57 protein-coding genes and 1 pseudogene (1 of these 58 running past the window's edge) are annotated in these 56,099 nt (G+C 71.8%); 39 read left to right on the top strand and 19 right to left on the bottom strand.

Going from position 1 to position 56,099, the window contains the following annotated elements; genetic code table 11:
- Positions 1 to 115, bottom strand: the 5' end (the start) of a protein-coding gene (locus ABD743_RS36580; RefSeq protein WP_344727973.1) for a hypothetical protein. Its footprint begins 320 nt before the window's first position; 115 of the gene's 435 nt are visible here — the first part of the coding sequence; the start codon lies at positions 113 to 115; its stop codon lies off the left edge, out of view.
- Between the two features lie 186 nt (positions 116 to 301).
- Here ABD743_RS36580 and ABD743_RS36575 point away from each other — a divergent pair.
- The 3 genes and pseudogenes from ABD743_RS36575 to aroQ all read left to right on the top strand — a co-directional run.
- A pseudogene (locus ABD743_RS36575) lies at positions 302 to 778 on the top strand (shikimate kinase); the annotation flags it as partial.
- A gap of 501 nt (positions 779 to 1,279) precedes the next feature.
- Positions 1,280 to 2,362, top strand: coding sequence for a 3-dehydroquinate synthase (aroB, locus tag ABD743_RS36570; RefSeq protein ID WP_344727971.1), 1,083 nt, complete (start codon positions 1,280 to 1,282; stop codon positions 2,360 to 2,362).
- Positions 2,363 to 2,406: 44 nt separating this feature from the next.
- Positions 2,407 to 2,835 (top strand): type II 3-dehydroquinate dehydratase, encoded by a 429-nt coding sequence (gene aroQ, locus ABD743_RS36565; RefSeq protein WP_344728097.1) that lies wholly within the window; start codon positions 2,407 to 2,409, stop codon positions 2,833 to 2,835.
- Between the two features lie 8 nt (positions 2,836 to 2,843).
- On the opposite strand, the gene ABD743_RS36560 is transcribed toward aroQ, so the two are convergent.
- The 5 genes from ABD743_RS36560 to ABD743_RS36540 all read right to left on the bottom strand — a co-directional run bounded on the left by ABD743_RS36560 (position 2,844) and on the right by ABD743_RS36540 (position 7,233).
- Positions 2,844 to 4,328, bottom strand: coding sequence for an AbgT family transporter (locus tag ABD743_RS36560; RefSeq protein ID WP_379659299.1), 1,485 nt, complete (start codon positions 4,326 to 4,328; stop codon positions 2,844 to 2,846).
- Positions 4,329 to 4,468: 140 nt separating this feature from the next.
- Complete coding sequence (locus tag ABD743_RS36555) at positions 4,469 to 5,326, bottom strand: extracellular catalytic domain type 1 short-chain-length polyhydroxyalkanoate depolymerase (RefSeq protein WP_344727968.1); 858 nt, start codon at positions 5,324 to 5,326, stop codon at positions 4,469 to 4,471.
- Positions 5,319 to 6,227, bottom strand: coding sequence for a creatininase family protein (locus ABD743_RS36550; protein ID WP_344727966.1), 909 nt, complete (start codon positions 6,225 to 6,227; stop codon positions 5,319 to 5,321). Before ABD743_RS36550 ends, ABD743_RS36555 begins: the two co-directional genes overlap by 8 nt.
- Positions 6,224 to 6,913, bottom strand: coding sequence for a FadR/GntR family transcriptional regulator (locus ABD743_RS36545; protein ID WP_344727964.1), 690 nt, complete (start codon positions 6,911 to 6,913; stop codon positions 6,224 to 6,226). Before ABD743_RS36545 ends, ABD743_RS36550 begins: the two co-directional genes overlap by 4 nt.
- Positions 6,914 to 7,011: 98 nt before the next feature.
- Positions 7,012 to 7,233: a DUF6458 family protein gene (locus tag ABD743_RS36540; protein ID WP_344727962.1), complete on the bottom strand. Its 222-nt coding sequence runs from the start codon at positions 7,231 to 7,233 to the stop codon at positions 7,012 to 7,014.
- A 74-nt stretch (positions 7,234 to 7,307) separates the two neighbouring features.
- On the opposite strand from ABD743_RS36540, the gene ABD743_RS36535 reads away from it, so the two are divergent.
- From ABD743_RS36535 to nusB, 3 genes are all read left to right on the top strand, one after another.
- A complete protein-coding gene (locus ABD743_RS36535) occupies positions 7,308 to 8,393 on the top strand; it encodes a M24 family metallopeptidase (protein ID WP_344727961.1) in 1,086 nt (361 codons plus the stop codon).
- A gap of 134 nt (positions 8,394 to 8,527) precedes the next feature.
- Complete coding sequence (gene efp, locus ABD743_RS36530) at positions 8,528 to 9,091, top strand: elongation factor P (protein ID WP_241038955.1); 564 nt, start codon at positions 8,528 to 8,530, stop codon at positions 9,089 to 9,091.
- Between the two features lie 2 nt (positions 9,092 to 9,093).
- Positions 9,094 to 9,513 carry a transcription antitermination factor NusB gene (gene nusB, locus ABD743_RS36525; protein WP_344728096.1) on the top strand — a complete coding sequence of 140 codons (420 nt, stop codon included), beginning with the start codon at positions 9,094 to 9,096 and terminating at the stop codon, positions 9,511 to 9,513.
- Between the two features lie 126 nt (positions 9,514 to 9,639).
- Here nusB and bldD read toward each other — a convergent pair whose 3' ends face one another.
- Entirely contained in the window at positions 9,640 to 10,122 is a 483-nt protein-coding gene (bldD, locus tag ABD743_RS36520) for a transcriptional regulator BldD (RefSeq protein ID WP_169397551.1), read from the bottom strand.
- A gap of 485 nt (positions 10,123 to 10,607) precedes the next feature.
- On the opposite strand from bldD, the gene pyrR reads away from it, so the two are divergent.
- The 10 genes from pyrR to coaBC all read left to right on the top strand — a co-directional run bounded on the left by pyrR (position 10,608) and on the right by coaBC (position 21,663).
- Positions 10,608 to 11,192, top strand: coding sequence for a bifunctional pyr operon transcriptional regulator/uracil phosphoribosyltransferase PyrR (gene pyrR, locus ABD743_RS36515; protein ID WP_344727959.1), 585 nt, complete (start codon positions 10,608 to 10,610; stop codon positions 11,190 to 11,192).
- Positions 11,189 to 12,133, top strand: coding sequence for an aspartate carbamoyltransferase catalytic subunit (locus tag ABD743_RS36510; protein WP_344727957.1), 945 nt, complete (start codon positions 11,189 to 11,191; stop codon positions 12,131 to 12,133). The genes pyrR and ABD743_RS36510 overlap by 4 nt, the downstream gene beginning before the upstream one ends.
- A 23-nt stretch (positions 12,134 to 12,156) precedes the next feature.
- Positions 12,157 to 13,449, top strand: a complete 1,293-nt coding sequence (locus ABD743_RS36505) for a dihydroorotase (protein WP_344727956.1) — start codon at positions 12,157 to 12,159, stop codon at positions 13,447 to 13,449.
- Positions 13,446 to 14,621, top strand: coding sequence for a glutamine-hydrolyzing carbamoyl-phosphate synthase small subunit (gene carA / locus ABD743_RS36500; RefSeq protein ID WP_344727955.1), 1,176 nt, complete (start codon positions 13,446 to 13,448; stop codon positions 14,619 to 14,621). The genes ABD743_RS36505 and carA overlap by 4 nt, the downstream gene beginning before the upstream one ends.
- Entirely contained in the window at positions 14,621 to 17,908 is a 3,288-nt protein-coding gene (gene carB / locus ABD743_RS36495; RefSeq protein WP_344727953.1) for a carbamoyl-phosphate synthase large subunit, read from the top strand. Before carA ends, carB begins: the two co-directional genes overlap by 1 nt.
- A gap of 72 nt (positions 17,909 to 17,980) precedes the next feature.
- Positions 17,981 to 18,808, top strand: coding sequence for an orotidine-5'-phosphate decarboxylase (gene pyrF, locus ABD743_RS36490; RefSeq protein WP_344727951.1), 828 nt, complete (start codon positions 17,981 to 17,983; stop codon positions 18,806 to 18,808).
- Positions 18,809 to 19,139: 331 nt separating this feature from the next.
- Positions 19,140 to 19,454, top strand: a complete 315-nt coding sequence (gene mihF, locus ABD743_RS36485; RefSeq protein ID WP_094928871.1) for an integration host factor, actinobacterial type — start codon at positions 19,140 to 19,142, stop codon at positions 19,452 to 19,454.
- Positions 19,455 to 19,473: 19 nt separating this feature from the next.
- Complete coding sequence (gene gmk / locus ABD743_RS36480) at positions 19,474 to 20,136, top strand: guanylate kinase (RefSeq protein WP_344728094.1); 663 nt, start codon at positions 19,474 to 19,476, stop codon at positions 20,134 to 20,136.
- A gap of 2 nt (positions 20,137 to 20,138) precedes the next feature.
- Positions 20,139 to 20,414 (top strand): DNA-directed RNA polymerase subunit omega, encoded by a 276-nt coding sequence (gene rpoZ / locus ABD743_RS36475; RefSeq protein WP_344728093.1) that lies wholly within the window; start codon positions 20,139 to 20,141, stop codon positions 20,412 to 20,414.
- Between the two features lie 28 nt (positions 20,415 to 20,442).
- Positions 20,443 to 21,663, top strand: coding sequence for a bifunctional phosphopantothenoylcysteine decarboxylase/phosphopantothenate--cysteine ligase CoaBC (coaBC, locus tag ABD743_RS36470; protein WP_344727949.1), 1,221 nt, complete (start codon positions 20,443 to 20,445; stop codon positions 21,661 to 21,663).
- An 18-nt stretch (positions 21,664 to 21,681) separates the two neighbouring features.
- Here the strand turns inward: coaBC and ABD743_RS36465 are convergent, their stop codons facing one another.
- Positions 21,682 to 22,071, bottom strand: a complete 390-nt coding sequence (locus tag ABD743_RS36465) for a hypothetical protein (protein WP_344727947.1) — start codon at positions 22,069 to 22,071, stop codon at positions 21,682 to 21,684.
- Positions 22,072 to 22,339: 268 nt separating this feature from the next.
- Between ABD743_RS36465 and metK the strand changes: the two genes are divergently transcribed.
- The 5 genes from metK (at position 22,340) to ABD743_RS36440 (ending at position 29,550) form a co-directional block, all read left to right on the top strand.
- The gene (gene metK, locus ABD743_RS36460; RefSeq protein WP_344727945.1) at positions 22,340 to 23,542 is read left to right on the top strand and encodes a methionine adenosyltransferase; all 1,203 of its coding nucleotides are present in this window, start codon (positions 22,340 to 22,342) and stop codon (positions 23,540 to 23,542) included.
- A 357-nt stretch (positions 23,543 to 23,899) separates the two neighbouring features.
- Complete coding sequence (locus ABD743_RS36455; RefSeq protein WP_344727944.1) at positions 23,900 to 26,401, top strand: primosomal protein N' family DNA-binding protein; 2,502 nt, start codon at positions 23,900 to 23,902, stop codon at positions 26,399 to 26,401.
- Between the two features lie 140 nt (positions 26,402 to 26,541).
- Positions 26,542 to 27,090, top strand: coding sequence for a peptide deformylase (gene def, locus ABD743_RS36450; protein WP_344727943.1), 549 nt, complete (start codon positions 26,542 to 26,544; stop codon positions 27,088 to 27,090).
- Positions 27,091 to 27,095: 5 nt separating this feature from the next.
- Positions 27,096 to 28,031, top strand: coding sequence for a methionyl-tRNA formyltransferase (fmt, locus tag ABD743_RS36445; protein WP_344727942.1), 936 nt, complete (start codon positions 27,096 to 27,098; stop codon positions 28,029 to 28,031).
- Positions 28,032 to 28,098: 67 nt separating this feature from the next.
- Positions 28,099 to 29,550 (top strand): RsmB/NOP family class I SAM-dependent RNA methyltransferase, encoded by a 1,452-nt coding sequence (locus ABD743_RS36440; protein ID WP_344727941.1) that lies wholly within the window; start codon positions 28,099 to 28,101, stop codon positions 29,548 to 29,550.
- 7 nt (positions 29,551 to 29,557) lie between these two features.
- Here ABD743_RS36440 and ABD743_RS36435 read toward each other — a convergent pair whose 3' ends face one another.
- Positions 29,558 to 29,968, bottom strand: a complete 411-nt coding sequence (locus ABD743_RS36435) for a DUF1801 domain-containing protein (RefSeq protein WP_344727940.1) — start codon at positions 29,966 to 29,968, stop codon at positions 29,558 to 29,560.
- Between the two features lie 145 nt (positions 29,969 to 30,113).
- Here ABD743_RS36435 and rpe point away from each other — a divergent pair, with 145 nt between their 5' ends.
- From rpe to ABD743_RS36400, 7 genes are all read left to right on the top strand, one after another.
- The gene (gene rpe / locus ABD743_RS36430; RefSeq protein ID WP_344727938.1) at positions 30,114 to 30,809 is read left to right on the top strand and encodes a ribulose-phosphate 3-epimerase; all 696 of its coding nucleotides are present in this window, start codon (positions 30,114 to 30,116) and stop codon (positions 30,807 to 30,809) included.
- Positions 30,810 to 30,908: 99 nt separating this feature from the next.
- Positions 30,909 to 31,565 carry a riboflavin synthase gene (locus ABD743_RS36425; RefSeq protein WP_344727937.1) on the top strand — a complete coding sequence of 219 codons (657 nt, stop codon included), beginning with the start codon at positions 30,909 to 30,911 and terminating at the stop codon, positions 31,563 to 31,565.
- Entirely contained in the window at positions 31,562 to 32,947 is a 1,386-nt protein-coding gene (locus ABD743_RS36420; protein ID WP_344727936.1) for a bifunctional 3,4-dihydroxy-2-butanone-4-phosphate synthase/GTP cyclohydrolase II, read from the top strand. The genes ABD743_RS36425 and ABD743_RS36420 overlap by 4 nt, the downstream gene beginning before the upstream one ends.
- A 16-nt stretch (positions 32,948 to 32,963) precedes the next feature.
- Positions 32,964 to 33,446 carry a 6,7-dimethyl-8-ribityllumazine synthase gene (gene ribH / locus ABD743_RS36415; protein WP_344727934.1) on the top strand — a complete coding sequence of 161 codons (483 nt, stop codon included), beginning with the start codon at positions 32,964 to 32,966 and terminating at the stop codon, positions 33,444 to 33,446.
- Positions 33,447 to 33,679: 233 nt separating this feature from the next.
- A complete protein-coding gene (locus ABD743_RS36410) occupies positions 33,680 to 34,081 on the top strand; it encodes a PH domain-containing protein (protein ID WP_344728091.1) in 402 nt (133 codons plus the stop codon).
- Positions 34,082 to 34,155: 74 nt separating this feature from the next.
- Positions 34,156 to 35,211 carry a beta/alpha barrel domain-containing protein gene (locus ABD743_RS36405; RefSeq protein WP_344727933.1) on the top strand — a complete coding sequence of 352 codons (1,056 nt, stop codon included), beginning with the start codon at positions 34,156 to 34,158 and terminating at the stop codon, positions 35,209 to 35,211.
- 159 nt (positions 35,212 to 35,370) lie between these two features.
- A complete protein-coding gene (locus ABD743_RS36400; RefSeq protein ID WP_344727932.1) occupies positions 35,371 to 36,084 on the top strand; it encodes an HAD-IA family hydrolase in 714 nt (237 codons plus the stop codon).
- A gap of 16 nt (positions 36,085 to 36,100) precedes the next feature.
- On the opposite strand, the gene ABD743_RS36395 is transcribed toward ABD743_RS36400, so the two are convergent.
- A complete protein-coding gene (locus tag ABD743_RS36395; RefSeq protein ID WP_344727930.1) occupies positions 36,101 to 36,832 on the bottom strand; it encodes a DUF2786 domain-containing protein in 732 nt (243 codons plus the stop codon).
- A 150-nt stretch (positions 36,833 to 36,982) separates the two neighbouring features.
- Here ABD743_RS36395 and uvrC point away from each other — a divergent pair, with 150 nt between their 5' ends.
- From uvrC to ABD743_RS36350, 9 genes are all read left to right on the top strand, one after another.
- Positions 36,983 to 39,067 (top strand): excinuclease ABC subunit UvrC, encoded by a 2,085-nt coding sequence (uvrC, locus tag ABD743_RS36390; protein ID WP_344727929.1) that lies wholly within the window; start codon positions 36,983 to 36,985, stop codon positions 39,065 to 39,067.
- Positions 39,064 to 39,951: an RNase adapter RapZ gene (gene rapZ / locus ABD743_RS36385; protein ID WP_344727928.1), complete on the top strand. Its 888-nt coding sequence runs from the start codon at positions 39,064 to 39,066 to the stop codon at positions 39,949 to 39,951. The genes uvrC and rapZ overlap by 4 nt, the downstream gene beginning before the upstream one ends.
- Positions 39,948 to 40,994, top strand: coding sequence for a gluconeogenesis factor YvcK family protein (locus tag ABD743_RS36380; RefSeq protein WP_344727927.1), 1,047 nt, complete (start codon positions 39,948 to 39,950; stop codon positions 40,992 to 40,994). Before rapZ ends, ABD743_RS36380 begins: the two co-directional genes overlap by 4 nt.
- 43 nt (positions 40,995 to 41,037) lie before the next feature.
- Entirely contained in the window at positions 41,038 to 42,021 is a 984-nt protein-coding gene (whiA, locus tag ABD743_RS36375) for a DNA-binding protein WhiA (RefSeq protein ID WP_241038931.1), read from the top strand.
- A 175-nt stretch (positions 42,022 to 42,196) separates the two neighbouring features.
- Positions 42,197 to 43,213 (top strand): type I glyceraldehyde-3-phosphate dehydrogenase, encoded by a 1,017-nt coding sequence (gene gap, locus ABD743_RS36370; RefSeq protein WP_344727925.1) that lies wholly within the window; start codon positions 42,197 to 42,199, stop codon positions 43,211 to 43,213.
- The gene (locus ABD743_RS36365) at positions 43,210 to 44,415 is read left to right on the top strand and encodes a phosphoglycerate kinase (protein ID WP_344727923.1); all 1,206 of its coding nucleotides are present in this window, start codon (positions 43,210 to 43,212) and stop codon (positions 44,413 to 44,415) included. The genes gap and ABD743_RS36365 overlap by 4 nt, the downstream gene beginning before the upstream one ends.
- Positions 44,416 to 45,234 (top strand): triose-phosphate isomerase, encoded by an 819-nt coding sequence (gene tpiA, locus ABD743_RS36360; protein WP_344727922.1) that lies wholly within the window; start codon positions 44,416 to 44,418, stop codon positions 45,232 to 45,234.
- Positions 45,235 to 45,401: 167 nt separating this feature from the next.
- Positions 45,402 to 45,638 (top strand): preprotein translocase subunit SecG, encoded by a 237-nt coding sequence (secG, locus tag ABD743_RS36355; RefSeq protein ID WP_241038927.1) that lies wholly within the window; start codon positions 45,402 to 45,404, stop codon positions 45,636 to 45,638.
- A gap of 12 nt (positions 45,639 to 45,650) precedes the next feature.
- On the top strand, positions 45,651 to 45,992 hold the full coding sequence (locus ABD743_RS36350; RefSeq protein WP_241038926.1) for an RNA polymerase-binding protein RbpA: 342 nt from the start codon (positions 45,651 to 45,653) through the stop codon (positions 45,990 to 45,992).
- Between the two features lie 39 nt (positions 45,993 to 46,031).
- Here ABD743_RS36350 and ABD743_RS36345 read toward each other — a convergent pair whose 3' ends face one another.
- The gene (locus tag ABD743_RS36345; RefSeq protein WP_344727920.1) at positions 46,032 to 46,589 is read right to left on the bottom strand and encodes a hypothetical protein; all 558 of its coding nucleotides are present in this window, start codon (positions 46,587 to 46,589) and stop codon (positions 46,032 to 46,034) included.
- A gap of 75 nt (positions 46,590 to 46,664) precedes the next feature.
- On the opposite strand from ABD743_RS36345, the gene ABD743_RS36340 reads away from it, so the two are divergent.
- Positions 46,665 to 47,924: a TrpB-like pyridoxal phosphate-dependent enzyme gene (locus ABD743_RS36340; RefSeq protein ID WP_344727918.1), complete on the top strand. Its 1,260-nt coding sequence runs from the start codon at positions 46,665 to 46,667 to the stop codon at positions 47,922 to 47,924.
- 8 nt (positions 47,925 to 47,932) lie between these two features.
- On the opposite strand, the gene ABD743_RS36335 is transcribed toward ABD743_RS36340, so the two are convergent.
- Entirely contained in the window at positions 47,933 to 48,352 is a 420-nt protein-coding gene (locus ABD743_RS36335; RefSeq protein WP_344727917.1) for a rhodanese-like domain-containing protein, read from the bottom strand.
- Between the two features lie 136 nt (positions 48,353 to 48,488).
- Here ABD743_RS36335 and ABD743_RS36330 point away from each other — a divergent pair, with 136 nt between their 5' ends.
- Positions 48,489 to 48,977, top strand: coding sequence for an Lrp/AsnC family transcriptional regulator (locus ABD743_RS36330; RefSeq protein WP_425567047.1), 489 nt, complete (start codon positions 48,489 to 48,491; stop codon positions 48,975 to 48,977).
- A 37-nt stretch (positions 48,978 to 49,014) separates the two neighbouring features.
- Here the strand turns inward: ABD743_RS36330 and ABD743_RS36325 are convergent, their stop codons facing one another.
- The 7 genes from ABD743_RS36325 to ABD743_RS36295 form a co-directional block, all read right to left on the bottom strand.
- A complete protein-coding gene (locus ABD743_RS36325; protein ID WP_344727916.1) occupies positions 49,015 to 49,434 on the bottom strand; it encodes a hypothetical protein in 420 nt (139 codons plus the stop codon).
- A gap of 33 nt (positions 49,435 to 49,467) precedes the next feature.
- Positions 49,468 to 50,247 (bottom strand): 6-phosphogluconolactonase, encoded by a 780-nt coding sequence (gene pgl, locus ABD743_RS36320; protein WP_344727914.1) that lies wholly within the window; start codon positions 50,245 to 50,247, stop codon positions 49,468 to 49,470.
- Positions 50,247 to 51,212, bottom strand: a complete 966-nt coding sequence (gene opcA, locus ABD743_RS36315; protein WP_344727913.1) for a glucose-6-phosphate dehydrogenase assembly protein OpcA — start codon at positions 51,210 to 51,212, stop codon at positions 50,247 to 50,249. The genes pgl and opcA overlap by 1 nt, the downstream gene beginning before the upstream one ends.
- Positions 51,213 to 51,243: 31 nt before the next feature.
- Positions 51,244 to 52,794, bottom strand: coding sequence for a glucose-6-phosphate dehydrogenase (zwf, locus tag ABD743_RS36310; protein ID WP_344727911.1), 1,551 nt, complete (start codon positions 52,792 to 52,794; stop codon positions 51,244 to 51,246).
- Between the two features lie 65 nt (positions 52,795 to 52,859).
- Positions 52,860 to 54,386 carry a glucose-6-phosphate isomerase gene (locus tag ABD743_RS36305; protein ID WP_344727910.1) on the bottom strand — a complete coding sequence of 509 codons (1,527 nt, stop codon included), beginning with the start codon at positions 54,384 to 54,386 and terminating at the stop codon, positions 52,860 to 52,862.
- A gap of 4 nt (positions 54,387 to 54,390) precedes the next feature.
- Positions 54,391 to 55,500: a transaldolase gene (gene tal, locus ABD743_RS36300; protein ID WP_344727908.1), complete on the bottom strand. Its 1,110-nt coding sequence runs from the start codon at positions 55,498 to 55,500 to the stop codon at positions 54,391 to 54,393.
- Between the two features lie 11 nt (positions 55,501 to 55,511).
- On the bottom strand, positions 55,512 to 56,099 hold a 588-nt coding region (locus ABD743_RS36295), incomplete at its 5' end, for a transketolase-like TK C-terminal-containing protein (RefSeq protein WP_344727906.1).

Below are 56,099 nucleotides of genomic sequence, written 5' to 3'. Positions count from 1 at the left end.
GCAGCACGGGAGGCTTGTCGCGATCCTGGTGATGGCTCAACCGGCGGTCCACCGGCCGCCGTGCTCCGCCGCCGGATGCCCCCCGACCGCCCTGTCCGCCCCCGACGTCGTTCATCCAGCACTCCGATCGCGCAACCCCACGTGCCGTTTCCGCACAATCCGGCAAAGCCGCAGAGATCGCAGGTATTCGCCGCAGTGATCGCAGGGTAGCTGGCCCCCATTGTCGTTCGACCAAGGGCCTCCAGGAACATTCGCAGGGGTCACTACCCTGAGGCCGGTGAGTTTCGAGAGACGTCCCACGATGGTCATCGTCGGTCCGCCGGGCGCGGGCAAGACCACCGTCGGCCGGGTGCTTGCGCGGCGGCTCGGTGTGGAGTTCACCGACGTCGACGCGCTCATCGTCGAGCGGGCCGGGAAGCCGATCGCCGACATCTTCCTGCAGGACGGGGAGGACGTCTTCCGCGCCATGGAGCACGAGGTCGTCATCGAGGCTCTGGCCGGCACCGACGGCGTGCTCGCGCTGGGGGGTGGCTCCGTGCTCGCGGCCGCCACCCGGGAGAAGCTGCGGGACCATCGGGTCGTCTACCTCACCGTCGGGCTCGCGGACGGGCTGCGCCGCACCGGCATGTCCACCGCGCGCCCGCTGCTGGCCGGGGTCAACCCGCGGGCCACGTTCAAGGCGCTTCTCGACGCGCGTGCCCCGCTGTACCGGGAGGTCGCGACTGTCGAGGTGGAGACCGACCGGCGCAGTGCCAATCAGGTGGCGCGGGCGGTGCTGGTGGCTCTCGGGGAGTTGCCGGCGTCGGCGCCCGAGGAGCCGGTCGATCCCGACGACCCGCTGGACCGGCCCACGCCCCACGAGAGCGCCATGCTGCCCGATCCCGGTGTGCTCCCGGGGGCCGGTCTGCAGCCGTGAGCGCGCCCGCCCGGTGTGTCCTGGCGGGGGTCCGAGCCGTCAGTAGGGTGGCGGCGTGAGCGAGCTTGCGAGCGAACCATCAGGCACTGCAGCTTCGCGAACGGGGCCGGAGAGCGTCAGCGAGGTGGCTACGTGAGCGAGCTTGCGAGCGAACCATCAGGCACAGCAGTTCTGCGAACGGGGCCGGCGAGCGTCAGCGAGGTGGCTACGTGAGCGAGCTTGCGAGCGAACCATCAGGCACAGCAGCTCCGCGAACGCGGCCGGCGAGCGTCAGCGAGGTGGCTACGTGAGCGAGCTTGCGAGCGAACCATCAGGCACAGCAGTTCTGCGAACGCGGCCGACGAGCGTCAGCGAGGAGGCCGCGTGAGTGAGACCGTTCGGATCGAGGTGGCCGGCGAGCGGCCGTATCCAGTGCTCGTGGGCCGGGGTGTGCGGGCCGAGCTGGCGGCCACCGTGGCGGGTCATGGCGCCACGGTCGCGGCGCTCGTGCACCAGCCGGCGCTCGCCGAGCTCGCCGAGCAGCTGCGCGGTGAGCTCGCCGCCGCCGGCGTCGACGCCCACCGTGTGGAGGTGCCCGACGCCGAGGACGGCAAGGCGCTCGCGGTGGCGGGGTTCTGCTGGGAGGTCTGCGCCCGCATCGGCCTCACGCGCAGCGACATGGTCGTGTCCCTCGGCGGCGGTGCCGCCACCGACCTCGCCGGCTTCGTGGCCGCCACCTGGATGCGCGGGGTGCGGGTGGTCCACGTGCCCACCACCCTCCTCGCCATGGTCGACGCTGCGGTGGGCGGCAAGACCGGTATCAACACCCCGGCCGGGAAGAACCTCGTCGGCGCGTTCCACGAGCCGTCGGCGGTGCTCGTGGACCTGGCCGTGCTCGACACGCTGCCTCCCACCGAGCTGGCCGCAGGCAGCGCGGAGATCGTGAAGACCGGGTTCATCGCCGACCCGGTGATCCTGGACCTGTTCGAGGAGGATCCGGTCGCCGCGCTGGACCCTTCCGGTGACGTCCTCCCGCAGCTCGTGCGTCGCTCGATCCAGGTGAAGGCCGACGTCGTGGCAGCGGACCTGCGCGAGTCGCACCTGCGGGAGATCCTCAACTACGGCCACACGCTGGCCCACGCGATCGAGCGGCGCGAGGACTACCGGTGGCGGCACGGGGCGGCGGTGAGCGTCGGGATGGTGTTCGCCGCGGAGCTCTCCCACGCGGCCGGCAGGCTCGACGACGCCACGGTGGCCCGGCACCGCGCGATCCTGCAGTCGATCGGCCTGCCGGTCGCCTATGTGCCCGGGGTGCTGCCCGAGCTGGTGCAGACGATGCGCGGTGACAAGAAGACGCGCGGGGGGAAGCTGCGCTTCGTCGTGCTGGACGGGGTCGCGGCGCCCGGTCGCCTGGAGGGGCCGGCGCCCGAGCTGCTGGAGAAGGCGTACGCGGCGGTGTCCCAGTGAGCGATGTGCCAGTGAGCGAGGTACCGGTGACCGACCTGCGGCCCGTGCTCGTGCTGAACGGGCCGAACATCGGCCGGCTCGGCACCCGGGAACCCGCCCTGTACGGCGCAACGACGTACGCCGACCTCGTGGCCCTGTGCAAGCGCACCGGCGGCGAGGTGGGCCTGGCCGTCGAGGTCCGGCAGACCGACCACGAGGGAGAGCTGCTCGGCTGGCTGCACGAGGCCGCCGACGCCGCCACTCCCGTGGTGCTCAACGCCGCGGCGTGGACCCACACCTCCGTGGCGGTGCGCGATGCGTGCGCCCAGCTCACGGCGCCGCTGGTGGAGGTGCACATCACCAACGTGCACGCCCGTGAGGAGTTCCGTCGCCACTCCTACATCTCCGCGGTGGCGAGCGGAGTGATCGTCGGGCTCGGCGTCGACGGCTACGCTCTCGCGCTGCGCTGGATCGCCGGGGCCGCGCAGGCCTGACGGCCCGGCTACCGCACGGGCGCACCGGGCCCGAGCGGGATGCCGATCCACCACCAGGCCAGGAACAGCAGGGTCCACACCACGGTCATGGCGACGGCCAGAGGAAGCGTGTAGGACGCGAGCGTCCCGATGCCGGCGTTCTTCCGGTAGCGCTGCAGGAAGCCCAGCGCCATGACGAAATAGGGGCTCATCGGCGTGATCGCGGTGGATCCCGAGTCGGCGATCCGGAACAGCGCCTGGGTGGTCTCCGGCGGGACAGCCACGAGCATCAACATCGGGACGATCACCGGAGCCGACACGGCCCACATCGCCGAGCCGCTGGTGACCATGATGTTGACCAGCGTCAGAAGGACGAGGACCAGCAGGAACACGACGACGATGGGCGCACCGCTGGCCTGCAGTGCCTCGGCCGCCTCCACCGCGATGACGTCGCCGATGTGGCTCCAGTCGAAGTAGGCGAGGAACTGGGCGATCGCGAAGAAGAGGACCAGCACCGGGGCCATCTGCTTGATGCCCTGAAGCATCAGGTTCGGGACGTCGCTCGCTCTGGTGATCGAGCCGGATCGCCGGCCGTAGACGATGCCGACCAGGCCGAACAGCAACGCCACCACGGCGGCGATCCCGTCGAGCAGCGGGGAGTCCACGATGCTGCCGCCGTCGCCGCGCAGTGGCGAGGAGACGGGCAGCATCACGAGCGTCAGCACGATGAGCGCGGCCAGCAGGGCGGCCAGCGCCCGGCGCACGCCGGAACGTTCAGCGGCGCTGAGGCTGAGCGAGCCGATGTCCTCCAGGTCGGCGTCGGGGTCGGCGTCGAGGTCCGGCCGGCGGCTGAGCACGAACTTCGTCACCAGCGTGATCACCACGGCGAGCACGACCGAGGAGGCGATGTTGAAGAACCAGTTGCTGAGCGGCGAGACGTACGCGTCGGGATCGACGATCCGGGCCGCCGCGGTGGTGATGCCGGCGAAGATCGCGTCGTTCGGGGTGGGGACGGGGCTGGCGTCGTACCCGGAGGCGATGGCGGTGTAGGCGACGACGATGCCGAGGATCGGGGACCGCCCCACGGCGCGGAAGGCGAGGCCGCCGAGAGGCACCAGGATGATGTACGCGGCCGCGGAGGCGACGTGGGCCACCGTGCCGGCGAAGGCGACGGCGAAGACCACCCACGACGCCGACACCCGCGAGACGCTCACCCGCATCAGCGCAGCTAGGAAGCCACTGCGCTCGGCCACCGCGACGCCCATGATCACCACGACGATCGTGGCCATCGGGGGGAACGACGCGAAGTTGTCGACCATCGTGGAGACGGCCATGGCCAGACCGTCACCGCTCAGCAGGTTCCGAACGGTGACGGTCTCGCCGTCGCTCGGCGACACCACCGACACGCCGATACCGGCGAGCACGGCGCTGGCGACCGCGAGGATCCCGGACAGGATCCAGAACAGCCAGAACGGGTGGGGCAGGGCGTTGCCGACCCGCTCGATCCCGCCCATCGCGCGGATGATCAGTGGCAACCGGGGCTCCGCAACCTTCGTAAGCGTTGCGGGGGCGCCGGAGTCCTCGGGGACTCGGGTGGTCATGGCGTCTCCTCGATCGATCACCGTTGACGATGGGCGGGGTCGTGCGAGCGGGATCAGGCCGCGGGCAGCCGGAAGCGGCTGAAGAACTGCCAGATCAGTTCGTGCGCCTCGATGGTCTGGGTCGTGACGCCACCGCCGCTGTGGATGTCAGCGCCCGGCCAGGTGTGCCCGCCACCCTTGACGGCGACGTGGCGGACCTCCGCCCCGCCCTTGCAGCCCGTCCAGCGCGACTCCGTGACGTCTGCCCCGAGGCTCTTCTCGACGGGCTTGGCATTGCACCCGTCACGCTTGGCCCATGCCGCGACCCAGTCCTTGATCGCCGGAAGGTCGCGGTCGGCGGCGCCGTCGTACGGGATGGTCGCGTCGGCCGTGCCGTGGAACTCGAGCACCGGCACCGGGCGGGACGGATGGCAGTCGTTGCCGGTCTGTCCGTAGAAGGCCCCCGCGACCGGAGCGATGGCGGCGAACCGATCAGCCATGCGGCAGGCGAGGAGCCCGGTGAACCCGGCACCGTTGGACTTCCCGGTGGCGTAGACCCGCTGCTGGTCGACGCACAGCGTCTTCTCGAGCGAGTCCAGAAGATCCCCGGTGAACGCCACGTCGTCCACCCCGGCCGCGGCGTAGGGCGCCCCCTCCCACGCCTGACGGTCCCCGCCCCCGGTGCCCACCACGCCGTTGGGGTAGGCGACGACCGCCGGGAGTGTCGAGAGCTTGGAGAACTCCTCGGTGCTCGCACCGGTGTTACCGCGGCCGTGGAACGCGATGATCAGTGGCCACGAGCTTTTCGCGCTGTAGTCCTTCGGCAGATGCAACTGGTAGGTCCGGTCGCGTCCACCGCTGTGGATGGTGTGCTTGACGCTGGTACCGGGCTTCTGGTCGGGCGATGACCGGCACCCGGCGGCGTCACTCATCGCTGGTCGGGATGGTGGCGACGCCATTGCGGGCGGAGCGAGGAAGCTCCCCATGAGGGCGAGCCCCGCCAGGGCTGCCCCCAGTACTCCGACGACACGAGCTGTCCTGCTTCCCATCGTTGCCTCCTTCGATCTCGGTGGTCAGCCACCCCTCGACGAAGGCGACGATCCGGCGCACGACGGCGTCGACGATCGCTGCCCCGTCATCGGAGGTGGCCCGCCGCGGATCGCCCAGCACACCGTTCGCGCTGAGCAGGTCGTAGCGGGCGGTCAAGGTGGGAGCGCTGCCGCGCAGCGCCAGCCCGGCGAGCGGACCGAGGTCGGCGCGGGAGTGGGCGCCCGCGACGAGTCGGTCCTGGTGCAGGAGGTGGGGAGCCAGGAAGAGCATCTGTGCGGTCTCGGCCTCGCCGCTGTGCCCGTGCACCTCGCTGATCTGCATCCCCGCGATGACGTCGGAGGCGAGTGCTGTGATGGGGGTCCAGGCGAACTGCAGGTCGGGGTGGCTGGTCAGCAGGTCCTGGGCGACGGTGGTGAGGGTGGCGTTGTTGCCGCCGTGCCCGGTGACCACGAGAACCTTCCGCCAGCCGTGGCGGTACAGGCTGTCGGCGTACTCGCGCACCAGCGCGGCGAAGGTCGTGGTGGTGAGGGACACCGTGCCGGAGAAGCGGGCGTGGTGGGGGGAGACGCCGACGGGAAGCGGTGGCCCGATCACGGCCCGCCCGCCCAGCTCGGCGACCACGTTGTCGACCACCGCCTCGGCCCGGATCTGGTCGGTGGCGAGCGGCATCGCGGGCCCGTGCTGCTCGAAGGCCCCGGCCGGGATGATCACGACGGGGCTCGCGGTCACCGCCTCGGCCGCTTCCGCGGTGGTCATGTCGCCCAGCCGCATCGGTCGGCTCACTCGCCGGACCGGGGAAGGTCGGTGGCCGCGATGACGTCCCGGATCGCCATCAGGTGCTCGCGGGTGATGCGCTCCGCGGCTTCCTGGTCGCCGCTCCGGACGGCGTCGAGGATCTGGACGTGCTCGGCGTGGTCGCGCTCCCGGTCGTCGTACCGGTGGCGGATCTCGATCTGATCCAGGGCCCGGACGTGCAGCAGCGCTTCGAGCGTCTCGCGCAGCAGCGCGTTGCCGCTCGCGGTGGCGAGGGCGACGTGGAAGTGCACCGCGGGACGCACGTCGCGCACCGGGGGTTGCAGGGCGTTCGTGACGGCCGCTTCGAGCTGTCGCACGCCCTCCTCGGCGCGCGTGCGTGCGGCGGCGGCGGCGATGGCGGGTTCCAGCACGAGGCGCGCCTCGACGAGCTCGAGCACGCTCTCCCGGTCGATGCGCGGTCCGTGCGGGTTGGCCAGCAACCTGCGGTGGATGCCGGGGCCGACGTAGGTGCCCGAGCCGTGCCGGAACTGCACGACGTCGGTGGCTTCGAGCCGGCGCAGCGCCTCGCGGAGCGTCGGCGTGGTGACGTCGAGGCGGCGGGCGAGATCGCGCGAGGGGGCGAGCGCGTCGCCGGGGCCGAGGCGCTCGGCACGGATGATCTCGACGATGTCGTCGGATAGTTGCTCGGACAATGTCCGCTCGGCGCGAGGCATTAAGTGACTAAATCACTTAGCCGCTTCATGGTCAAGATGGCGAGCGGATCAGGCTGCGCCGGCACCGGCCCGTCAGGCCGGGGCCGGCACTCCGGCGATCAGTAGCGCTGGTCGTGGACGTGCGGTTGATGCACCTCGTCGCGCGTGATCACCGGGCGGCTCTGCCGGGCGATGAGCAGGCTGGCCACGAGTCCGACCACGCCGACGACGGCGAGGATCCAGCCGATGAGCTGGAGGTCGAGGCCCCCGAGGTCGACCCGGACGGCGAGGGCCAGGATCAGCCCGATCGCGATCAGTCCGATGCTCGTTCCGATTCTCATGGTCACCGCGTACCCCGTGATCGCCCTACGGACACATCCGCGGATGGGCGCAGCGGTGGTCGTAAAGTGCGGGGATGTCCTCCTCGTCGCGTCGTGCCGCCCTGCGCGAGCTGCTCCCTGCTGCCGGCGTCGACGCACTGCTCCTGACCGACCTCGTGAACATCCGCTATCTCACCGGGTTCACCGGGTCCAATGCGGCGCTGCTCGTGCACGCGGACGGCGACTCGCACAGCCGCCTGTGCACCGACGGGCGCTACCGGGTGCAGGCCGCGGCGGAGGTGCCCGACCTGGACACCGTGATCGACCGGCCCTGTGCACTTGCCCTCGTCGCATGGTGCCGTGAGTGGGGCGTGGACCGGCTGGGGTTCGAGTCCGACTCGGTCACCGTCGACGGCCACGCGGCGCTGGTCGAGGCGGGTGGCGGTGTGGAGCTGCACCGCGCGCCCGGGCTCGTGCAGCATCTGCGCACGGTCAAGGACGACGGGGAGATCGCCACGCTGCGGGCCGCCTGCGCCGCGGGTGACGCAGCCCTGGCCGACCTGATGGCCGCAGGCGGACTGCGGCCCGGCCGCACCGAGTGGGAGGTCGCGCTCGACCTGGAGAGCCGTATGCGCGACCACGGGGCCACCGGTCCGGCCTTCGAGACGATCGTGGCGGCGGGCGTCCACTCCGCGGTGCCCCACCACAGCCCCACGAGCGCGCAGCTACGAGCCGGCGACCTGGTGACGCTGGACTTCGGGGCGCTCGTGGACGGCTACCACTCGGACATGACCCGCACCGTCGTGCTCGGCCCCGCCGCTGCCTGGCAACGGGAGCTGTACGAACTCGTCGCGGCGGCGCAGGCCGCCGGTCGCGCAGCGCTCGCCCCGGGCACCGCGACGTCCGATGTGGACGAGGCCGCGAGGAGTGTGGTGGACGCGGCCGGGCGGGGTGCCGAGTTCGTGCACGGGCTCGGCCACGGGGTGGGACTGCAGATCCACGAGGCGCCGGCCCTGGCGAGGACCGGCACCGGCGCGCTGGCAGCGGGGATGGTGCTGACCGTCGAGCCCGGTGTGTACATCGAGGGGCGAGGCGGAGTGCGGATCGAGGACACCCTCGTCGTCCGCGACGGCGAGCCGGACCTGCTCACCCGCACCAGCAAGGAACTGTTGGAGCTCTAGCGGTAGGCTTGTCGCGGACGACGGCGCGATCAGGCGCCGCTCACTCAGCACACCCCGGCGCGTTACGGCAGTCCCGCACTGCGGAACCCTCGAGCCGACCGACGCCCTCGTAGAGACGCAGGAGAATCCCGCACGTGGCCACCACGAACGACCTGAAGAACGGCTTGGTGCTCAACCTGGACGGCCAGCTGTGGTCGGTCACGGCGTTCCAGCACGTGAAGCCGGGCAAGGGCGGCGCCTTCGTGCGCACCACCCTGAAGAACGTGCTCACCGGGAAGGTCGTCGACAAGACCTTCAACGCCGGCACGAAGGTGGACACCGCCACCGTCGACCGGCGGGACATGACCTTCCTCTACCGCGACGGCGCCGACTTCGTCTTCATGGACGGCGACACCTTCGACCAGATCCCGATCCCCGAGGGCACCGTGGGCGACGCGGCGAACTACCTGCTGGAGAACCAGTCGGCGATGGTGGCGCTGCACGAGGGCGTGGCGCTGTACGTCGAGCTGCCGGCGTCGGTCGAGCTCGTGATCTCCCACACCGACCCTGGCCTGCAGGGCGACCGGTCCACCGGCGGCACCAAGCCCGCCACCGTGGAGACGGGCGCCGAGATCCAGGTGCCGCTGTTCGTCACCACCGGCGAGAAGGTCAAGGTGGACACCCGCGACGGGCGCTACCTCGGCCGCGTATCAAGCTGATGATCCGGGCGCGGACGAGGGCTCGTAAGCGGGCCCTCGACATCCTCTTCGAGTCGGAGGCGCGCGGCGACGACCCGCTCGCGGTGCTCACGCAGCGGCGTGAGACCGACGACGCGCCTCCCGTCTCCGACTACGCCGCGATGCTCGTGGAGGGCGTCGTGCAGCACCGGGATCGCATCGACCAGCTGCTGGCCGAGCACGCCGAGGGCTGGACGGTGGAGCGGATGCCCGCCGTCGACCGCACCCTGCTGCGCATCGGGGTGTTCGAGCTGCTGTGGGTGGACGAGATCGACGACCCGGTGGCGATCACGGAGGCCGTCGAGCTGGCCCGCACCCTGTCCACCGACGACAGCCCGCGATATCTGAACGGTGTGCTGGGGCGCATCGCCGACATCGCAGAGCACCTGCGCGCCACTCGCTGACCAGCGGCGGCGGGCGAGCGCGCGGAGCCCTGCCGGGCGCAGCACACAGCTGCGCCCGTGTGCACGCACCCGGAGTCGCATCGACCGCAGCCCACCGGCGCCCGCGCGCCGATGGGCGTGGCCGGACTATGCGGTGGGGCGGGCCTCGGGTGGGAGCACGCCCCACTCGATGAGCTGGTCGGTGAGCTCGCCCGGCGTCATGTCATAGATGATCGACAGCGACCGCAGGTCCTCGGCGCGGATCGAGAGCACCTTGCCGTTGTAGTCGCCGCGCTGGCTCTGGATGGCAGCGGCGTAGCGCGCCAGCGGCCCGACCTTGTCGGCAGGCAGCTGCTGCAACCGCTCCAGGTTGATGACGATCTTCGTGGCCGGCTCGGAACCGGAGGGAACACGACCCTCAGGAAGCAGCTCGGCGACGGGCACGCCGTAGAAGTCGGCCAGTTCGGCCAGCTTCTGCACGGTGACCGCGCGGTCGCCGCGCTCGTAGGAGCCCACAACGACCGCCTTCCAGCGGCCACCGGACTTCTGCTCGACGCCGTGGAGCGACAACCCCTGCTGCTGCCTGATGGCCCGGAGTTTGCCGCCGAGCGCCTTGGCGTAGTCGCCCATCTGGCGACCTCCTCACTTGCTGGTTCATCGGCCGCGGGACCGAATTCGTACCGGTGGTGCGGGTGTCGTCCGACGCGTCGGTGGTGCGCCGGGTCCCGTCCCGAGGTGGTGCCCCCCGCAACCGCGGCCACCCTGGGAGCAATCAATCAATACGGAGAGTAATCATGCGCTCGCGTGGCCGATCGGTCAAGTTGGCTGCCCCCTCCCGGGGCCGTAGAGCGTGAGGACCACTCGAACGGCTGATCGAGGGTCCCCCGCCAGGCGTTACGCCGCGGTGGCTGCGTCGCTGCCTTCTCCCATGGTGACAGTTCACTGCACCGGCGGCGGCCGGTTCAGGGTGATGTCGCCAGTGGCGGATCCCACGCGGTGTGACGCTCATGATGCCGGGATGCGTTGCAGGGGTTCCCGGCGGGGCTCGCTGGTAGCGTTTCGATCGACCGGATTTCCTTTAAGACCCGTCCGGTGAGGCGGGGAAGGAGCGACTCGTGGCGGACGACCGCCGCGGGGACCCGGCTGGTGCGAGCGCTCCCTCCAGGGAGCTGCTGAGCGCTGCCGATGTCACCCGCACGATCGCGCGTATCGCGCATCAGATCATCGAGAAGACCGCGGGTGCCGAGGGCGTCGTGCTCATCGGCATCCCCACCCGCGGCACCGTGCTGGCCCGCCGGCTCGCCGACAAGATCGCCGAGTTCGAGGGCAGCGCCCCGCCCGTCGGCTCCGTCGACCCCACGCTCTACCGCGACGATCTGCGCAGGCGTCCGGCGCGTGCGCTGGAGGACACCGCCGTGCCCGACGGCGGCCTCGACGACGCGCTCGTGGTGCTCGTCGACGACGTGCTGATGTCCGGACGCACCGTGCGGGCGGCGCTCGACGCGCTGTCCGACCACGGGCGTCCGCGTGCGGTACAGCTCGCGGTGCTGGTCGACCGGGGCCACCGGGAACTGCCGATCCGCGCCGACTACGTGGGGAAGAACGTGCCGACCGCTCGCGATGAGCAGATCCTTGTACTACTGGACGAGGTCGACGGCAGCGACGGCGTCCGGCTGCGCCGCACGGAGCAGGACGTATGAAGCACCTGCTGTCCGTCACCGATCTGGACGCCGCCGCGGCCACCGGCCTGCTCGACACCGCCGACCGGCTCCGGCAGGCGTTGCTGGGCCGCGAGGTGCGCAAGCTGCCGACGCTGCGCGGGCGCACGGTGATCACGATGTTCTACGAGGACTCCACGCGCACCCGCGTCTCGTTCGAGATCGCCGGGAAGTGGATGAGCGCCGACACCGTCAACGTGAGTGCCCGTGGCTCGTCGGTGTCGAAGGGGGAGTCGCTGCGCGACACCTCGCTCACCCTCTCGGCGATGGGCGCCGACTGCGTGATCGTCCGTCATCCCGCGTCCGGTGCGGCCCACCGCCTCGCGAGCTGGATCGACCGCGACCGGGAGACCACGGGCACACACACCTCGGTGGTCAACGCCGGTGACGGCACGCACGAGCACCCCACGCAGGCACTGCTGGACGCAGCCACGCTGCGGGACCGGCTCGGCGGGATCGCCGGGCGCCGGATCGGCATCGTCGGGGACGTGCTCCACAGCCGTGTCGCGCGGTCGAACGTCCAACTGCTGGCCACGCTGGGCGCTGAGGTGGTGCTCGTGGCGCCGCCCACGCTGCTTCCCACCGGCGTCGGCGAATGGCCGTGCCGCGTCGGCACGGAGCTGGACGCGGAGCTCCCCGCGCTGGACGCGGTGATGATGCTGCGGGTGCAGGCCGAGCGGATGCACGGCGCGTTCTTCCCGTCCGCCCGCGAGTACGCGATCACCTACGGCCTCTCGGCCGAGCGCGCCGCGCTGCTGCCCGAGCACGCGGTGGTGCTGCACCCCGGCCCGATGGTGCGGGGGATGGAGATCGCGCCGAGCGTGGCCGACAGCCCGAGCGCGGCGATCCTCGCGCAGGTCGCCAACGGCGTGCACGTCCGGATGGCCGTGCTGTACCACCTCTTGGCCGGAGCCCCGGAATGACGGCCCGCGGACGGAAGGAACACGTGAGCGACCTGCTGATCACCGGAGCCCGGCCCTACGGCGGGGACGCCGTCGACCTGCTCGTGCGCGACGGTGTGGTCACGGAGATGGGCCGCGACCTCGACGCACCGGACGGCGTCGAGGTCCTCGACGCGGGCGGGAACGTCCTTCTCCCCGGGTTCGTCGACCTGCACACCCACCTGCGGGAGCCCGGCGGTGAGGAGTCGGAGGACGTCGCCACCGGGTCCGCCGCCGCCGCTCTCGGCGGCTACACCGCGGTCTTCGCGATGCCCAACACCGACCCGGTGGCCGACACGGCCGTGGTGGTCGAGCACGTGCGCCGTCGCGGCGAGGAGGTCGGGCTGGTCGACGTGCACCCGGTCGGCGCGGTCACGGTGGGCAGCGAGGGCGTCAAGATGGCCGAGCTCGGCACGATGGCGCGCTCGCGGGCCCGGGTGAAGATGTTCAGCGACGACGGCCGCTGCGTGCACGACCCGCTGATCATGCGTCGCGCGCTCGAGTACGCCTCCGCGCTCGACGTCGTCATCGCCCAGCATGCCGAGGACCACCGGCTCACGGGGGGCGCGCAGGCGCACGAGGGCGTTGTCGCGTCCCGGCTCGGGCTGGCCGGCTGGCCCGCCACCGCCGAGGAGACGATCGTCGCGCGCGACTGTGCGCTGGCCCGCGAGGCGGGGGCCGCGCTGCACGTGTGTCACGTGTCCTCGGCGCACACGATCGGCGTGCTGCGGGCCGCGAAGGCGGCCGGGGTGCGGGTGAGCGCCGAGGTCACCCCGCACCATCTGCTGCTCACCGATGCCACGCTCGGCAGCTACGACCCCGTGAACAAGGTCAACCCGCCGCTGCGCACCGGGGCCGACACCAAGGCGATGCGCGAGGCGCTGGCCGAGGGCGTCATCGACGTCGTCGCCACCGACCACGCCCCGCACGCGGCCCAGTACAAGGACACGGAGTGGGAAGCAGCCCGGCCAGGCATGCTCGGGCTGCAGACCGCGCTGTCGGTGGTGGTGCACACGATGCTGGAGCCGGGGTTGCTGGACTGGCGCGGTGTCGCCCGGGTCCTGTCGGAGCGGCCCGCCGAGATCGCCGGGCTGCCCGACCAGGGCCGTCCGATCGCCGTTGGCGAGCCCGCGAACTTCGCGCTCGTCGACCCCGACGGAGTCTGGACGGTGCGGGGCGCGAAGCTCGCGAGCCGAGCGTCCAACACGCCGTACGAGGGCATGCGGTTACCGGCCACCGTGGCGGCCACTGTGCTGCGCGGCCGGATCACCACGAGGCAGGGGGAGGTGCAGGCATGACGGCGATGCTCGTGCTGGAGGACGGCCGGATCTTCCGCGGTGAGGCCTACGGGGCCACCGGGCAAGGGCTCGGCGAGGCCGTGTTCACCACCGGGATGACCGGATACCAGGAGACGCTGACCGACCCCTCCTACCACCGGCAGATCGTGGTGCAGACGGCCCCACAGATCGGCAACACCGGCTGGAACGACGAGGACGACGAGTCGGCGCAGATCCAGGTGGCGGGCTACGTCGTGCGCGACCCGAGCCGCACGCCGTCGAACTGGCGCTCGCGCCGGTCCCTCGGCGACGCGCTCGCGGAGCAGGGGGTCGTCGGCGTGGCGGGCATCGACACGCGCGCGCTGGTCAGGCATCTGCGTGAGCGCGGGGCCATGCGGGCCGGGGTGTTCTCCGGCGATGCGCTGGCCTCCTCCGACGAACTGGTCGGCCGCGTGCTCGCGAGCCCGCCGATGGTGGGCGCCGACCTCTACGGCGCCGTCACGACACCGGAGCCCTACGTGGTGGCTCCGACCGGCCCGCCCCGCCTGCGGGTGGCCGCGCTCGACGTCGGGATCAAGTCGAACACGCCGCGGATGCTCGCCGAGCGCGGCATCGAGGTGCACGTACTTCCGGCGAACACCTCGATCGAAGCGATCGAGGCGCTGAACCCCGACGGGTTCTTCCTGTCCAACGGGCCGGGCGACCCTGCCACGGCGGACGCGCCGGTGGCGCTCACCCAGCAGGTGCTGGAGCGCCGGATCCCGCTTTTCGGGATCTGCTTCGGCAACCAGATCCTCGCGCGCGCGCTCGGCCGCGGCACCTACAAGCTGCGCTACGGCCACCGCGGCATCAACATCCCGGTCGTCGAGCACGCCACCGGCCGCGTGGCGATCACCTCTCAGAACCACGGGTTCGCCGTGGAGGGCGAGGCGGGGGAGCGGTTCGACACCCCGTTCGGGCCTGCCGAGATCACCCACACCTGCCCGAACGACGGCTGCGTCGAGGGCCTGCGGGCGCTCGAGGTGCCCGCGTTCAGCGTGCAGTACCACCCGGAGGCCGCAGCCGGCCCGCACGACGCCGCCGACCTGTTCGACCGGTTCGTGGAGCTGATGGACGCAGGCGCGGCCTCCGGCCGCCACAGTCTGCGCACCGAGACGAGCCATGCCGACGTTCCACAAGGGGAAGACGCCTGATGCCCAAGCGCGACGACATCCGGCACGTGATGGTGATCGGCTCCGGGCCGATCGTCATTGGCCAGGCGTGCGAGTTCGACTACTCCGGCACGCAGGCCTGCCGCGTGCTGCAGGCCGAGGGCATCCGCGTCTCGCTCGTCAACTCCAACCCGGCCACGATCATGACCGACCCCGAGTTCGCCGACGCCACCTACATCGAGCCGATCACGCCGGAGTTCGTGGAGCAGGTCATCGCCGCCGAGCGCCCGGACGCGATCCTGGCCACGCTGGGCGGCCAGACCGCGCTGAACACGGCGGTCGCACTCCACGAGCGCGGCGTGCTGGAGCGCTACGACGTCGAGCTGATCGGCGCCGACATCGACGCCATCCAGCGCGGCGAGGACCGGCTGAAGTTCAAGGAGATCGTGCAGTCGGTCGGGGGAGACGTCCCCCGCTCGTCCGTCTGCCACTCGATGGACGAGGTGCGGACCGCGGCCGCGGAGCTCGGCCTCCCGGTCGTCATCAGGCCGTCGTTCACGATGGGCGGGCTCGGCTCCGGAATGGCGCACTCCGCCGAGGACCTGGAGCGGCTCGCCGGCGCGGGGCTCGCGGCGTCTCCGGTGACGGAGGTGCTGATCGAGGAGTCGGTGCTCGGGTGGAAGGAGTACGAGCTCGAGCTGATGCGCGACCACCACGACAACGTTGTCGTCGTCTGCTCGATCGAGAACATCGACCCGATGGGCGTGCACACCGGCGACTCGATCACCGTCGCGCCCGCCATGACCCTCACCGACCGTGAGTACCAGCACATGCGGGACGTGGGCATCGCCGTGCTGCGGGCGGTCGGCGTCGACACGGGTGGGTGCAACATCCAGTTCGCGGTCAACCCCGCAACCGGACGCCTGGTCGTGATCGAGATGAACCCGCGTGTCTCGCGGTCGTCGGCGCTGGCGTCCAAGGCCACCGGTTTCCCGATCGCGAAGATCGCGGCGAAGCTCGCGATCGGCTACACCCTCGACGAGATCCGCAACGACATCACCGGCGAAACCCCCGCCGCGTTCGAGCCGACCCTCGACTACGTGGTGGTGAAGATCCCGCGGTTCGCATTCGAGAAGTTCCCCGGTGCCGACCCCGAGCTCACCACCACGATGAAGAGCGTCGGCGAGGCGATGGCACTCGGTCGCTCGTTCCCCGAGGCGCTGGGCAAGGCGCTGCGCTCGATGGAGACGTCTGCCGCCGGATTCTGGACCACGCCCGACCCGGACACCGAGCCTGACGTCCACACCGCTCTCGACGGGCGCATCTACGCCGTCGAGCGGGCCCTGCGCGCCGGGGCGAGCGTGGCCGAGGTGGCGGAGCGCTCCACCATCGATCCCTGGTTCGTCGACCAGATCGCCGCGCTCACCGAGCTGCGCGGGGACATCATCGGCGCTCCGGTGCTCGACGAGCCGCTGCTGCGCCGGGCGAAGCGCGCAGGGATCTCGGATCGCCAGCTCGCCGCGTTGCGCCCGGAGTTCGCGGGGGAGGACGGGGTGCGCACGTTGCGCCACAGCCTCGGAATCCGTCCGGTCTACAAGACGGTGGACACCTGCGCGGCCGAGTTCGCCGCGCGCACCCCGTACCACTACAGCGCCTACGAGACCGACCCCGCTGCGGAGTCGGAGATCGCGCCTCAGACCGAGAAGCCGAAGGTGCTGATCCTCGGCTCCGGACCGAACCGGATCGGCCAGGGCATCGAGTTCGACTACTCGTGCGTGCACGCGGTGATGGCGCTGCGGGAGGCCGGGTTCGAGACCGTGATGGTCAACTGCAACCCGGAGACCGTCTCCACCGACTACGACACGGCCGACCGGCTCTACTTCGAGCCGCTCACCTTCGAGGACGTGATCGAGGTCGTCCACGCCGAGCAGAGCAGCGGCACCGTGGCGGGCGTCCTGGTGCAGCTGGGTGGCCAGACGCCGCTCGGGCTCGCGCAGCGGCTGACGGCGGCGGGCGTGCCCGTCGTCGGCACGTCGGCCGCGGCCATCGACCTCGCGGAGGACCGCGGCGCGTTCGGCGAGGTCCTGCGCAACGCGGGCCTCCCGGCGCCTGCCTTCGGCATGGCCACCTCCTTCGACGAGGCACGCGAGATCGCCGAGCGGATCGGCTACCCGGTGCTCGTCCGGCCCTCGTACGTGCTGGGCGGGCGCGGGATGGAGATCGTCTACGACGACGAGACGCTCGCCGCGTACATCTCCCGGGCCACCGAGATCAGCCCCGAACGTCCGGTTCTCGTCGACCGTTTCCTCGACGACGCGGTCGAGATCGACGTCGACGCGCTGTGCGACGGCACCGAGGTCTTCCTCGGCGGCGTGATGGAGCACATCGAGGAGGCGGGCATCCACTCCGGCGACTCCTCCTGCGCCCTGCCGCCCATCACCTTGGGCCGCTCGGTGCTGGAGCAGGTGCGCCGCTCCACCGAGGCGATCGCGCACGGTGTGGGAGTACGCGGGCTGCTCAACGTCCAGTACGCGCTGCACGGCGAGACCTTGTACGTGCTGGAGGCCAACCCGCGTGCGTCGCGCACCGTGCCGTTCGTGTCCAAGGCGACGGCCGTGCCGCTCGCCAAGGCCGCGGCGCGGATCATGCTCGGCGCGTCGATCGCCCAGCTCCGCGAGGAGGGGCTGCTCCCCGCCGAGGGCGACGGCGGCGAGCTGCCGCCCGACGCCCCGATCGCCGTCAAGGAGGCGGTGCTCCCGTTCCACCGCTTCCGCACCCGCGACGGTGAGGGTGTCGACTCGCTGCTCGGCCCGGAGATGAAGTCGACCGGCGAGGTGATGGGCTTCGACGCCGCCTTCGGCGCGGCGTTCGCCAAGTCGCAGGCCGCGGCCTATGGCTCGTTGCCCACGTCGGGCCGCGTGTTCGTCTCGATCGCCGACCGGGACAAGCGGGCAATGGTGTTCCCGGCCCTGCGGCTCGCGGCGCTCGGCTTCGAAATGCTGGCCACGGAGGGCACGGCCGACGTGCTGCGCCGGCACGGGGTGGCCACCACCGTGGTGCGCAAGCACTTCGAGGGTGGCGAGACGATCATCGACATGATCCTCGCAGGCGAGGTCGACATGATCATCAACACCCCGTACGGGAACTCCGGGCCGCGGGTGGACGGCTACGAGATCCGGGCGGCCGCCGTGTCGCGCGGCGTCCCGTGCGTCACCACCGTGCAGGGCGCGGCGGCGGCGGTGCAGGGGATCGAGGCGATGATCGGCGGCACGATCGGGGTGCGGTCGCTGCAGGACGCACACGCGGCCCTGCGAAAGGCGCGCTCGTGACCGTCGACGTGCTCGTTCCCGCGGAGGCGGAATCATGACCGCCGACGTGCTCGTTCCCGCGGAGGCGGAGTCATGACCGTCCAGGACGGCGCCAGGTTCGGCGAACGGCTTGCCAAGGCGGTCTCCCGGTACGGCACGTTGTGCGTCGGGATCGACCCGCACCCGGGGCTCTTGGCCGAGTGGGGCCTCACCGACGATCCGGACGGGCTGGACCGGTTCGCGATGTCGTGCGTGGAGGCGCTCGCCGGGCACGTTGCCGTGGTCAAGCCCCAGTCGGCGTTCTTCGAGCGGCACGGCTCGGCCGGGATCGTGGTCCTGGAACGCGTGCTGATGGCGCTCGCGGAGAGTCCGACTCTGACGCTGCTCGACGCCAAGCGCGGGGACATCGGCTCGACGATGGACGGGTACGCGGACGCTTACCTGGCCATCGGTGCGCCGCTGGCCGCCGACGCCATCACGCTCTCTCCCTACCTCGGTTTCGGCTCGCTCGCCCCGGCGCTCGATGCCGCTACCGACGCCGGGCGGGGCGCGTTCGTGCTGGCCAGGACGTCCAACCCGGAGGGCGCGGAGGTGCAGCTCGCGGAGCGGGCGGGTCGCAGCGTCGCCCAGGCCGTGGTGGACGCCGCAGCCGCCCGCAATGCCGAGGTCGCGCCGCTCGGCGACGTCGGAGTGGTGATCGGGGCAACGAACGACCACGGCCTCGACCTGTCGCAGCTGAACGGCGCGGTGCTCGCACCCGGGCTCGGCGCGCAGGGGGCCGGTCCATCGGACATCAGGGCCCGATTCGCCGCCGTGAGCGGGATCGTGCTGCCCGCGGCGGCCCGATCGGTGTTGTCGGCCGGGCCGGACCCTCTCGATGTACGCGCGGCGGCTGAGCGGTTGCGCGACGATCTGACGTGACCAAGTCGGTTCCGGACAAAACGGACGTGGCCCATGGAGATCACTTCACAAGCCAAGGGCGTTAGTTGCTTCTGACAGCATCTGCGACATTTGAACACCCGTCAGGGGGACGGTATCCACCGTGCGGTGAACGGGCGGGTCGTATACCCGTTCCCACCCTTTCACGTGGTATCGGTGAGATGTGTGTCAGCCGAAAGAACCTCCAGGTGGCACCCCCCGTTTCCCCTTCCGTGGTAGGCGTGAGTACGTTCGGTGATAGCCGCGGCACGCCCGCGACGGTGGTGAGGATGCGCCCTGATTCCAGGCCGCACGAGGAAAGACGGAGGAGACCGTGGCCCTTCCCCAGCTGACCGAGGAACAGCGCGCAGCAGCCTTGGAGAAGGCGGCTGCGGCGCGCCGGGCCCGGGCCGAGCTGAAGGACCGGCTCAAGCGCGGGGGAACCACCCTTGGGGAGGTTCTCAAGCAGTCCGACACTGATGAGGTGCTGGGCAAGATGAAGGTCTCGGCGTTGCTCGAGGCCATGCCAGGCGTCGGCAAGGTCCGTGCCGCTCAGATCATGGAGCGGCTCGAGATTGCGCCGTCGCGTCGTCTGCGGGGCCTCGGCGACCGGCAGCGCAAGGCGCTGCTGGCCGACTTCGAGTCCTGAGCGAGCTTGCGAGCTCAGGATCAGTAGCCGCACGGGCCCGCACGGGCGGAGGGGCCGGCTGGTAGTTCTGGCCGGTCCCTCCGGCGTCGGCAAGAGCAGCGTGGTCACGAGGCTGCGCGCGCAGCTACCCACGCTGTACTTCAGTGTTTCCGCCACCACCAGAGACCCACGCGCCGGTGAGATCGACGGCGTGCACTACCGCTTCGTCGGGCCGTCGGGCTTCGATGATCTGATCGAGCGCGGAGAGCTGCTCGAATGGGCCGAGATCCACGGCGGCCTACAACGCTCCGGCACCCCTCGCGAGCCCGTCGAGGAGGCGCTCGCCGCCGGACGCCCGGTGCTCGTCGAGGTCGACCTGCAAGGCGCACGGGCCATCAAGGCCGCCCTTCCGGAAGCCATCACAGTCTTCCTGGAGCCGCCCTCGTTCGAGGAATTGGCCCGGCGCCTGCGCGGGCGTGGCACCGAGTCGCAGCCGCAGTTCGAGCGTAGGCTCGAAACAGCGCGCGAGGAGATGGCCGCCCGCCGCGAGTTCGACGTGGTCGTGGTCAACGACGAGTTGAAGGACGTGGCGGCGCAGTTGGTAGAATTGTTGGTCGGCCCGTCTCACGTCGATCCGTCGCTCGCTCGACCCGTCCGTGACCCGGTCCCGACGCCCGACCACACCCAGGAGTCTTCTTCGTGAGCATGCCGCTGACCGCCCCCGTAGCCGGTGCCACCCCCGAGGGCATCACCAACCCGCCCATCGACGACCTGCTCGGGCAGGTCAGCTCGAAGTACGCGCTGGTGATCTACGCAGCCAAGCGCGCCCGCCAGATCAACGACTACTACTCGCAGCTCGGCGAGGGCCTGCTCGAGTACGTCGGCCCGCTCGTGGAGCCGGGCCCGCGCGAGAAGCCGCTCTCGATCGCCATGCGCGAGATCCAGGCCGGGCTGCTCGAGCACACCGAGGGCGAGCAGTAACCCTCGATCTCCTGTCGCGAGGTCGGACATGAACTCCCTGACTCCACCCCGGGTGCTGCTCGGGGTGGCCGGCGGTATCGCGGCCTACAAGAGCGCCGAACTGCTGCGCCGGCTCACCGAGACCGGCCATTCGGTGCGTGTGCTTCCCACGGCCTCGGCCCTGGAGTTCGTCGGCGCCGCCACGTTCGAGGCGCTCTCGGGGCAGCCGGTGCACACGGGCGTGTTCACCGACGTGCCATCGGTGCCGCACGTGAAGCTCGGCCAGGAGGCCGACCTCGTGGTAGTGGCCCCGGCCACGGCCGATCTCATGGCCCGTGCCGCCGCAGGTCGCGCTGACGACCTGCTCACGGCGTCGCTGCTCACCGCTCGGTGCCCGGTGTTGTTCGCCCCGGCCATGCACACCGAGATGTGGGAGCACCCGGCCACGCGTGCCAACGTCGAGGTGCTGCGCTCCCGCGGCGTCGTCGTTCTGGAGCCCGCGTCGGGCCGCCTCACCGGGAAGGACTCCGGCGCGGGGCGGCTGCCCGATCCCGTCGAGATCGCCGAGTTCGCCCGCCTGCTCCTCGAACGTGGCGACGCGTTGCCCCGCGATCTGGTCGGCCGTCGTGTCGTCGTGTCCGCAGGGGGCACCCGCGAGGCGCTCGACCCTGTGCGCTTCCTCGGCAACCGGTCCTCGGGCCGGCAGGGCTACGCGATCGCCCGGGTGGCGGCGCAGCGCGGAGCGGCCGTCACGCTCGTGGCGGCACACACCGCCGATCTCGGCGATCCCGCCGGTGTCGACGTCGTCCGCGCCGGCTCTGCGCTGGAGCTTCGCGACGCCATGCGCGCGGCGGCCAAGGGCGCCGATGCCGTGGTGATGAACGCTGCGGTGGCCGACTTCCGGCCCAGCGCCCTTGCCGGGCACAAGATCAAGAAGGACGGGAACGAGCCACCGCCCCTCGCTCTCACCCTCAATCCCGACATCCTCATCGAGCTCGTGGGGGCGCGCGAGCCCGGCCAGATCGTGGTGGGCTTCGCCGCCGAGACCGGTGACGCCACCGGGGACGCCTTGCACCACGGCCGGGTCAAGCTCGCCCGCAAGGGTTGTGACCTGCTCGTCGTCAACGCGGTGGGCGACGGCAAGGCCTTCGAGGTGGCCGAGAACTCCGGGTGGCTGCTGGGCGCCGACGGCAGCGAGACCGAGCTGGGGGCGGGCTCCAAGGCGCTTCTGGCCTCCCACCTCTGGGACGCAGTGGCGGCCCGCCTCTGACCCGGGGCCGGGCAGGCGTCAGCCGCGCACCGCGGTCTGTTGCCTGGGGTTCGGCGTGACAGCCACGTTCTGGTCCGGGGTGTTCGGCACGGGATCGGCCACGGTGGTCTCGGCTGTGGAGACGTACTGCAGTGCGGCCCATCCACCCAGGTCCGTCAGCTCGACGTACCCACCGCGCGTCGGGCCGAGTCGCGTCTCCGAGCGAGCCCGGCACACCGCGACGACCGGCGCCGCGGCGTCCGGCTCGGCGCGCACATTGAGGTTCTCGACGCACCTGCCGGGCGGGGCCGCTGTGGCCGTTCCGGCGACCAGTCCCATGAGGCCGGCGACCCCTATCGCCACCACGGCGCCGACCGCAGCCGTCCGGCGCCCCGGTCGGTACTCGAATGTGGTGGGTGCCTTCATCATCGCGTTCCTCCCCGAGGTGGGCATGCGCTGCGGCGGTCGTCCACCGCTCCCAACGAGGAGTCGCGGAATCGATCCGGTCGGGGGATCCAATTCACCGGAAAGAGTGATCGCGCCGAAATGTCGGCGATGCGATCACCCTGTGTCAGAGGGCGAGTCGAGGGCCACACCTCGCAGGTCGCGCGCATCGGTCGACTAGGCTCGACGGTCGGAGATCACCTGAGCAGCGGTCGCGGAAGTGGCGATCGAGCGATAACGGACGGAGTACGGCGTGGCGAACGCAGGCCGGCGGTTGTTCACCAGCGAGTCGGTGACCGAGGGTCACCCGGACAAGATGTGCGACGCCATCAGTGACACGGTGCTCGACGCGCTCCTCGCTCAGGACCCCCGCAGCCGTGTGGCCGTGGAGACGCTCGTCACCACGGGCCAGGTGCACGTCGCCGGAGAGGTCACGACCAGCGCCTACGCCGACATCCCCACGCTGGTGCGGGAGAAGGTCCTCGAGATCGGCTACGACTCGTCGGCGAAGGGCTTCGACGGAGCGTCCTGCGGGGTGAACGTGGCGATCGGCGCGCAGTCGGCCGACATCGCCCAGGGCGTCGACACCGCCTACGAGAGCCGCGTCGAGTCGAGCGAGGACGAGATCGCCCGCCAGGGTGCGGGCGACCAGGGCCTCATGTTCGGCTACGCCAACACCGACACCCCCGAGCTGCTGCCGCTCCCGATCGCGCTCGCCCACCGGCTGGCCCGCCGGCTCACCGACGTCCGCAAGTCCGGCGTGCTTCCGTACCTGCGGCCCGACGGCAAGACCCAGGTCACCATCGAGTACGACGGCGACAAGGCCGTCCGGCTCGACACGGTCGTGGTCTCGAGCCAGCACGCCGCCGACATCGACCTGGACGGCATGCTCGCCCCCGACATCCGCGAGTACGTCGTGGACCCCGAGATCCGGGAGCTCGGGCTCGACGTCGGGGACCTGCGGCTGCTGGTCAACCCGACCGGCCGGTTCGTCGTCGGCGGCCCGATGGGTGACGCGGGCCTGACCGGCCGCAAGATCATCGTCGACACCTACGGCGGGTTCGCCCGCCACGGCGGCGGCGCGTTCTCCGGCAAGGACCCGTCGAAGGTCGACCGGTCCGCCGCGTACGCAATGCGCTGGGTCGCCAAGAACGCGGTGGCCGCGGGCCTGGCCGAGCGCATCGAGGTCCAGGTGGCCTACGCCATCGGCAAGGCGGCCCCCGTCGGCCTCTTCGTCGAGACCTTCGGCACCGAGCACGTCGACCCGCAGAAGATCCAGTCGGCGATCACCGAGGTGTTCGACCTGCGCCCGGCCGCGATCATCCGCGACCTCGACCTGCTGCGCCCGATCTACGCGCAGACGGCGGCGTACGGCCACTTCGGCCGCACCGACGTGGACCTGCCGTGGGAGAGCATCGCGCGTGCCGACGCGCTGAAGGCCGCGGCCGGCGCCTGACGCGAGCCTGCAGCCGCTCATTTCGTTCGCCGCCGGTCCTGTGGACGGACGGTCCGACCGGGCCGCCTGTCCACCGGGACTGTCGGATGCCGTCGTCACGATGGCGGCATGAACATGACACAGCGCCCCCGTCGGCTCGCCGGTCTCCACCCGGCTGGGCTCGCCGTCGTCTCGGAGGCGGCCACGGGGGAGGAGGCGCCTGCCCGGCTTCCTGGCGGCGTGCCGCCTGGTGCACTCACAACCGGGCACGGAGCACTGGTTGGCGGTTCCGAGCAGGTTGTCGGTGCCGGCAACGGTCTGTCGCGGGCCGGCCCGATGTCGTCTGGTAGACCGGGCGGCCGGCAGCGAGGAGGTTCCGTGGCCCGACCCGCCCGCAACCGCGGTGAGTGGCGCCCGGCCGCCCGACTGCCGGTGGCGCGCGTCGCGGTCGACGTCGCGCTCGCCCACCTGGACCGCCCGTTCGACTATTGCGTACCCGAGCATCTCGACTCGGTCGCTGTGCCGGGGGTGCGGCTGCGGGTGCGCTTCGCCGGGCGTCTGGTCGACGGCTTCCTGCTGGAGCGGGTGGCCGAGTCCGCCCACACCGGCAAGCTCGCCTGGGTGGAGAAGGTGGTCTCACCCGAGCCCGTGCTCAGCCCGGAGGTGGCCGCGCTCTGCCGCACGGTCGCCGACCGGTACGCGGGCGTGTTCGCCGACGTGCTGCGCCTCGCCGTGCCGCCCCGCCACGCCCGGGTGGAGAATGAGGCGCCCAAGGAGCCCGCCTCGCGTGCCACCGAGCCGGGCGACGAGCAACAACCGGCGGATTCCGCCGTCCCGGCTGTCGTGGAGCCTGCCCGGCGGTCCGGGGGCGATTCCGTAGCGGTCAGTGCTGTTCCCGAGCTCGTCCCCGCTGGCGCACCCACGGGGCGGCCCGCGCACTCCGCCGGCGCAACCGCGCATCGGCCGGGCGGCGAGCCCGACCACGCCGGGGGTGGTCCCGGGGCCGACTCCGGTGACGGGCCCGCGGGGCAGCCTGGGGATCCCGCCGATCTTCCTGTCCCGGAGCACGTGCAGCGGCCTGGAACCGGGTCCGTGGTTCCGGCCGGTGGAGCGCGTGTCGACCAGCTCGATGGCGAGCCGGCGGAGTCCGCGGACGAGGCAGGTGGTGGGCCAGAGGAGCCTCCCGGGGGCTCTACGCAGCGGCCCGGCGTCGTATCCGACGCGTGGCGCCGATACCAGCGCGGGCCTGCCCTGCTCGACGCGCTCGCCGGTGGCCGGGCCGCCCACGCTGTCTGGCAGGCACTGCCGGGAGAGTGCTGGCCCGAGCGGCTCGCCGAGGCCGCCGCGGCCACGGTCGCCGCGGGGCGCGGAGCTGTGCTCGTCGTACCCGACCTGCGCGACGTCGCGGCGCTCCACGACGCCTGCGCCGCTCGGCTGGGTGCCGGTGAGGTGGTCGCGCTCACTGCCGAGCTGGGTCCGGCGGAGCGGTATCGCCGGTGGCTCGCGGTGCGCCGCGGGCAGATCCGGGTCGTGGTGGGCACGCGGTCGGCGGCGTTCGCCCCGGTGGAGAGGCTCGGCCTGCTCGCCGTCTGGGACGACGGCGACGATCTGCACGCCGAACCCCGGGCTCCCTACCCGCATGTCCGCGACGTGCTCGTGCTGCGGGCCCACAGCGCGGGGGCGGCGCTGCTGGTGGGCGGCTTCGCCCGCACCGCGGAGGCCCACCTGCTCGTCGAGTCCGGGTGGGCCCGCGAGGTCGTCGCCGATCGCGCCACCGTCCGCGCCGCCATGCCCCGGATCACCGCGCTCGAGGAGACCGCAGGCCAGTTCGCCCGCGACCCCGACTCGCGTGCCGCCCGGCTGCCCCACATCGCATTCGAGGCGGCCCGCTCGGCGCTCGGTTCCGGGCTGCCGGTGCTCGTGCAGGTACCGCGGGCGGGGTACCTGCCCTGGCTTGCCTGCGGTGCCTGCCGGGAGACCGCCCGCTGCCGGCATTGCGCGGGCCCACTCGGCCTCGTCCACCAGGCCGGACGTGCCACGGCCGGAGCTGACGCGCGCCCCACCGGTGCGGGACGCGCCGGGCCCTCAGACGCCGCGTCCGCCGGGCTTCCGCATTGCCGCTGGTGCGGCCGGGCCGACAGCGCGTTCCGCTGCCCGGCCTGCGGGTCACGGCGGCTGCGGGCCGGGGTCGTCGGGTCCGGACGCACGGCCGAGGAGCTCGGGCGGGCGTTCCCCGGCATCACCGTTCGCCTGTCCGGCGGGGGTGCACCGGTGCACACGGAGGTGGCCGCCCGGCCGGAGCTCGTGGTCGCCACCCCCGGTGCCGAGCCGCGCGCCCCAGGCGGCTACGGCGCTGCGCTGCTGCTCGACGGGTGGGCGCTGCTGTCGCGGCCCGACCTCCGTGTGGCCGAGGAGACGCTCCGGCGCTGGATGGCCGCTGCGGCGCTCGTCGTCCCGCACACCCGTGGCGGTCGGGTGGTCGTCATGGCCGATGCCGCGATCCCGGTGGTGCAGGCCCTGGTGCGCTGGGACCCCGCGGGCCACGCGGCGGCCGAGTACGCGTCGCGCGCCGAGGTCGGGTTTCCGCCGGCGATGCGGATGGCGGCCGTGGAGGGCACAGCGGCGGCCGTCGCGGAGGTTCTGGCGGAGCTGCCGAAGGCGGTCGAGGTGCTCGGGCCGGTCGAGCTCGACCCGGTCGGGCCGGGCGCGGGCGGCCCCGGCGACGAGCCGCCCGAGATCCGCGAGCGTGCGCTGCTGCGGGTGCCGCGTGCCGAGGGTCGGGCCATGGCCGCGGCCCTCCACGCCGCGCAGGCGGCGCGCACCGCCCGCAAGGTGCCCGATCCGGTGCGGGTGCGCCTCGATCCCGTGGAGATCGGCTGACCGCCGGCGGCGGGTCGGTCCGGTCCGGACCCCGACTCCGGCGTGGCAGAATTGAGGGCTGCGCCTACCCGCTCCGTTCGTTTGCCCGCTGTCTTGTTTGCCCGCCGTTCGTTTGCCTGTCGTTCGTCGCAAGGAGATCTGTGTCCGTCCAGCCGATCAGGCTCTTCGGCGATCCCGTGTTGCGCACCCCGGCCGTCGAGGTCACCACCTTCGACGCCGAGCTGCGCAAACTGGTCGCCGACCTCACCGACACGATGCACGACGAGGGTGGCGCGGGCCTCGCCGCGCCGCAGCTGGGCGTCGGCCTCCGGGTGTTCACCTACGACTGCGACGACTTCGCGGGGCACCTGATCAACCCGACCTTCGATGTCGTGGGTGACGAGGAGCAGATGGGGCCGGAAGGGTGCCTGTCGATCCCCGGGCTGCGGTGGGACTGCCGCCGGCACCTGCACGTGGTGGCCCACGGCTGGAACGAGCACGGTGAGCCGGTCACGGTCGAGGGGAGCGAGCGGCTCGCCCGCTGCATCCAGCACGAGACCGATCATCTCGACGGCGTGCTGTTCGTCGACCGGCTCGACGCGGAGACCCGCAAGCAGGCCATGGCCGAGATCCGGGCCGCCGAGTGGTTCGGTGCCCCCGCGCCGCGCGTCGAGGTCAGCCCGCATCCCCTCTTCGGCAAGGCCAGGTAGTTCCCGTGAAGCTCGTGTTCGCCGGCACCCCGGAGCCCGCGGTGCCGTCCCTACGGGCGCTGCTCGAGTCGCCGCGGCACGAGGTGGCCGCGGTGGTCACCCGTCCCGATGCTCCCGCAGGCCGGGGCCGCAAGCTCGTGCGGTCGCCGGTGGGAGCCCTCGCCGACGAGGCCGGCATCCCCGTGCTCACCCCCCGCCGCCCGTCGGATCCGGATTTTCTCGCCCATCTCGGCGAGCTCGCGCCGGACTGCTGCCCGGTGGTCGCCTACGGCGCGCTCGTGCCTCGTGCCGCGCTGGACATCCCGCGCCGCGGCTGGGTCAACCTCCACTTCTCGCTCCTCCCGGCCTGGCGCGGTGCCGCACCGGTGCAGGCCGCGGTGCGCCACGGCGACGAGGTCACCGGCGCCACCACGTTCCTGCTCGAGGAGGGCCTCGACACGGGGCCGACGTTCGGCGTGGTCACCGAGACCGTGCGCCCGACCGACACCTCGGGTGACCTGCTGGATAGGTTGGCCACCTCCGGGGCGGCGCTGCTGCTCGCCACCATGGACGGCATCGCCGCCGGCACCCTGCGCCCGCAGCCCCAGCCCTCCGACGGGGTCTCGCACGCACCGAAGGTGACCACCGCGGACGCCCGCGTCGAGTGGGCACTGCCGCCGCTGGCGGTCGACCGCCTGATCAGGTCGGTCACACCGGAGCCCGGTGCGTGGAGCACGTTTCGTGGTGACCGGCTCGGGCTCGGGCCGGCGGCACCCGTGACGGACGCCGAGCCACCCGTGCTCAAACCGGGGGAGCTGCACGTGGAGAAACGCCGGGTCCTGGTCGGCACGGCCACGGCGCCCCTGCAGCTGGGTGAGGTGCTCCCGGTCGGCAAGCGCGCGATGCCGGCCCCCGACTGGGCACGCGGGGCACGCATCGAGCCTGGGGAGCTGCTGACATGACCCTTCCTCGTCGGCCCCCCGACCTACCGGCCAACGCCGCTGCCAGGGCTTCGCGCGGGTGGGCAGCGTGAGCGCCCCCGGACGGCGGCCCCGCAGGCGGCCCGGACCCGAGCCCGGCGGCACCCATCGTCAGGCCGGACCACCACGGGGGCGCACGGGACCGCCGCGTCCACCGGAACCGGATCCGTCGCGCCAGGCGGCGCTCGAACTGCTCACCGCGGTGCGCGTGCGCAATGCCTACGCCAACCTGGCACTCCCGGCGATCCTGCGGCGCCACCGTCTGCGCGACCGGGAGGCGGCGCTCGCCACCGAGCTCGGCTACGGCACGTTGCGGGCCCGCGGGTTGCTCGACACGGTGATCGAGGCCTGCACGGACCGGCCGCTGATCCGTGTGGAGCCCGCGCTGCTCGACGCCCTCCGGCTCGGGGCCTACCAGCTCCTGCGTACGCGGATCCCGGCCCATGCGGCTGTGGACACCACCGTGGAGCTCGTGCGCGGCGATGCGGGGAGCCGGGCAGCGGGCTTCGTCAACGCGATCCTGCGCAAGGTGGGGGAGCGCGACGAGCAGGCCTGGGTGGAGCGACTGGCTCCACCGGCCGACGAGGACCCGGTGGGCCACGCGGCGATGGCGCACGCCCATCCCCGTTGGATCGCCCAGGCGTTCGCCGACGCCCTGCGCGCCCCGGAGGAGCTCGACGCCGCCCTGGCCGCCGACGACGCCCGACCCGCGGTGCACCTGTTGGCGCGGCCTGGCGAGATCACCGCGGAGGAGCTGGCCCTCGTGACGGGCGGTGAGGTGGCGCCGTACTCCCCGTACGGGGTGCACCTCGAGCCGGGCACCGGCGACATCGGCGAGCTCGACGTGGTGAGCGAAGGGCTCGCCCTGGTGCAGGACGAGGGAAGCCAGCTGGTGGCGCTCGCCCTCACACGGGCCGAGCTCACCGGTGACGGCACGGGCCAGTGGCTGGACCTGTGTGCGGGCCCGGGCGGAAAGACCGCGCTTCTCGGCGGCATCGCCGCCCTCGAAGGCGCTGCCGTCGACGCTGTGGAGGTGAGCACCCACCGGGCCGACCTGGTGCACCGGGCCACCGACGGTCTGCCGGTCACCGTGCACACCGCCGACGGACGCGAGGCGCCGTTGCCCGATGGCGCCTACGACCGCGTGCTGGTGGATGCGCCGTGCACCGGGCTCGGAGCGCTGCGCCGGCGCCCCGAGGCGCGCTGGCGGCGGCAGCCGGAGGACGTGTCCGGGCTGACGAAGCTTCAGCGCGAGCTGCTGACGGCGGCGTTGCGCCATGTGCGGCCCGGCGGAGTGGTGGCCTACGTGACGTGCTCCCCACACCTCGCCGAGACGCTCGGCGTGGTGACCGGTGTGCTGCGCAAGCATCCGAAGGTGGAACAGCTCGACGCCAGGCAGTACCTGCCCGGCGTGCCGGATCTCGGCGACGGCCCCAGCGTGCAGCTCTGGCCGCATCGGCACGGAACCGACGCCATGTTCCTCACGCTGCTGCGTGCGTGAACCGGGCTCAGCGGGCTTTGCCGCCCTTGCCGGCGGCAGCCCGGTCGAGTGCCCAGTCGACCGCCAGGTCGAGGTAGTCGACCACCACGTCCTCCTCGCTCGCTCCGGCGTCGACCTCCACGCGTACATCCCGCGTACGGCGGCCTTCGCCGAGTAGACGTCCGTGGGGATCCGGCAGGTCGCCCCCGTGCTCGAAGCCGACGTTGACCCCACCGTCGCGGGGGAACAGCGCACACACGTAGCCGGCGCGCGGATGGTGGAAGGCGAGCCCGTGCCATCCGGAATTGACGCGCTCGCGAAGGTCGGGATGGGCGGCGCGAACCACGGCGCGGAGCCGGTGGACGAGTGCCGCGACAGCAGGCAGCTCGCCGGCGAGCAGCTCCTCGAGCTGCTCGTCGATCGACACGGGTGCTGGCATGGAGACAGTGAAGCGCGTGGCACCGACAGTTCCGGCAGCGGCACCTGGAACGCCAGCCGTGCCGCCGAGCAGCTGCGAGGCGCTACCGCCGGCCGGTCAGGCGGTCGACCGGGCCGCCCACCGCCCGCCGCGTAACCTTCCGCGCGTGCACCCGTTCATCGCCCCGAGCATTCTCGCGGCCGACTTCGCGCGGCTCGCTGACGAGGCCGCCGCTGTGGCCGGCAAGCCCGATCGCGGCGCCGACTGGCTGCACGTCGACGTGATGGACGCTCACTTCGTGCCCAATCTCACAATCGGGCTGCCGGTCGTGGAAGCGCTGCTCCGCTCCACGGACATTCCGCTGGACTGCCACCTGATGATCGAGGATCCCGACCGTTGGGCGGTGGGTTACGCCGAGGCGGGCGCGCACAATGTGACTGTGCACGTCGAGGCGGCGCACGACCCGGTGGCCCTCGCCGCGGATCTGAGGGCGGCCGGGGCGCGGGCCGGTCTCTCGATCAAGCCGGGCACGCCGCTGGAGCCGTACGTGGAGACCTTGCGCCACTACGACACCCTCCTCGTGATGAGCGTGGAGCCGGGGTTCGGCGGGCAGAGCTTCATGCCGGACGTGCTCGACAAGGTGCGTGCGGCGCGCCGGATGGTGGACACCGGCCACCTCACCCTGCTGGTGGAGATCGACGGCGGCATCAACGAGGCGACGATCGAGGCGGCGGCCGAGGCGGGGGTGGATTGTTTCGTGGCCGGCTCTGCCGTGTACGGCGCCGAGGACCCGGCGCGGGCGGTGGAGGCGTTGCGGGAGCAGGTGGTGCGCGCGTCGCCGCACCGAGGGTGGACGTCCTGAACAGGCGTGCCCCCCGGCGAGGATGATCGCGCGGGTAAGGATCAGCGGCGGCTCGCGTTGTACACAGTGCAGCTGCGGCGGCGGAAGGGGAGCTCCCAGATGTTCACCGGGATCGTCGAGGAGATCGGCGAGGTGGTCGGTGTGCGCGAGAGTGCCGAGGTGGTGGTGCTGACCGTTCGCGGCCGGACCGTCACCTCGGACGCCCGGCACGGTGACTCGATCGCCGTGAACGGCGTGTGTCTCACGGTGGTGGATCCGGACGGGAGCACCGACGGCACATTCACCGTGGAGCTCGTGCCCGAGACACTGAAACGCTCGAGCCTCTCGGCGGTGGCAACGGGAGCACAGGTGAACCTGGAGCGCGCCGTGCCCGTGACGGGTCGGCTCGGCGGTCACATCGTGCAGGGCCACGTCGACGGCGTGGCGACGCTGCTCTCCCGTACCCCCGGCGAGCGCAGCGACGAGCTGCGGTTCAGCCTTCCGCCGGAGCTGGCGCGGTACGTGGTGGAGAAGGGCTCCATTGCTGTGGACGGCGTGTCGCTGACCGTGGCAGGCGTGACGTCCGACAGCTTCGTGGTGGCACTGATTCCTACGACCTTGTCACACACCACACTCGGTTTGCGGGAGGTGGGGGATACCGTGAACCTGGAGGCTGATGTCGTCGCGAAGTATGTGGAACGGCTCGCTGCCGGGTACGTCGGTGGTGACCGCCCCGCTGGCGCGGTGACCGTCGGCGAGGAGGCCAGAGCCCGGTGAGCGGGGCAGAAAACGGTGGTCCGGTGAACGGTGGGTCGATGGACGGACAGGAATCCGCGGAGGAGGCGACGCCCGGCACCGCCGGTGGCGCCGCGAACTCGGCCGGAGCGCCGCTGAGCGGCTTCGAGGCGATCGAGCGGGCAGTGGCCGACCTCCGTGCGGGCAAACCCGTGGTAGTGGTCGACGACGAGGACCGCGAGAACGAGGGCGACCTGATCTTCGCGGCCGAAATGGCCACGCCGGAGCTCGTGTCGTTCATGGTGCGCTACACCTCCGGCTATATCTGCGTGGCGCTCACCGAGCAGGAGTGCGACCGCCTCGACCTGCCTCCGATGCACCACTCCAACGGCGACAACTTCCGCACCGCGTTCACGGTGACGGTGGACGCGAAGGCGGGGATCACCACCGGGATCTCGGCCACCGACCGGGCTCACACCATCCGGCTGCTGGCCGACCCGGCCGCGGGCCCCGCCGACCTGGTGCGTCCTGGCCACGTGCTGCCGCTGCGGGCCCGTGAGGGCGGCGTGCTGCGCCGGGCCGGGCACACCGAGGCGGCCGTGGACCTCGCTCGGCTCGCCGGGCTCTCCCCGGCGGGCGCACTGTGCGAGATCGTGTCGCAGAAGAACGAGGGCGACATGGCGCGCGGCGACGAGCTGCGCGTGTTCGCCGAGGACCACGACCTCACGCTGATCACGATCTGTGACCTGATCGCCTACCGCCGCCGCTTCGAGAAGCACGTGGTGCGCGTGGCGCAGGCCCGCATCCCCACCGCGCACGGCGACTTCATCGCCTACGGCTACGACTCGCTGCTCGACGGGATCGAGCACATCGCGATGGTGCGCGGCGACGTGGGCACTCCGGAGAGCAGCGGGGAGGACGTGCTGGTGCGGGTGCACTCCGAGTGCCTCACCGGCGACGTGCTGGGCTCGATGCGCTGCGACTGCGGCCCGCAGCTCGACGCGGCGCTGGCCGCCGTGGCCGAGGAGGGCCGGGGCGTGGTGCTCTACATGCGCGGCCACGAGGGCCGGGGGATCGGCCTGCTGCACAAGCTGCAGGCCTACCAGCTGCAGGAGGCCGGAGCCGACACCGTGGATGCCAACCTCGCGCTCGGCCTGCCGGCCGACGCACGGGACTACGGCATCGGCGCGCAGATCCTGGCCGACCTCGGCATCAAGTCGATGCGGCTGCTCACCAACAACCCCGACAAGCGCGCGGGCCTCGAGGGCTACGGTCTCACCATCATCGGCCGCGTGCCGTTGCCGGTGCGGGCGAGCCGCGAGAACCTGCGCTACCTGCGCACGAAGCGCGACCGGATGGGCCACGACCTGCCCGGTCTCGACGAGGTGGCCCCGCCCGTGACGGCGGACGGGACAGGCACGTGAACGAGGTGGCCACGAGATGAGCGGCGAGGGACGGCCGGCCCACCAGGAGATCCCGGACGCCTCCCGGCTGCGGCTGGCCGTGGTGGCGACCACCTGGCACGCCGACATCGTGGACACGCTCCTGGAACGCGCGCTGGAGATAGCGCAGAAGGCCGGCGTGGAGAGCCCGACCGTGGTGCGGGTGCCGGGCACCGTGGAGTTGCCCGTGGTCTGCCAGGAACTCGCCACCAACCACGACGCGGTGGTGGCGCTCGGGGCGGTGATCCGTGGTGGCACCCCGCATTTCGAGTATGTCTGTGACGCCGTGACCGCCGGGCTCACGCGTGTGGCGCTGGACGAGCGCACCCCCGTGGGCAACGGCGTGCTCACCTGCGACACCAGGGCCCAGGCGGTGGACCGCTCCGGCGCCCCCGGGTCGGTCGAGGACAAGGGTGCGGAGGCGTGTCTCGCCGCGTTGCACACCGCGCTCGCGCTGAGTGAGCTACGAGGCCGGCGATGACCGACCCCGGCCGCACCAGCCCGGCGCCGGCAGCCCCATCGGTTGCCGCCTCCGGCGCTGCGGCCCGCCGCGAGCCCGATGAGGCTGCGGCGCCCACCGCCCCCGACACAACTGCAGCCGCCCCGGAGCCGGACGCCGACGGCTCGGCCCGCGGCTCTCGCGCAGATGCGGTGGCCCGCGCACCGCGTGCAGCCGTGCCCGGTGAGACCGTGGTGGTGCGGCCCCGCAAGGTGATGATCGCCGCATGGGTGGGCGCCGTGGCGGTGCTGGTGCTCTTCACCGTGGTGGCCGTGCTGCTGCGAGGCAGCGAGACCGGCGTGTACTTCCGGTTCGCCGACCAGGTGGCCCTCGTGGTGCTGGGGCTCCTGATCGCGGGCGGCGTGCTCCTGCTCGCCCGGCCGCGCGTGCGCGCCGACGCCGAGGGCATCGAGGTGCGCAACATCCTGACGACCCAGCGGCTGTCCTGGCAGGTGGTGCGCCGGGTGGCGTTCCCCGACGGGGCGTCATGGGCGCGGCTGGACCTGCCCGACGACGAGTACATGCCCGTGCTGGCCATCCAGGCAGTGGACGGGTATCGGGCCGTGGAGGGAATCGCCCGCCTGAGGGCCCTGCACTCTGCCGCTCGCTCATCCTGACCCGGTCCGCGCCTCGTCGCCGGGCCTTTCGTGCGCAACGGTGCGATATGGGTGCCGTTCGCCGGAGAGCGTGGATGGACGCACGTACCATCGGGGCCGTGCTTCGTGCTCGTGATCATGTCGCCCGGGAACCGTTCGGCGAGGAAGGTGTGCGCCTCGGCGACATCGTGCTCCGCAACCGGCTGGTCACCTCGTCCAGCCTGCTCGGCTACGGGGTGTCGAACAGCCGGCTCGTGCCGTACGGCATGAGCCCCGTGTCGCTGTTCGTGCCGCTGGCGGAGTTCGGGGCGGTGACCACCAGGACGTTGACCGTGGAGCCCCGCGAGGGCCATTTCACGACGCGCGACGAGTACGCGCTCAGTGAGCTCCCCGACCTCCTGAAGCGCTACGGAAAGGTGCTGCGCGGCACCGACGCCGGCTGGGTCAACGCGTTCGGCTGGTGCAACGTCGGGATCGATGCCTACCTGCGCGACTACTACCCGCGCACCCGCGACCAGCGGGTGATCATCTCCCTCGGCGGATTCTCCGCCGAGGAGTTCGTGACACTCGTGGACCGGGTGAACGCCGCTGTGCCGGCGGGGGACATCGCCGCGGTGGAGTTCAACGTGTCCTGCCACAACGTCAACTTCGACTTCTCCACGATCCTGCAGGACGTGCTGGACGAGGCGGTGCCCCGCAGCAACCACCCCGTGATCCTCAAGCTCTCGCCCGACTACGACTACCTGCGCAACGCGGAGCAGGCGGCGAAGGCCGGGGTGTCGGCACTGACAGCCATCAACACCGTGAAGGCGCTGCGGCTCGACCCCCGAACGGGTGAGCCCTGGCTCTCGAACCGCTACGGAGGCCTCTCCGGGCGGGCGATCAAACCGATCGGGCTGCGCGTGGTGAGCGAGCTGCGCGAGGCCGGGGTGACGCTGCCGATCATCGCGACCGGTGGGATACGCACGGTGGACGACTGCCGCGAGTACTTCTGGGCTGGTGCCGACGCCGTGAGCCTCGGCAGTGCGACCTGGCTCGCGAGCTACCCCGGATACGCACTCGCTCCGTTGCGCGCTCTGCACGTTCGGCGCGTGCTGAAAGCCGTTCGGCGCTACGGAGCGCTGCCGACCCGCTCCGCTCTGTCGCCCTGAGCGACGATCTTCATCCGAACGGGACGGGCGGTACGCCGCGTGGCGGCGCTGCTCACGGATGAGTGGAAGCGCGACACGGCACGATGAACGCAGCACGATGAGATCCGGCACGACGAACCGCCCACGGCACTCCCAGCAGGGCACGACGGACAGGGCACGATGACGGTGGAGGGCGGGAACCAGCTGGATCGCGTGCGGGCGGCGGATCGTCGGCCGCGCGTGGTGCTCCTCGACGTCTACGAGACGATGCTGCAGGTGGAGGCGCTGCGCTCGCGCTTCGTGGACGTCGGTCGCCCGGATCACGAGTGGGAGCTGTTCTTCACTCGCACCGTGCGCGACGGGATGGCCCTCACGCTGGCCGGCGGCGTGCGCCCCTTCGCCGAGGTGGCCAGGGCGGCGCTGCGCACCACCACGGAGCACACCCTTTCGGATGAAGCGCTCGACCATGTGCTGGCCGGCTTCGGCGAGCTGCCTCCTCACCCGGACGTGGAGCCGGCGCTGCGGGCGTTGGCAAGGGCGCGGATCCCGGCCTACGCCTTCACGCAGGGAGGGGCGGCGGTGGCGTCGGACGCCCTGGATCGTGCAGGGCTGCGCACCTACCTGCGGGGAGTGCTCTCCGCCGAGGAGATCCGCTCCTTCAAGCCGCCTGCCCGCGTGTACAACTGGGCGTGCCAGCAGGTGGACGCTCCGGGCGACCGGGTGGCGCTGGTGGCCGTGCACTCCTGGGACGTGCACGGGGCCGTGCGGGCCGGGCTCGTGGGCGGCTTCGCGACCAGGCTCGAGGGCGCGGTGCCCGACGTGATGGCCCGCCCGCACGTGGTGGGCAAGGATCTCGAGCTGGTGGCCGACCGGCTCATCGCCCTGCCGGCCTGACCTGCCGGAGAGCATCTCAGGCGCCCAGGGCCCGGTGCCGGTCGTTGCCGGCACCGAGCCCGCCGAAGCCGAGATCAGCCCGCTCGCCCGCCCTGGCCCCGGCAGTGAATCCGGAGCCGGACAGGACGCTGCGCCGAGCGGAGGCCAGCCGCGGGAAGGCGGCGGCGTAGGCGCGATCGACCTGCTCACGTCTGTCGGCCAGCACCAGTGCGACGGACGGCCCGCCCGTTGCGGCCTCGGACCGGGCTGCGCCCGCGGCACGCTCCTCGGCGTCGGTCAGCCGTCGATGCACCTCGACCGCGAACCCGTGGAGCCACGAGCGCCGGTAGGCGGCCACGGACTCACCGCGCGCCGGTGGTCGCACCCGGACCAGCTGTGTGCTGGCCTGCAACTGCAGTGATGTGTAGAGCAGCTCGACACGCTGCCGATCCGATTCGTGACCGAAGACGGTGACAGCGGCGACCTTGCGGCCCCGTGCCCCGTGGAGCACCCAGCGGCAACCGAGCGCGGTGGCCGTCCACCCGAGCAACCTGGCCTTGCCTGCGCTGTAGGGATCCTCCATCGCGACCCGCTGCGGGCCGATGCGGTCGCTGCCGGGCCGCGCGACGGCGAGCAGCGCGGCGTCGACGCCGTGGCGGGCCATCAGCTCCATCGCCTTGGCCGTATAGGTCTCGGCCTCGGCCGCCGTGGCTGCACGCTCTGCCTTCGCGAGCAGCTTGCGGATCGTGTCGAGCTTGTCGAGCCCCATCGGATCCCCCCGATCGTTCGAACGCGCGTTCGCATCGAGGGCAAGTCCTATCACGGGCGGCCGACAGACCCGCCTACACCACACGCAGGACGCGCCGAGCGGGCGGTCCGATCACGGCGTGTCGGGGTGCAGTCCTACCCTGGTGAGGCCATGGCCGATCCCGCCACTTACCGTCCGGCCCCCGGTTCCATCCCGGAGGCCCCTGGGGTGTACCGCTTCTCCGACCAGCACGGCCGGGTGATCTACGTCGGCAAGGCGAAGAGCCTGCGCCAGCGGCTCAACTCCTACTTCGCCGACCTCGCCGGCCTGCACCCGCGCACCCGGCAGATGGTCACCACCGCGGCGCGCGTGGAGTGGACCGTCGTCGCCACCGAGGTCGAGGCGCTCCAGCTCGAGTACAACTGGATCAAGGAGTTCGACCCTCGGTTCAACGTCCGCTATCGCGACGACAAGACCTATCCGGTGCTCGCCGTCACGATGAACGAGGAGTTCCCGCGGCTGCACGTCTACCGCGGCCCGCGGCGCAAGGGCGTGCGCTACTTCGGCCCGTTCGCCCACGCGTGGGCCATCCGGGAGACGCTCGACCTGCTCCTGCGGGTGTTCCCCGCTCGCACGTGCAGCGCCGGGGTGTTCAAGCGCCACGGCCAGATCCAGCGGCCCTGCCTGCTGGGCTACATCGACAAGTGCTCCGCGCCCTGCGTCGGGCGGGTCGACGCCGCCGAGCACCGTGACATCGTCGAGGACTTCTGCGACTTCCTCTCCGGCCGCACCGACCACCTCGTCCGCCAGCTCGAGCGCAAGATGGCCGAGGCGTCGGAGGACCTGGAGTTCGAGCGGGCCGCGCGGCTGCGCGACGACATCGGCGCGCTGCGGCGTGCCATGGAGCGTCAGGCCGTGGTGCTGGGCGACGGCACCGACGCCGACGTCGTGGCGTTCGCCGAGGACGAGCTCGAGGCCGCCGTCCAGGTCTTCCACGTGCGCGGCGGCCGGGTCCGTGGCCAGCGCGGATGGGTGATCGACAAGGTCGAGCCCACCGACACGGCCGAGCTGGTGGAGCGCTTCCTCACCCAGTTCTACGGCGAGCAGGCGGCGCTGGCCGGCTCCGCCGACGACGCCCAGCAGCCCGTTCCGAAGGAGATCCTCGTCCCCGAGCTCCCCGCCGAGCTCACCACGATCGTCGACTGGCTGTCGCGCCTGCGCGGATCACGGGTGCAGGTGCGCGTGCCGCACCGTGGCGACAAGCGCGCGCTCGCCGAAACCGTGGCTCGCAACGCGGCCGAGGCGTTCACCCAGCACAAGCTGCGCCGGGCCGGTGACCTCACGGCGCGCTCGGCGGCGCTGCAGGAGATCCAGGACGCCCTCGGGCTCGACAGCGCTCCACTGCGCATCGAGTGCGTCGACGTCAGCCACGTGCAGGGAAGCAACGTCGTCGCGTCGCTCGTCGTGTTCGAGGACGGCCTCGCCCGCAAGTCCGACTACCGCCGCTTCGAGGTGCGCGGGGGTGCGGAGGGCGGGGACGTCGCCGCCATCGCCGAAGTGGTACGACGGCGGTTCCGGCGTCACCTGTCCGAGAACGGAACTGGCACCGAAAGTGGTACCGACGACACCGAGGGTAACGCCGAGACCGCCTCGGGCGAGGCCACCGGTATCGCTTCCCCGGATGCCACCCTGACACGCCCCGGCATCGACCCGACCACGGGTCGGCCGCGCCGTTTCGCGTACCCGCCGAACCTGCTCGTGGTCGACGGCGGTCAGCCGCAGGTCGAGGCCGCGGCCGACGTGCTCGCCGACCTCGGGGTCACCGACGTGGCCGTGTGCGGCCTGGCCAAGCGCCTCGAGGAGGTGTGGTTGCCCGCCGAACCCGACCCGGTGATCATGTCGCGCACCAGCGAGGGGCTCTACCTCCTGCAGCGGCTGCGCGACGAGGCTCACCGATTCGCCATCACCTACCACCGCCAGCGTCGTTCGAAGAGCATGGTCAGCTCCGAGCTGGACGCGGTTCCCGGATTGGGTCCTGCCCGCCGTGCCGCGCTCCTCAAGCACTTCGGGTCGCTGCGCAAGCTCAAGGCCGCCGACGCCGATGCCATTGCGGCGCTCCCCGGTTTCGGCCCGCGCATCGCCGCGGCCGTGCTGGCCGCGCTGCACGGGCCCGACCGGCCGGATTCGCCGGACCAGGCGGAACGGCCCGATGCCGCACCCGCCGACCAGACCGATGCGGGGGTGCCTGCGTCATGACGTCACCATCGCCTGCGCCCGGCGGCATCGAGGTCGCCCTGGTGAGCGGGCTCTCCGGAGCGGGGCGCAGCACCGCCGCCAAGGTGCTCGAGGACCTCGGCTGGTTCGTGGTCGACAACCTGCCGCCCGAGCTGATCGCCACGATGGTCGACCTCGGTGCGCGTGCCCGCGGCGAGATCACGCGGATCGCCGTGGTCATGGACGTCCGCAGCCGCGCGTTCACCGCCGACCTCGGCGCCGTGATCAAGGATCTCGACGCCCGCGGTTACAAGCCGCGCCTGCTGTTCCTCGAGGCCACCGACGCGGTGCTCGTGCGCCGGTTCGAGCAGGTGCGCCGCAGCCATCCGCTGCAGGGCGACGGCAGGCTCGTGGACGGGATCACGGCCGAGCGCGAGCTGCTGCGACCGCTCCGGGAGAACGCCGATCTGGTCGTCGACACCTCCACCGTGGCCGTCCCGCAGCTGCGCGCGACACTCGAAAGAGCGTTCGGTTCGGAGTCTGCGCAGGTCACACGTGTCACTTTGGTGTCGTTCGGCTACAAGTACGGTCTGCCGATGGACTCCGACCTGGTGGTTGACGTCCGGTTCCTCCCGAACCCGTTCTGGATCCCGGAGCTGCGCGACCAGACGGGCCGGGACGAGCCGGTCCGCGATTACGTGCTGAGTCAGGACGGCGCCGACGAGTTCATCACCCGCTACCTCGAGCTGCTGCGGCTCGTCGGGGCCGGGTACCGCCGTGAGGGCAAGCGCTATCTGACGGTCTCGGTCGGCTGCACGGGCGGCAAGCACCGCAGCGTCGCGATCAGCGAGGAGCTCGCCCGCCGCCTGGAGGGCGCCGAGGGCGTCACGGTGAACGTCGCCCATCGCGACCTGGGGCGAGAGTGAGCGCCGGACCGGCGGCTGTGGCACTCGGCGGGGGCCACGGCCTGCACGCCACCCTGTCCGCGCTGCGTCACCTCGCCGACATGGGCGGTGTGGCGGACAACGTCACGGCGGTGGTCACCGTCGCCGACGACGGTGGGTCCTCGGGGCGGCTGCGCCGCGAGCTCGGCCTCCTCCCTCCCGGCGACCTGCGGATGGCACTCACCGCCCTCGCGGCGCAGGACGGTGCCGCGAACCGGTGGGCGGATCTCGTGCAGCACCGTTTCGGCGGCACCGGCGCGCTCGCCGGGCACGCGGTGGGCAACCTCCTGTTGGCCGGGCTCATGGACGTCCTCGGCGACCCGGTGGCCGCCCTCGACGAGGTGGGTGCGCTGCTCGGGTTGCGGGGCCGGGTGCTGCCGATGAGCTGCGAGCCGCTCGACATCGAGGCCGAGGTCACGGGCCTCGGCGTGCAGCCCGCCCAGCCGCACCGCATCCGTGGCCAGGTGGCCGTGGCGTCCACGCCGGGCCGGGTCCGGCGGGTCTGGTTGCGACCGGAGCGGCCACGAGCGTGTCCCGAGGCGGTCGAGGCCGTACGCACCGCTGACGTGTTGCTCCTGGGGCCGGGGTCGTGGTTCACCAGCGTGCTTCCGCACCTGCTGGTGCCCGAGCTGCGCGACGCCGTCATCACCAGCAGGGCGCGCCGTGTCATCGTGCTCAACCTGGCTCCCGAGCCCGGGGAGACCGCCGGGTTCTCACCCGAACAGCACCTGGCCGTACTCTCCCAGCACGCCCCGGCGCTGCGGGTCGACGCGGTGATCGCCGACGTCGCCGCGGTGCCGGTACCTGAACGGTTGTATCGGGCGGCGGCGGTGATGCTCTCCCCGGGCGGTCGGGTCCACCTGGCCCCGGTCGCCGCCGCCGACCCGACGGTGCCGCGCCACGACCCCGTGTCGCTCGCATCCGCGCTCGGCGCCGTGCTGGCCGAGCTCGAGTCGTTACCGGGCTCGCCCGATGCGGTGCGCGTGCCGTCGGCAGCGGACGCCGCCGAGAGGAGGAGAACGTGAACGTGGTTTGCGCTCCCGTGCCCCATCCCGCCAGGAGGTCCACATGGCGATGACCGCGTCGGTCAAGGACGAGCTGAGCAGGCTCGTCGTCACGAAGCCGTGCTGCCGCCGGGCCGAGGTGGCGGCGCTGCTGCGGTTCGCCGGTGGCCTGCACATCGTCGGTGGCCGGGTCGTCGTCGAGGCCGAGGTCGACACCGGGTCGGTGGCGCGCAGGCTGCGCCGTGAGATCCACGAGCTGTACGGGCACACCTGCGAGGCGCACGTGATCACCGCCGGTGGCCTGCGCCGCGGCGCACGCTACGTGCTGCGCGTGGTGCGCGACGGCGAGGGGCTGGCCCGCCAGACCGGCCTGCTGGACGCCCGCGGCCGGCCCGTGCGTGGGTTGCCGCCGCCCGTCGTCTCCGGCGGCCTGTGCGATGCGGAAGCGGCATGGCGCGGGGCGTTCCTCGCGCACGGTTCGCTCACCGAGCCCGGACGCAGCTCCGCCCTCGAGGTCACCTGCCCCGGCCAGGAAGCGGCCATGGCGCTGGTCGGTGCCGCGCGCCGGCTCGGGGTCACCGCGAAGTGGCGGGAGGTCCGCGGTGCCGACCGCGTCGTGGTCCGCGACGGTGACGCGATCGGGGCCCTGCTCACGCGCATGGGCGCGCACGAGAGCGTGATGGCGTGGGAGGAGCGGCGGATGCGCCGCGAGGTGCGCGCCACCGCCAACCGCCTCGCCAACTTCGACGACGCCAACCTGCGCCGTTCGGCCAGGGCGGCGGTCGCGGCCGCAGCCAGGGTGGCGCGCGCGCTGGAGATCCTCGGCGACGACGTGCCGCAGCACCTCCTCGCCGCGGGCAGGCTCCGGGCGGAGCACACCCAGGCGTCGCTGGAGGAGTTGGGCCAGCTGGCCGATCCGCCGATGACCAAGGACGCCGTGGCAGGCCGCATCCGCAGGCTCCTGCACATGGCCGACAAGCGCGCGGCCGACCTGGGCATCCCCGACACCGAGTCGGCCGTCACAGCGGACATGCTGGAAGAGGCCTGAGCCCAGCCGGGCAGAGCGCGGACGATGGCCCCCGGGGGACGAGGTCGTCACCCGGGGTGTGAAGTGTGATCGAAGGCCCGGTAAGTGAATCGATAAAGCCCCTAGGCCCGCCCGGCAGCGATCCGGACGATAGGGTTGACCTGGTCGAGCAGGCATTACTGGAGGAGGCGCGCACATGACCGTGCGGGTAGGCGTCAACGGATTCGGTCGAATCGGCCGCAACTTCTGGCGGGCCGTCGATGCGCAGCGCGCTGCCGGCACCAGCGACATCGAGATCGTGGCGGTCAACGACATCACCGACAACGCCACGCTCGCGGGGCTGCTCAAGTACGACTCGATCCTGGGTCGGCTGCCCTACGAGGTCACCTCGACCGACGAGGAGATCATCGTCGACGGGAAGGGCTTCAAGGGCCTCGCCGTGCGCGACCCCGCGGAGCTGCCCTGGAAGGACCTCGGCGTCGACGTCGTCATCGAGTCGACCGGCCTGTTCACCAAGCGCGAGGCGGCCGCCAAGCACGTCGACGCGGGCGCGAAGAAGGTCATCATCTCCGCGCCGGCCACCGGTGAGGACCTCACCGTGGTGATGGGCGTGAACGACGCCGAGTACGACGGCTCGCAGACCATCATCTCCAACGCCTCCTGCACCACGAACTGCCTTGCGCCGCTGGCGAAGGTGATCGACGACGCGTTCGGGATCGAGAAGGGTCTGATGACCACGATCCACGCGTACACGCAGGACCAGAACCTGCAGGACGGACCGCACAAGGACAAGCGCCGCGCCCGCGCCGCCGCCATCAACGTGGTGCCCACCTCCACCGGCGCCGCCAAGGCGATCGGCCTCGTCATGCCGCACCTGAACGGCAGGCTGGACGGCTACTCGCTGCGCGTCCCGGTTCCTACCGGCTCGATCACCGACCTCACGGTCGAGCTGCGCGAGGAGGCCTCGATCGACCAGATCAACGCCGCCTACCGGGCCGCGTCGGAGAGCGGCCCGCTGAAGGGCTACCTGCGCTACAACGACGACCCGATCGTCTCCTCCGACATCGTGACCGATCCGGCGTCCTGCATCTACGACGCGCCGCTGACCAAGGTCATCGGCAACCAGGTCAAGGTCTTCGGCTGGTACGACAACGAGTGGGGCTACTCCAACCGCCTCGCCGACATCACCGCGCTGGTGGCGTCGAAGCTGTGAAGACCCTGGACGACCTCGTCGCCGAGCTGGACGAGGACTTGTTCGGCCGCCGGGTGCTCGTCCGCGCCGACCTGAACGTGCCCCTCGACGGTTCGAGGATCACCGACGACGGCCGCATCCGGGCCTCGGTCCCCACTCTGAAGCGCCTGCGCGACACCGGCACACGCGTGGTGGTGGTCGCGCACCTCGGGCGCCCGAAGGGAGGACCCGACCCGGCGCTCTCCCTGGGGCCGGTCGCCGAGCGGCTCGGCGAGCTTCTCGGTGTGCAGGTGCCGCTGGCCGACCTCGGCGACGAGGCCCGGTTCACCGTCGACGCGCTGCCCGAGGGTGGCGTCGCGCTGCTGGAGAACATCCGGTTCGACCCGCGGGAGACGTCGAAGAACGACGACGACCGCGCGGCGCTGGCCCGTGAGCTCGCCGCGCTGGCGGGGCCCGAGGGCGTCTTCGTGTCCGACGGGTTCGGCGTGGTGCACCGCAAGCAGGCCTCGGTGTACGACGTCGCGCTCGACCTCCCGTCCTTCGCGGGCGACCTCGTGCTCGCGGAGGTCGAGGTGCTGCGCAGGCTCACCGAGTCGCCGAAGCGTCCGTACGTGGTGGCGCTCGGCGGTTCCAAGGTCTCCGACAAGCTCGCGGTGATCGAGGCGCTGCTGCCGAAGGTCGACGCGCTGCTGGTCGGCGGCGGGATGTGCTACACGTTCCTGGCCGCCCACGGCTACGGCGTCGGCGACTCGCTGCTGGAGCGCGACCAGATCGGCACCTGCCGCAAGCTCCTCGAGTCCGGCAAGATCGTCCTGCCCACGGACATCGTGGTTGCCGACGACTTCTCGGCCGAGGCGAACACGCGCACCGTCGCCGCCGATGCCATCCCCGACGCCTGGAAGGGGCTCGACATCGGCCCCGAATCGGTCTCGGCGTTCCGCGAGGTCCTCGACGGGGCGGCCACCGTGTTCTGGAACGGGCCCATGGGCGTGTTCGAGCTCGCGCCGTTCGCCGAGGGCACGCGGGGGGTCGCGCAGGCGATCCTCGACGCCTCGTCGTCCGACGGGGCGTTCAGTGTGGTCGGTGGTGGCGACTCCGCCGCCGCCGTGCGGGCGCTGGGTCTGCCCGAGGACGGGTTCTCCCACATCTCGACCGGCGGCGGGGCGTCGCTGGAGTACCTGGAGGGCAAGTCCCTCCCCGGGCTCGCAGTACTGGAGCAGTAGATGGCACGAAGCATCGACGACCGCTCCGCCGGTGCCGGGCGCAAGCCGCTCATCGCCGGCAACTGGAAGATGCACTGCAACCACCTCGAGGCGATCGCGCTGGTGCAGAAGCTCGCGTTCGCGCTCCCGGAGAAGTACTACGACAAGGTCGAGGTCGCGGTGCTGCCGCCCTTCACCGACATCCGGAGCGTCCAGACGCTGATCGACGGCGACAAGCTGCTGATGGTGCACGGCGCGCAGGACCTCTCCCCGCACGAGTCGGGGGCCTACACCGGTGACGTGGCCGGGCCGATGCTCGCGAAGCTGGGCTGCCGGTACGTCGTCGTCGGACACTCGGAGCGGCGGCAGTTCCACGGCGAGGACGACGCGCTCGTCAACGCCAAGGTGCGTGCCGCCGTGCGCAACGGGATCGTCCCGATCCTGTGTGTGGGGGAGGGGCTCGAGGTCCGCGAAGCGGGCGATCACGTCGCCCACTGCACCCGGCAGGTCAGCGCGGCCCTGGAGAAGGTGGAGAGCCAGCACGCCCAGACGCTCGTGATCGCCTACGAGCCGGTGTGGGCGATCGGCACCGGCCGTGTCGCGAGCGCGGCCGACGCGCAGGAGGTCTGCGCGTCCATCCGGGAGACGGTGGCGGCGAAGTACGGCCAGGCGATCGCCGCGAGCGTGCGGGTGCTCTACGGCGGCTCGGTGAAGTCGAAGAACGTCGGTGAGCTCGTGGCCGCACCCGATGTGGACGGCGCGCTCGTGGGTGGCGCGAGCCTCGATGCCGAGGAGTTCGCGCAGCTGTGCGCGATTGCGGCCGGTGGCCCGCTGCCGTGAGATCATCGGCGCCCACCGGCCTCCGGTGAGCGTTGAGCGGTGGGGCCCGGCCACAGCCGATGACGGTGTGACCCGCGACAACCTGCGGATCAGGGCCGGGTACCCTCGGTTGCCGAGCGGTGGAATGCGCCGTACCCGGCGTTCCGCCCGACAAGAATGAGGATGGGATGCAACTCGCCCTTCAGATCGTGCTGATCCTCTCCAGCGTGGTGCTGGTGTTGCTGATCCTGCTGCACCGCGGCCGCGGAGGCGGCCTGTCGAGCCTGTTCGGCGGTGGCGTGCAGTCCAGCCTCTCCGGGTCGAGCGTGGTGGAGAAGAACCTCGACCGGCTCACCCTGTTCGTGGGTGCGATCTGGGTGATCGCCATCATCGGTACCGGTCTACTCGTGAAGCTCGGGGTCTGAGGAGGTATGGCCATGGCTGGCGGCAACGCGATCCGGGGCACCCGCGTGGGTGCCGGTCCGATGGGTGAGTCGGAGCGAGGCGAGACCGCACCGCGTTCGCGCATCTCGTACTTCTGCTCGAACGGGCACATCACCACCCCGTCCTTCGCTTCAGAAGCCGACATTCCCGAGTCCTGGGACTGCCCGCGTTGCGGGCTCCCCGCGGGCCGCGACGGTGAGAACCCGCCCGCGCCGCCGCGCACGGAGCCGTACAAGACGCACCTCGCGTACGTCAAGGAGCGGCGCAGCGACGCCGACGGCGCCGCGATCCTCGAGGAAGCACTCGGCAGGCTGCGGGCGTCGCGCGAGCTGTAGCGGTTCAGCGCTGTAGGGGCCAGGGGCCGCTGCCCGGGCTCACCGGAGGGCCCCGAGCTGTTCACTGAACGCCGTCACGAGGCGCGCCGCGGTGGTGCCGAGCGGCACCGCAGACGCCGCTAAGGTGACGAGCCGGTCGCCGCGCACGGTCGCGCCGAACACGCTGCCACCCTGGAACCGACAGACGAAGCCGCCACCGCCGGCCGTCACGTCCGCCCGCGAGTTGTCCTCACACAGCCCGGCCACCGAGTCGAGAGTGTCGCTCGGGGCCGCGGCTCCGGCCGGGGCGACGTCGACGGCGACGAAGGCAGGCCCGTCACCGGTGTCGCCCGCCGGGGCGCCTCCGGACGGGTCGTACACGCACCGGGTGTCGCTGGCCGTGGTGGCGTCGGGAGTCCAGGTCAGGCCGGTGGTGGCGGCGAACGCCGCGGTGTCCAGCACGCACGCGGCGGGCGGGGCGGGCGGCGGTGCAGGTGGCAGTGCGTCGGGCTGGGCGGGCTCTGAGGTGCCGGTGCAGCCGGCGAGCAGCGCCGCAGCGGCCAGCACGGGCAGGGTGTGGGTGAGCACTGCCCATAGGCCTCGTCGTTCGTCCGCCATCCCCGAACCTTCCCATGCCGCATGCGGCGTGGCGGCAGCGCCGTCCCCTGGTGGTCGTCGCTAGCCTCGGACGGCATGACGCGGTGGACGCTGCCTCCTGACCGGATCCCCGACGCGTGGTTCAACGTGGTCCCGCACCTGCCCTCGCCGCTGCAGCCGCCGTTGCATCCCGTGACGCGGGAGCCGGTGGGTCCGGATGATCTCGCGCCGCTCTTCCCGATGGCGTTGATCGGCCAGGAGGTGTCGGCGGAGCCGTGGATCGACGTGCCTGGCGAGGTGCTCGACATCCTCCGGTTGTGGCGGCCCACGCCGCTGCACCGCGCGGTACGCCTGGAGGAGGCGTTGGACACGCCGGCGCGGATCTACTTCAAGGACGAGTCGGTGTCGCCGGCGGGGAGCCACAAGCCGAACACCGCTGTTCCGCAGGCGTTCTACAACGCCAAGGAGGGCATCGCGCGGCTGGCCACCGAAACGGGTGCTGGGCAGTGGGGTACCGCGCTCGCGTTCGCGTGCGCCCAGTTCGACCTGGATCTGCAGGTCTACATGGTGCGCGCGTCCTACGAGCAGAAGCCCTACCGGCGCGTTGCGATGGAGACGTGGGGTGGTGCGGTCGTGGCGTCCCCGGTGGCCGAGCCCGGTCATCCCGGCTCGCTCGGCTCGGCGATCTCCGACGCCGTACGTGACTGCGTCGGTCGCGACGACACCCACTACGCGGTGGGCTCGGTGCTCAACCACGTGCTGCTGCACCAGACCGTGATCGGTCTGGAGGCGAAGGAGCAGCTGGAGTTGGCGGGGGAGCGGCTGCCCGACGTGGTGATCGCTTCCTGTGGGGGCGGGTCGAACCTGGGGGGCATCGCTTTCCCGTTCGTGCCCGACGCCGGTGTGCGGCTGCTGGCCGTGGAACCGGCGTCGTGCCCGACGTTGACCAAGGGGCGGTTCGACTACGACTTCGGTGACACGGCGGGTCTCACGCCGTTGATGCCGATGTACACCCTGGGCCACGACTTCGTGCCACCGTCCATCCACGCCGGTGGGCTGCGCTACCACGGCGACTCGCCGTTGGTCTCCGCGCTCGTCCGCGACGGACGCATGGCGGCGGTCGCGTATCCGCAGGGCCCGGTGTTCGACGCGGCCGTGCAGTTCGCCCGGGTGGAGGGGCGTATCCCGGCTCCGGAGTGCGCTCACGCGATCCGGGCCACCATCGACGAGGCGCTCGCCGCGAAGGAGACCGGCGAGGAGCGGGTGATCCTCTTCAGCTACAGCGGCCACGGGTTCCTCGACCTCGCCGCCTACGACGATCACCTGAACGGCAGGCTGCCTGCCGAGCCGGGCTGAGTCTCCCGTCAGCAACCGCACGGCGCGGTGAGCGGGTCGGGCCCCGCGGTCGAGGTGCCCATGTCCGTCTCGATCGGGAAACCCTCCCGGATCCAGTACTCCACACCCCCGAGCATCTCCCGGACGCGGTATCCCAGCTGGGCGAAGGCGAGCGCTGCCTTCGTGGCGCCGTTGCAGCCCGGACCCCAGCAGTAGGTCACCAGCGGTACGGCCGGGTCGAGCAGAAGGCCGGCGCGCGCAGGGATCTGCGCGGTGGGCAGATGTACCGCGCCCGGGATGCGGCTTTGTCGCCAGGCGGGAGTTCCACGTGAGTCGACGAGCACGAAACCTGGATCGGTGTGGTCCAGCGCGGTGTGCACGTCGGCCACGTCGGTCTGAAAGGTCAGACGGGTGGTGAAGAACGCGACGGCGGCGGAATCAACGGTCATGACCCGGACGCTAAGTGTCATCTCGGACCTCCGGAACGGGCATTCCACGGTGATCAACTGCAATGACCGTGGATTCCGTGGAGATCAACAAGGACCCTGGGGAGTCACCGGACGAATCGGACGGTAGATTCCCCGCGTGGCCGTGGAATCCCTCGACGAGGTCGACTGGCGCCTGCTGGAAGCCCTGCAGCGGGACGGCCGGGCGAGCTATGCCGACCTGGGTCGGCTCGTCGGGCTCTCGGCCAGCGCCGTCACCGAACGCGTGCGCAGGCTGGAGGAATCCGGCGTGATCACCGGCTACACGGCGGAGGTCAACCCGGAGAAGCTCGGCCTGCCGATCACAGCCCTGGTGCGGCTGCGCTACCCGCACGGCAACTACAAGCCCTTCCGCGACATGCTCGCCAACACGCCCGAGATCACCGAGGCCCACCATGTCACCGGCGAGGACTGCTTCGTGCTGACGGTGCGCACGCGCTCGATGCGCCATCTCGAGGAGGTCACGGGGCGCATCTCCGTGCTCGGCGGCGTCACCACGAGCGTGGTCTACTCCAGCCCGCTGCCGCGCCGTTCCGTGGTCGGCACCACGGGTGGCAGCCCGTCGCGGACGGCGCGCCGCAAGACCTGAACCGGTCGCACGGCGTCGGCTGATGGCGAGCCCGTGGTCAGCCGGGCAGGACGCGCAACAGAGTCTCCGGTCCGACCGTCCGTGCTCCGCCGGCACGCACTCTGTCCCGCAACCCGCGGTCGGCGGTGACCACGACCACGGGCTCGGCGGCGAGATCGGCGGCCAGGGCAGCGATCGCCGAATCGCCGTCGGCCGGAGCGTGCAGGACGTCCAGCCCCGGGTGGGTGGGAAGGTCCTCGATACGGGCCGCGGCGCCCTCCAGCACGAGGTGCACCCGTACGTCGTCGTCCGTGGCCTCCTCGCCCAGCCCGCGAGCGAGCAGGGCCGGGCCGGCGGTGAGCGCGGCCGACAGCTTCCCGGCGAGCTTGCGCGCAGCGCCGGCCCGGTCGCGCCACCACCCGTCCGGGCGGGAGCCCACGACGTTCGCGCCGTCGACGATCACGTGGAGCACGGGCACCTCCGAATGCTCACGGGATGACGACGGCCGAGCTCAGGCGATCGGTGGCACCAGGTCCCGAGGGAGCTTCGACGCCGCTGCGCGGTCGAGCAGCCACAGGGTGCGTCGCCGCCCCCGTGCCCCGGCCACCGGGATCGCCACCTCGCCCGCGCCGCCCAGCGCCATGGCCACCGCCGCGGCCTTCGACTCGCCGGTGGTCATGATCCAGACCTCAGCGGCCCGACGGATCGACGGGAGCGTGAGCGAGACGCGAGTGGGCGGGGGCTTGGGGCAGCCGTGCACGGCCACCACCGAGCGTTCCGTCTCGTAGACCGCCGGGGAGTGCGGGAAGACCGACGCGGTGTGGCCCTCCTCGCCCATGCCGAGCATCAGCACGTCGAACGAGGGGACCGGCCCGTGGTCCTCCGGCCGTGCGGCGCGAGCCAGCACTGCCGCGTACTGCTCCGCAGCGGCCTCGGCGCCGGACGGGCCGGTGCCGGTGTCGGCGCCCATCGGGAAGATCTTCGCCGGATCGACCGGAAGGTGGTCGAGCAGCGCCTCCCGTGCCTGCTTCTCGTTGCGGTCAGGGTCGTCGGCCGGCACGAACCGCTCGTCGCCCCAGTAGAACTCGACGCGGCTCCAGTCCACGGCGTCGCGCGCCACGGTGGACCGGATCTGCGCCAGCACCGCGATGCCGGTGGTGCCGCCGGTGAGCACGATCTTCGGGGTGTTGCCTGCAGCCTGCAGGTCGACGAGCCGCGTGATCAGCCGGGCTGCCGCCGCGGCGGCAAGCACGTTGGGGTGCGAGTGGACGGCGATGTCCGGTGTGTTCATCAGGAACCAGCCGTGACGGCGGGGACCCGGACCGGTGCACGTCCGCGAGCGATCCGCCCGACGCCGGCCAGTGCGGCGCCGTAGATCTCGTCGGGATCGAGTCTGCGCAGTTCCTCGGCGAGGCAGTCGCGCACCTCCCGCCGCGCGAGTGCGACGAGCCGGTCGGGCTGACCGGGCTGGCGCAGGCTGCCCACCTTGCCGTCCGGACGGATCAGCTCGATCGGTCCCGACGGGCGGTCCATCCGCACCGACACGAGCCCGGGCCCGGCCTCCGCGGGGGACCGCTTCACCCGCGCGTCGAGCCGGACCGCGAGCCAACCGGCGATCAGGTCGGTGGACGGCGAGATCGCCTCTCCCGCGACCGTGGCGCTGGTGACGTCCTCGTGCGGCGGTGTGTCGAGGGCCGTGGCGAGCAGGGCCCGCCACGAGGTCAGGCGCGTCCAGGTCAGGTCGGTGTCGCCGGCCACGTGGTGGGCGCGGCGCTGCTCGAACGCCTTGATCGGGTTCTTCGACGAGAGCGCGTCGGTGATCCTGCGCTGGGCGAGCTGCCCCACCGCGTCCTCGGACGGGATGGCAGGCGCCTCACCCGGCCACCACGCCACCACCGGTGCGTCCGGCAGCAGGAGCGGCATGACCATGCCGGCCCCCGCCTCGTCGGACGCCAGTGCGCCATAGCCCCGCAGCACGATCACCTCGCTCGCCCCGGCGTCGCCGCCGACGCGGATCTGCGCGTCGAGGCGGGGGGCGGCCTTGCGCTGGCCGCGGGCCAGCACGATCACCCGGCAGGGGTGCTCGCGGCTCGCCGCGTTGGCGGCCTCGATGGCGCCCTCGATGGCACTGCCGTCGTCGGTGACGATCACGAGCGTGAGCACCCGGCCCAGTGCCAGCACACCGCCGCTCTCGCGCAGCTCGACGAGCTTCTTGTTGACCGTCGAGGTGTTGCTCGACGGCAGGTCGACGATCATGTCCAGCTCCCGGATACGGATCGGGCGGGGGTCACGGCCTGCGCCAGGTGCGGCCGGTGCGGGCCAGCATCAGGTCGGCCGACTTCGGGCCCCAGCTGCCGGCGGAGTAGGGGTCGGGGCCCGCTTCCTGCGCGGCCCAGTGCTCCATCACGGGGTCGAGGATCTCCCACGAGCGCTCGACCTCCTCGTTCACCGGGAACAGCGACGGCTCGCCGAGGAGCACGTCGAGGATGAGCCGCTCGTAGGCCTCGGGGGAGACCTCGGTGAAGGCGGTGCCGTAGCCGAAGTCCATCGTGACGTCCCGGACCTCCATCTGGCTGCCGGGAACCTTCGACCCGAACCGCATCGTGACGCCCTCGTCGGGCTGCACCCGGATGACGAACGCGTTCTGCCCGAGCTCTTCGGTCATCGTGGAGTCGAATGGCAGGTGCGGGGCTCGCTTGAAGATCACCGCGATCTCGGTGACGCGGCGTCCGAGGCGCTTGCCCGTGCGCAGGTAGAACGGCACCCCGGCCCAGCGCCGGGTGTCGATCTCGCAGGTGATGGCGGCGAAGGTCTCGGTCTTGGAGTTGGGGTCGAAGCCCTCTTCCTCCTTGAGTCCCCTGACGAGCTCGCCACCCTGCCAGCCGCCGGTGTACTGCCCGCGCGCCGTGGTCTCGTCGAGCGGGCCGACGAGCCGCGTGGCGTTGAGGACCTTGATCTTCTCGGTACGCAGCTCCGCGGACGAGAACGACGTGGGCTCCTCCAGCGCGGTGAACGCCAGGAGCTGCAGCAGGTGGTTCTGGATGACGTCCCGCGCGGCTCCTATCCCGTCGTAGTACCCCGCCCGGCCGCCGAGGCCGATGTCCTCGGCCATCGTGATCTGCACGTGGTCGACGTAGTGGGAGTTCCAGATGGGCTCGAAGAGCTGGTTGGCGAAGCGCAGAGCGAGGATGTTCTGCACCGTCTCCTTGCCGAGGTAGTGGTCGATGCGGAACACCGAGTCCTCGGGGAAGACGTCGTTGACGATTTCGTTGAGCTCGATCGCCGACTTGAGGTCGTGGCCGAACGGCTTCTCGATCACCACGCGACGCCACTGGTCGCCGTCCTGGGCGGAGAGCCCGGAGCGGGCGAGCTGCTTGAGTACCACCGGGAACGCGCCCGGCGGGATGGAGAGGTAGAAGGCGTGGTTGCCCCCGGTGCCACGCACGCGGTCCAGGTCCTGGACGGTCCGCTCGAGCTGATCGAACGCGTCGTCGTCGTCGAAGCTCCCGGACACGAAGCGGAAGCCCTCGGCGAGACGGTCCCAGACGGACTGCCGGAAGGGCGTGCGGGCGTGCTGCTTCACCGCGTCGAGGACGATCTGGCCGAAGTCCTGGGTGTCCCAGTCGCGCCGGGCGAATCCGGTGAGGGCGAAGCCCGGGGGAAGCAGCCCTCGGTTGGCCAGGTCGTAGATGGCAGGCATGAGCTTCTTGCGCGAGAGGTCGCCGGTGACTCCGAAGATCACCAGACTGCACGGTCCCGCGATCCGCGGGAGCCGCTTGTCACGCGGGTCGCGAAGTGGGTTGGTCCATCGGCCGCCCCCGATCGTGCGGGTTGCCATCGGTTTCTCCCAGTAGTCGATGTTGGCGGTTCGGTCTGTGATGGACGGTGGCAACTGTCCTTGCGCTACAGCTGTTGTACCGCCCGCGCCAGGGTGACGAGGCCCGCCACCCGGTCGGTGAAATGAAGCCGGAGTACCGGTCGGCCCCGGCCGGTCAGTGCCTCGGCGTCGGCGCGGGCCTGAGCCTGCTGGAGCTCGGCGAGATCCGCCGGCAGGTCGGGCTCGGCATCGCCGGTGATCTGGCAGATCACGGCGTCGGCCGGGCCGCCTTTGTCCCGCTGCCCACTGCCGGGCAGGCAGCGTGGCGCCCAGCCGAAGGTGGTGGGGAGCCCGGTGCGGCGGGTCAGCTCGGGACGCAGCACCGCGGCGGAGGCGTCGTCGAGCCGGTCGAGGTAGGCGTGCACGGCGAGGTGCGCGTCGGCCTCGGCGGCGTCGACGAGCGCCCGTAGCGCCTCGGCCACCGTGCTGGTACCGCTCGGCAGCCACGCTCCCGCGTGCACGTCGATGTCGCCGTCGGTGAACTGGACGTCGGGAGCGTGGACGGCGCCGTTGCCGGCGACGCGGGCGGCGTCGGGGCGGTCGGTGGGGTCGACACCTGCGAGATGCGCTGCCACCGCGGTGGAGTACTGCCACAGCATGAACTGCGCGGCGGGAGAACCGAGTGTGGTGACGGCGGCCCCGTCGAGCGACCCGATGTGGAACGTACTGAGGGACACGGTGAGGGTGCCGGGCCGGAGCGACTCGGGGTCGGCCCACTCCGGGGTGTCCGGCCCCTCGACCACCACCGGTAGCGGCCCGCGACCGTCCTTGCCGAGACCACCCGCGACGAGCTGCGCGGCCCACTCGGCGAGGCCCGTGGCGCCGTCCTCGGCCAGCGCGACGACCGGGGCAGCGGCGAGCAGCGCGCCGAGCGCCAGGCACGGGTTCGCCGGGTCGTCGGAGTCCAGCTCGGCACGGAACTCGGCAGCCTCGGCGATGACCGCGCCGACGTCGACGCCGGCGAGCCCTGCCGGTACCAGGGCGAACGCGGTGAGCGCCGCCCACGGCCCGTCCACATCGGACGGCCCGAGCACGACCGTGGCGCCGGCGGCCTGCTCCAGGAGCGGGCCGCCGGGCGCCGTGACGACGACGGTCTGAGCAGCCGGGTCGAGCCCTTCGGCCCGGAACGCCCGGTGCACGGTGTCGCGCACCAGCTCGACCGCCGTGGTGTCCTCGCCAGGAGGGGCCGACACCACGAGCACGGTGGCTGCGAGGTCGCCGGCGAGGGCGTCGGCGACCTGGGCCGGATCGGTGGTGTCCAGGACGACCAGTCGCGGATCGTCCTCAGCGAGCACCTCGGCGGCCACACCCACGCCGCCTGCCGCGGCCAGCACGACCCGCACCTGCCCGGCCACTCGCAGCTGCTCCCGCAAGGCCTCGATCTCACCGACCAGCGGACGGGACGCCCGGGCGGCGGTGACCCATCCGGGGCGTGCAGCTCGCGGCCAGAGACTGGCGTCGCACCGGGCGATCCGGCTGGCGACGGAGTCGTCCACCAGCCGCTCGACCACATCGGCCTGCGGCGGGACGGACGACACGAGTCGTGCGGTCACGTGGTCAGCGTGCCCCGTCGAGCTGCTCGCGGACGGACTCGGTGAGCTCACCCCACGACTTCTCGAACTTGTCGACGCCCTCGTCCTCCAGCACGACGAACACGTCGGTCAGGTCGATCCCCACACGCTCGAGCTCGTCGAACACGTGCTGGGCTTCGGCGCCCCTGCCGGTGACACGGTCGCCGTCGATCTCGGCGTGGTCGGCGACGGCGTCGAGCGTCTTCTCCGGCATCGTGTTGACGACGTCGGCGACCACGAGCTCGGTGACGTACATGGTGTCGGGGTACGCCGGGTTCTTGACGCCCGTGGACGCCCAGAGCGGCCGCTGCTTGCGTGCGCCCTGCTTGGCCAACGCCTCCCAGCGCGGGCCTGCGAAGACCTCCTGGAAGGCCGCGTAGGCCAGCCGCGAGTTGGCGATGCCCGCCTTGCCGCGCAGCGCGAGCGCCTCGTCGGTGCCGATCTTCTCCAGCCGCTTGTCGATCTCGGTGTCGACGCGGGAGACGAAGAAGCTCGCCACCGAGGCGATGCCGGCGAGCTGCTGGCCGTTGGCGGCGGCCTGCTCCAGGCCGTCGAGGTACGCCCCCATCACCAAGCGGTAGCGCTCGACGGAGAAGATCAGCGTGACGTTGACGCTGATGCCCTCGGCGATGGCGCGGGTGATCGCGGGCAGGCCCTGCTCGGTGGCCGGGATCTTGACCAGGAGGTTGGGCCGGTCCACTGCCTTCCACAGGTCGCTCGCCTGAGCGACCGTGCGGTCGGTGTCGCGGGCCAGATTGGGATCGACCTCCAGCGAGACCCGCCCGTCCACGGCGCCGGTGGTCTCCCACGTGCCGCTGAAGACGTCGCAGGCCTCTTGGACGTCGGCCACGGTGATCTCGCGGATCGCGTCCTCGACCGACGCCCCGCGCGACGCGAGCTCGCGGACCTGCTGGTCGTAGGCCTCGCCGTGCGAGAGGGCATTGGCGAAGATCGTGGGGTTGGTGGTGACACCGACCACGTGCTTCTCGGTGATCAGCTCCTGCAGGTTGCCGGTGCGCAGGCGCTCGCGGGACAGGTCGTCGAGCCAGATGGAGATGCCCGCGGCTGCCAGAGCAGCGAGCCTGTCATTGCTCATGATCTTCCTCCTCAGGAGACGTTCGCCAGGCTGCGCCGGGCGGCCGCGACGACGTTCTCGGTGGTGAAGCCGAATTCGCGGAAGAGCGTCTTGTAGTCGGCACTCGCGCCGTAGTGCTCGATGGAGATGATTTCCCCCGCATCACCCGTGAACTGGTACCAGGGCTGGGCAATTCCCGCCTCGACACTGACGCGCGCCTTGATCGCGGACGGCAGCACCGACTCGCGGTAGGCCTCGTCCTGCTCGTCGAACCATTCGACGCAGGGCATCGAGACCACGCGGGTGGGTACGCCCTCGTCCTCGAGCACGCGGCGGGCGTCGACGGCGATCTGCAGCTCCGATCCGGTGCCGATCAGGATGAGCTGGGGTTCGCCGGAGGATGCGTCGGCGAGCACGTATCCGCCGCGGTTGACGCCCTCGTAGGACGTGCCCTCGAGAACCGGGAGGTTCTGGCGGGTCAGGGCGAGGCCCTTCGGGCCCTCGGGGCGTTCGAGCGCGGCGCGCCAGGCGTGGGCGGTCTCGTTGGCGTCGCCGGGGCGGATGAACGAGAGGCCGGGGATGGCGCGCAGGGCGGCGTAGTGCTCGATGGGTTGGTGGGT

The organism is Pseudonocardia yunnanensis (assembly GCF_039534065.1).
Taxonomy (GTDB): domain Bacteria; phylum Actinomycetota; class Actinomycetes; order Mycobacteriales; family Pseudonocardiaceae; genus Pseudonocardia; species Pseudonocardia yunnanensis.
Note: the sequence above shows the minus strand (reverse complement) of the source record. Positions and strands in the feature narration are given on the sequence as shown.

Bases quoted from the DNA above. Each gene is read 5' to 3' on its own strand.
- ABD743_RS36560 (WP_379659299.1), bottom strand. From the start codon at position 4,328: ATGGGCGGGATCGAGCGGGTCGGCAACGCCCTGCCCCACCCGTTCTGG.
- ABD743_RS36555 (WP_344727968.1), bottom strand. From the start codon at position 5,326: ATGAGTGACGCCGCCGGGTGCCGGTCATCGCCCGACCAGAAGCCCGGT.
- ABD743_RS36545 (WP_344727964.1), bottom strand. From the start codon at position 6,913: ATGCCTCGCGCCGAGCGGACATTGTCCGAGCAACTATCCGACGACATC.
- ABD743_RS36540 (WP_344727962.1), bottom strand. From the start codon at position 7,233: ATGAGAATCGGAACGAGCATCGGACTGATCGCGATCGGGCTGATCCTG.
- ABD743_RS36535 (WP_344727961.1), top strand. From the start codon at position 7,308: ATGTCCTCCTCGTCGCGTCGTGCCGCCCTGCGCGAGCTGCTCCCTGCT.
- bldD (WP_169397551.1), bottom strand. From the start codon at position 10,122: ATGGGCGACTACGCCAAGGCGCTCGGCGGCAAACTCCGGGCCATCAGG.
- ABD743_RS36510 (WP_344727957.1), top strand. From the start codon at position 11,189: ATGAAGCACCTGCTGTCCGTCACCGATCTGGACGCCGCCGCGGCCACC.
- carA (WP_344727955.1), top strand. From the start codon at position 13,446: ATGACGGCGATGCTCGTGCTGGAGGACGGCCGGATCTTCCGCGGTGAG.
- carB (WP_344727953.1), top strand. From the start codon at position 14,621: ATGCCCAAGCGCGACGACATCCGGCACGTGATGGTGATCGGCTCCGGG.
- pyrF (WP_344727951.1), top strand. From the start codon at position 17,981: ATGACCGTCCAGGACGGCGCCAGGTTCGGCGAACGGCTTGCCAAGGCG.
- rpoZ (WP_344728093.1), top strand. From the start codon at position 20,139: ATGCCGCTGACCGCCCCCGTAGCCGGTGCCACCCCCGAGGGCATCACC.
- coaBC (WP_344727949.1), top strand. From the start codon at position 20,443: ATGAACTCCCTGACTCCACCCCGGGTGCTGCTCGGGGTGGCCGGCGGT.
- ABD743_RS36465 (WP_344727947.1), bottom strand. From the start codon at position 22,071: ATGATGAAGGCACCCACCACATTCGAGTACCGACCGGGGCGCCGGACG.
- ABD743_RS36435 (WP_344727940.1), bottom strand. From the start codon at position 29,968: ATGCCAGCACCCGTGTCGATCGACGAGCAGCTCGAGGAGCTGCTCGCC.
- ABD743_RS36425 (WP_344727937.1), top strand. From the start codon at position 30,909: ATGTTCACCGGGATCGTCGAGGAGATCGGCGAGGTGGTCGGTGTGCGC.
- ribH (WP_344727934.1), top strand. From the start codon at position 32,964: ATGAGCGGCGAGGGACGGCCGGCCCACCAGGAGATCCCGGACGCCTCC.
- ABD743_RS36410 (WP_344728091.1), top strand. From the start codon at position 33,680: ATGATCGCCGCATGGGTGGGCGCCGTGGCGGTGCTGGTGCTCTTCACC.
- ABD743_RS36405 (WP_344727933.1), top strand. From the start codon at position 34,156: ATGGACGCACGTACCATCGGGGCCGTGCTTCGTGCTCGTGATCATGTC.
- ABD743_RS36400 (WP_344727932.1), top strand. From the start codon at position 35,371: ATGACGGTGGAGGGCGGGAACCAGCTGGATCGCGTGCGGGCGGCGGAT.
- ABD743_RS36395 (WP_344727930.1), bottom strand. From the start codon at position 36,832: ATGGGGCTCGACAAGCTCGACACGATCCGCAAGCTGCTCGCGAAGGCA.
- uvrC (WP_344727929.1), top strand. From the start codon at position 36,983: ATGGCCGATCCCGCCACTTACCGTCCGGCCCCCGGTTCCATCCCGGAG.
- rapZ (WP_344727928.1), top strand. From the start codon at position 39,064: ATGACGTCACCATCGCCTGCGCCCGGCGGCATCGAGGTCGCCCTGGTG.
- whiA (WP_241038931.1), top strand. From the start codon at position 41,038: ATGGCGATGACCGCGTCGGTCAAGGACGAGCTGAGCAGGCTCGTCGTC.
- gap (WP_344727925.1), top strand. From the start codon at position 42,197: ATGACCGTGCGGGTAGGCGTCAACGGATTCGGTCGAATCGGCCGCAAC.
- tpiA (WP_344727922.1), top strand. From the start codon at position 44,416: ATGGCACGAAGCATCGACGACCGCTCCGCCGGTGCCGGGCGCAAGCCG.
- secG (WP_241038927.1), top strand. From the start codon at position 45,402: ATGCAACTCGCCCTTCAGATCGTGCTGATCCTCTCCAGCGTGGTGCTG.
- ABD743_RS36350 (WP_241038926.1), top strand. From the start codon at position 45,651: ATGGCTGGCGGCAACGCGATCCGGGGCACCCGCGTGGGTGCCGGTCCG.
- ABD743_RS36345 (WP_344727920.1), bottom strand. From the start codon at position 46,589: ATGGCGGACGAACGACGAGGCCTATGGGCAGTGCTCACCCACACCCTG.
- ABD743_RS36340 (WP_344727918.1), top strand. From the start codon at position 46,665: ATGACGCGGTGGACGCTGCCTCCTGACCGGATCCCCGACGCGTGGTTC.
- ABD743_RS36335 (WP_344727917.1), bottom strand. From the start codon at position 48,352: ATGACCGTTGATTCCGCCGCCGTCGCGTTCTTCACCACCCGTCTGACC.
- pgl (WP_344727914.1), bottom strand. From the start codon at position 50,247: ATGAACACACCGGACATCGCCGTCCACTCGCACCCCAACGTGCTTGCC.
- opcA (WP_344727913.1), bottom strand. From the start codon at position 51,212: ATGATCGTCGACCTGCCGTCGAGCAACACCTCGACGGTCAACAAGAAG.
- zwf (WP_344727911.1), bottom strand. From the start codon at position 52,794: ATGGCAACCCGCACGATCGGGGGCGGCCGATGGACCAACCCACTTCGC.
- tal (WP_344727908.1), bottom strand. From the start codon at position 55,500: ATGAGCAATGACAGGCTCGCTGCTCTGGCAGCCGCGGGCATCTCCATC.